The organism is Corynebacterium sp. HMSC075D04, from assembly GCF_001815635.1.
Taxonomy (GTDB): domain Bacteria; phylum Actinomycetota; class Actinomycetes; order Mycobacteriales; family Mycobacteriaceae; genus Corynebacterium; species Corynebacterium coyleae.
This window is the reverse complement of record NZ_KV821373.1, coordinates 1-43,303: the sequence shown is the minus strand read 5'-3', so window position 1 is coordinate 43,303 and position 43,303 is coordinate 1. Positions and strand designations below refer to the sequence as shown.

Annotated in this window: 48 protein-coding genes and 2 pseudogenes; 17 read left to right on the top strand and 33 right to left on the bottom strand. The window is 62.3% G+C overall.

Annotated features, from left to right (window positions below; all coding sequences use genetic code 11):
* Positions 1-227 (top strand): annotated as a pseudogene (locus tag HMPREF3048_RS11930) (hypothetical protein); the annotation flags it as partial.
* Here the strand turns inward: HMPREF3048_RS11930 and HMPREF3048_RS11635 are convergent.
* Positions 228-1,457, bottom strand: a complete 1,230-nt coding sequence (locus HMPREF3048_RS11635) for an MFS transporter (RefSeq protein ID WP_070614956.1) — start codon at positions 1,455-1,457, stop codon at positions 228-230. It abuts the pseudogene before it with no gap.
* A gap of 91 nt (positions 1,458-1,548) precedes the next feature.
* Between HMPREF3048_RS11635 and HMPREF3048_RS12450 the strand changes: the two genes are divergently transcribed.
* Entirely contained in the window at positions 1,549-2,226 is a 678-nt protein-coding gene (locus tag HMPREF3048_RS12450; protein ID WP_070614954.1) for a TetR/AcrR family transcriptional regulator, read from the top strand.
* Between the two features lie 248 nt (positions 2,227-2,474).
* Here the strand turns inward: HMPREF3048_RS12450 and HMPREF3048_RS11625 are convergent, their stop codons facing one another.
* The 4 genes and pseudogenes from HMPREF3048_RS11625 to HMPREF3048_RS12600 all read right to left on the bottom strand — a co-directional run.
* Entirely contained in the window at positions 2,475-2,666 is a 192-nt protein-coding gene (locus HMPREF3048_RS11625) for a hypothetical protein (protein ID WP_070495014.1), read from the bottom strand.
* Between the two features lie 428 nt (positions 2,667-3,094).
* Complete coding sequence (locus HMPREF3048_RS12200) at positions 3,095-3,232, bottom strand: type II toxin-antitoxin system VapC family toxin (protein ID WP_141758925.1); 138 nt, start codon at positions 3,230-3,232, stop codon at positions 3,095-3,097.
* Positions 3,233-4,378 carry an ImmA/IrrE family metallo-endopeptidase gene (locus tag HMPREF3048_RS11615; protein WP_070614952.1) on the bottom strand — a complete coding sequence of 382 codons (1,146 nt, stop codon included), beginning with the start codon at positions 4,376-4,378 and terminating at the stop codon, positions 3,233-3,235.
* A gap of 385 nt (positions 4,379-4,763) precedes the next feature.
* Positions 4,764-4,991: pseudogene (locus HMPREF3048_RS12600) on the bottom strand (glutaredoxin family protein); the annotation flags it as partial.
* An 85-nt stretch (positions 4,992-5,076) separates the two neighbouring features.
* Between HMPREF3048_RS12600 and HMPREF3048_RS12595 the strand changes: the two are divergent.
* Together HMPREF3048_RS12595 and HMPREF3048_RS11600 are read left to right on the top strand one after the other, a co-directional pair.
* A complete protein-coding gene (locus HMPREF3048_RS12595; protein WP_070772463.1) occupies positions 5,077-5,418 on the top strand; it encodes an HAD family hydrolase in 342 nt (113 codons plus the stop codon).
* On the top strand, positions 5,411-5,917 hold the full coding sequence (locus HMPREF3048_RS11600; RefSeq protein WP_070772461.1) for a GNAT family N-acetyltransferase: 507 nt from the start codon (positions 5,411-5,413) through the stop codon (positions 5,915-5,917). Before HMPREF3048_RS12595 ends, HMPREF3048_RS11600 begins: the two co-directional genes overlap by 8 nt.
* A gap of 350 nt (positions 5,918-6,267) precedes the next feature.
* On the opposite strand, the gene HMPREF3048_RS11595 is transcribed toward HMPREF3048_RS11600, so the two are convergent.
* Positions 6,268-7,125 (bottom strand): class I SAM-dependent methyltransferase, encoded by an 858-nt coding sequence (locus HMPREF3048_RS11595; RefSeq protein ID WP_070772459.1) that lies wholly within the window; start codon positions 7,123-7,125, stop codon positions 6,268-6,270.
* Between the two features lie 255 nt (positions 7,126-7,380).
* Between HMPREF3048_RS11595 and HMPREF3048_RS12365 the strand changes: the two genes are divergently transcribed.
* A complete protein-coding gene (locus HMPREF3048_RS12365) occupies positions 7,381-7,536 on the top strand; it encodes a hypothetical protein (RefSeq protein WP_167594490.1) in 156 nt (51 codons plus the stop codon).
* A gap of 4 nt (positions 7,537-7,540) precedes the next feature.
* Here HMPREF3048_RS12365 and HMPREF3048_RS11590 read toward each other — a convergent pair whose 3' ends face one another.
* Together HMPREF3048_RS11590 and arsB are read right to left on the bottom strand one after the other, a co-directional pair.
* Positions 7,541-7,948, bottom strand: a complete 408-nt coding sequence (locus HMPREF3048_RS11590) for an arsenate-mycothiol transferase ArsC (protein WP_070421734.1) — start codon at positions 7,946-7,948, stop codon at positions 7,541-7,543.
* Between the two features lie 9 nt (positions 7,949-7,957).
* A complete protein-coding gene (arsB, locus tag HMPREF3048_RS11585) occupies positions 7,958-9,037 on the bottom strand; it encodes an ACR3 family arsenite efflux transporter (RefSeq protein ID WP_070772457.1) in 1,080 nt (359 codons plus the stop codon).
* An 82-nt stretch (positions 9,038-9,119) separates the two neighbouring features.
* On the opposite strand from arsB, the gene HMPREF3048_RS11580 reads away from it, so the two are divergent.
* The gene (locus tag HMPREF3048_RS11580) at positions 9,120-9,467 is read left to right on the top strand and encodes an ArsR/SmtB family transcription factor (protein ID WP_070421732.1); all 348 of its coding nucleotides are present in this window, start codon (positions 9,120-9,122) and stop codon (positions 9,465-9,467) included.
* A 29-nt stretch (positions 9,468-9,496) separates the two neighbouring features.
* Here HMPREF3048_RS11580 and HMPREF3048_RS11575 read toward each other — a convergent pair whose 3' ends face one another.
* The 4 genes from HMPREF3048_RS11575 to HMPREF3048_RS11560 all read right to left on the bottom strand — a co-directional run bounded on the left by HMPREF3048_RS11575 (position 9,497) and on the right by HMPREF3048_RS11560 (position 13,867).
* Positions 9,497-9,973: a carboxymuconolactone decarboxylase family protein gene (locus HMPREF3048_RS11575; RefSeq protein ID WP_070772469.1), complete on the bottom strand. Its 477-nt coding sequence runs from the start codon at positions 9,971-9,973 to the stop codon at positions 9,497-9,499.
* Positions 9,974-10,928: 955 nt separating this feature from the next.
* Complete coding sequence (locus tag HMPREF3048_RS11570; RefSeq protein WP_070421731.1) at positions 10,929-11,621, bottom strand: potassium channel family protein; 693 nt, start codon at positions 11,619-11,621, stop codon at positions 10,929-10,931.
* Positions 11,614-12,990 (bottom strand): TrkH family potassium uptake protein, encoded by a 1,377-nt coding sequence (locus tag HMPREF3048_RS11565; RefSeq protein WP_070421730.1) that lies wholly within the window; start codon positions 12,988-12,990, stop codon positions 11,614-11,616. Before HMPREF3048_RS11565 ends, HMPREF3048_RS11570 begins: the two co-directional genes overlap by 8 nt.
* A 37-nt stretch (positions 12,991-13,027) precedes the next feature.
* On the bottom strand, positions 13,028-13,867 hold the full coding sequence (locus tag HMPREF3048_RS11560) for a glycosyltransferase (protein ID WP_070772456.1): 840 nt from the start codon (positions 13,865-13,867) through the stop codon (positions 13,028-13,030).
* Between the two features lie 48 nt (positions 13,868-13,915).
* Between HMPREF3048_RS11560 and HMPREF3048_RS11555 the strand changes: the two genes are divergently transcribed.
* The 5 genes from HMPREF3048_RS11555 (at position 13,916) to HMPREF3048_RS11535 (ending at position 18,694) form a co-directional block, all read left to right on the top strand.
* Entirely contained in the window at positions 13,916-14,902 is a 987-nt protein-coding gene (locus HMPREF3048_RS11555; protein ID WP_141758924.1) for a 1,4-dihydroxy-2-naphthoate polyprenyltransferase, read from the top strand.
* A 9-nt stretch (positions 14,903-14,911) separates the two neighbouring features.
* On the top strand, positions 14,912-15,814 hold the full coding sequence (locus tag HMPREF3048_RS11550) for an AEC family transporter (protein WP_070772452.1): 903 nt from the start codon (positions 14,912-14,914) through the stop codon (positions 15,812-15,814).
* Positions 15,815-15,887: 73 nt separating this feature from the next.
* The gene (locus tag HMPREF3048_RS11545) at positions 15,888-16,877 is read left to right on the top strand and encodes a substrate-binding domain-containing protein (RefSeq protein ID WP_070772450.1); all 990 of its coding nucleotides are present in this window, start codon (positions 15,888-15,890) and stop codon (positions 16,875-16,877) included.
* Complete coding sequence (locus tag HMPREF3048_RS11540) at positions 16,874-17,935, top strand: ABC transporter permease (RefSeq protein WP_070569721.1); 1,062 nt, start codon at positions 16,874-16,876, stop codon at positions 17,933-17,935. Before HMPREF3048_RS11545 ends, HMPREF3048_RS11540 begins: the two co-directional genes overlap by 4 nt.
* Entirely contained in the window at positions 17,936-18,694 is a 759-nt protein-coding gene (locus HMPREF3048_RS11535; protein ID WP_070421724.1) for an ATP-binding cassette domain-containing protein, read from the top strand.
* A gap of 60 nt (positions 18,695-18,754) precedes the next feature.
* On the opposite strand, the gene HMPREF3048_RS11530 is transcribed toward HMPREF3048_RS11535, so the two are convergent.
* Positions 18,755-19,066: a DUF4229 domain-containing protein gene (locus HMPREF3048_RS11530; RefSeq protein WP_070421723.1), complete on the bottom strand. Its 312-nt coding sequence runs from the start codon at positions 19,064-19,066 to the stop codon at positions 18,755-18,757.
* Positions 19,067-19,105: 39 nt separating this feature from the next.
* Between HMPREF3048_RS11530 and HMPREF3048_RS11525 the strand changes: the two genes are divergently transcribed.
* Positions 19,106-19,372: a hypothetical protein gene (locus tag HMPREF3048_RS11525; protein ID WP_070772448.1), complete on the top strand. Its 267-nt coding sequence runs from the start codon at positions 19,106-19,108 to the stop codon at positions 19,370-19,372.
* A gap of 222 nt (positions 19,373-19,594) precedes the next feature.
* On the opposite strand, the gene HMPREF3048_RS11520 is transcribed toward HMPREF3048_RS11525, so the two are convergent.
* The 8 genes from HMPREF3048_RS11520 to hemL are packed head-to-tail and all read right to left on the bottom strand — an operon-like array spanning position 19,595 to position 26,847.
* A complete protein-coding gene (locus HMPREF3048_RS11520; RefSeq protein ID WP_070421722.1) occupies positions 19,595-19,843 on the bottom strand; it encodes a helix-turn-helix domain-containing protein in 249 nt (82 codons plus the stop codon).
* Positions 19,840-20,838 (bottom strand): UDP-glucose 4-epimerase GalE, encoded by a 999-nt coding sequence (gene galE / locus HMPREF3048_RS11515; RefSeq protein ID WP_070772446.1) that lies wholly within the window; start codon positions 20,836-20,838, stop codon positions 19,840-19,842. Before galE ends, HMPREF3048_RS11520 begins: the two co-directional genes overlap by 4 nt.
* Complete coding sequence (ccsB, locus tag HMPREF3048_RS11510) at positions 20,838-21,839, bottom strand: c-type cytochrome biogenesis protein CcsB (protein WP_070772445.1); 1,002 nt, start codon at positions 21,837-21,839, stop codon at positions 20,838-20,840. The genes galE and ccsB overlap by 1 nt, the downstream gene beginning before the upstream one ends.
* Positions 21,840-21,865: 26 nt before the next feature.
* Positions 21,866-23,527 (bottom strand): cytochrome c biogenesis protein ResB, encoded by a 1,662-nt coding sequence (locus tag HMPREF3048_RS11505; RefSeq protein WP_070772444.1) that lies wholly within the window; start codon positions 23,525-23,527, stop codon positions 21,866-21,868.
* On the bottom strand, positions 23,528-24,301 hold the full coding sequence (locus HMPREF3048_RS11500) for a cytochrome c biogenesis CcdA family protein (protein WP_070772443.1): 774 nt from the start codon (positions 24,299-24,301) through the stop codon (positions 23,528-23,530).
* Positions 24,302-24,889 (bottom strand): TlpA family protein disulfide reductase, encoded by a 588-nt coding sequence (locus HMPREF3048_RS11495; RefSeq protein ID WP_070772441.1) that lies wholly within the window; start codon positions 24,887-24,889, stop codon positions 24,302-24,304.
* A 9-nt stretch (positions 24,890-24,898) separates the two neighbouring features.
* Positions 24,899-25,528: a histidine phosphatase family protein gene (locus tag HMPREF3048_RS11490; RefSeq protein ID WP_246818906.1), complete on the bottom strand. Its 630-nt coding sequence runs from the start codon at positions 25,526-25,528 to the stop codon at positions 24,899-24,901.
* Positions 25,525-26,847 carry a glutamate-1-semialdehyde 2,1-aminomutase gene (gene hemL / locus HMPREF3048_RS11485; RefSeq protein ID WP_070772439.1) on the bottom strand — a complete coding sequence of 441 codons (1,323 nt, stop codon included), beginning with the start codon at positions 26,845-26,847 and terminating at the stop codon, positions 25,525-25,527. Before hemL ends, HMPREF3048_RS11490 begins: the two co-directional genes overlap by 4 nt.
* Positions 26,848-26,867: 20 nt before the next feature.
* Here hemL and HMPREF3048_RS11480 point away from each other — a divergent pair, with 20 nt between their 5' ends.
* Positions 26,868-27,704, top strand: a complete 837-nt coding sequence (locus HMPREF3048_RS11480; protein ID WP_070772437.1) for an NAD(P)-dependent oxidoreductase — start codon at positions 26,868-26,870, stop codon at positions 27,702-27,704.
* A 228-nt stretch (positions 27,705-27,932) separates the two neighbouring features.
* Here the strand turns inward: HMPREF3048_RS11480 and HMPREF3048_RS11475 are convergent, their stop codons facing one another.
* On the bottom strand, positions 27,933-28,751 hold the full coding sequence (locus HMPREF3048_RS11475; RefSeq protein WP_083316885.1) for a DedA family protein: 819 nt from the start codon (positions 28,749-28,751) through the stop codon (positions 27,933-27,935).
* Positions 28,752-28,851: 100 nt separating this feature from the next.
* Between HMPREF3048_RS11475 and HMPREF3048_RS11470 the strand changes: the two genes are divergently transcribed.
* On the top strand, positions 28,852-29,166 hold the full coding sequence (locus tag HMPREF3048_RS11470) for a FitA-like ribbon-helix-helix domain-containing protein (RefSeq protein ID WP_101741241.1): 315 nt from the start codon (positions 28,852-28,854) through the stop codon (positions 29,164-29,166).
* Positions 29,163-29,585 carry a type II toxin-antitoxin system VapC family toxin gene (locus HMPREF3048_RS11465; protein ID WP_070772436.1) on the top strand — a complete coding sequence of 141 codons (423 nt, stop codon included), beginning with the start codon at positions 29,163-29,165 and terminating at the stop codon, positions 29,583-29,585. The genes HMPREF3048_RS11470 and HMPREF3048_RS11465 overlap by 4 nt, the downstream gene beginning before the upstream one ends.
* Here the strand turns inward: HMPREF3048_RS11465 and HMPREF3048_RS11460 are convergent.
* The 10 genes from HMPREF3048_RS11460 to HMPREF3048_RS11415 all read right to left on the bottom strand — a co-directional run bounded on the left by HMPREF3048_RS11460 (position 29,582) and on the right by HMPREF3048_RS11415 (position 41,065).
* Positions 29,582-30,961 (bottom strand): protoporphyrinogen oxidase, encoded by a 1,380-nt coding sequence (locus HMPREF3048_RS11460; RefSeq protein ID WP_070772434.1) that lies wholly within the window; start codon positions 30,959-30,961, stop codon positions 29,582-29,584. The two genes, HMPREF3048_RS11465 and HMPREF3048_RS11460, sit on opposite strands and share 4 nt — an antisense overlap.
* A complete protein-coding gene (gene hemE, locus HMPREF3048_RS11455; RefSeq protein WP_070772432.1) occupies positions 30,961-32,010 on the bottom strand; it encodes a uroporphyrinogen decarboxylase in 1,050 nt (349 codons plus the stop codon). Before hemE ends, HMPREF3048_RS11460 begins: the two co-directional genes overlap by 1 nt.
* 26 nt (positions 32,011-32,036) lie before the next feature.
* On the bottom strand, positions 32,037-34,562 hold the full coding sequence (locus HMPREF3048_RS11450) for a heavy metal translocating P-type ATPase (RefSeq protein WP_070772430.1): 2,526 nt from the start codon (positions 34,560-34,562) through the stop codon (positions 32,037-32,039).
* Positions 34,563-35,084 (bottom strand): hypothetical protein, encoded by a 522-nt coding sequence (locus HMPREF3048_RS11445; RefSeq protein ID WP_070614466.1) that lies wholly within the window; start codon positions 35,082-35,084, stop codon positions 34,563-34,565.
* A gap of 7 nt (positions 35,085-35,091) precedes the next feature.
* Positions 35,092-35,706: a hypothetical protein gene (locus tag HMPREF3048_RS11440; RefSeq protein ID WP_070772423.1), complete on the bottom strand. Its 615-nt coding sequence runs from the start codon at positions 35,704-35,706 to the stop codon at positions 35,092-35,094.
* The gene (hemB, locus tag HMPREF3048_RS11435) at positions 35,699-36,700 is read right to left on the bottom strand and encodes a porphobilinogen synthase (RefSeq protein ID WP_371325692.1); all 1,002 of its coding nucleotides are present in this window, start codon (positions 36,698-36,700) and stop codon (positions 35,699-35,701) included. Before hemB ends, HMPREF3048_RS11440 begins: the two co-directional genes overlap by 8 nt.
* A gap of 42 nt (positions 36,701-36,742) precedes the next feature.
* Complete coding sequence (locus HMPREF3048_RS11430) at positions 36,743-38,443, bottom strand: bifunctional uroporphyrinogen-III C-methyltransferase/uroporphyrinogen-III synthase (RefSeq protein ID WP_070614464.1); 1,701 nt, start codon at positions 38,441-38,443, stop codon at positions 36,743-36,745.
* A gap of 132 nt (positions 38,444-38,575) precedes the next feature.
* Positions 38,576-39,457: a hydroxymethylbilane synthase gene (gene hemC / locus HMPREF3048_RS11425; protein WP_070449667.1), complete on the bottom strand. Its 882-nt coding sequence runs from the start codon at positions 39,455-39,457 to the stop codon at positions 38,576-38,578.
* Positions 39,458-40,783, bottom strand: a complete 1,326-nt coding sequence (locus HMPREF3048_RS11420) for a glutamyl-tRNA reductase (RefSeq protein ID WP_083316884.1) — start codon at positions 40,781-40,783, stop codon at positions 39,458-39,460.
* A gap of 45 nt (positions 40,784-40,828) precedes the next feature.
* Positions 40,829-41,065 (bottom strand): glutaredoxin family protein, encoded by a 237-nt coding sequence (locus tag HMPREF3048_RS11415; protein ID WP_070772414.1) that lies wholly within the window; start codon positions 41,063-41,065, stop codon positions 40,829-40,831.
* An 85-nt stretch (positions 41,066-41,150) separates the two neighbouring features.
* Between HMPREF3048_RS11415 and HMPREF3048_RS11410 the strand changes: the two genes are divergently transcribed.
* Positions 41,151-42,185: an HAD family hydrolase gene (locus tag HMPREF3048_RS11410; RefSeq protein ID WP_070421702.1), complete on the top strand. Its 1,035-nt coding sequence runs from the start codon at positions 41,151-41,153 to the stop codon at positions 42,183-42,185.
* Complete coding sequence (locus HMPREF3048_RS11405) at positions 42,178-42,579, top strand: GNAT family N-acetyltransferase (protein ID WP_246818905.1); 402 nt, start codon at positions 42,178-42,180, stop codon at positions 42,577-42,579. Before HMPREF3048_RS11410 ends, HMPREF3048_RS11405 begins: the two co-directional genes overlap by 8 nt.
* A gap of 130 nt (positions 42,580-42,709) precedes the next feature.
* On the opposite strand, the gene HMPREF3048_RS11400 is transcribed toward HMPREF3048_RS11405, so the two are convergent.
* A complete protein-coding gene (locus HMPREF3048_RS11400; protein ID WP_070772412.1) occupies positions 42,710-43,171 on the bottom strand; it encodes an ASCH domain-containing protein in 462 nt (153 codons plus the stop codon).
* Positions 43,172-43,303 lie beyond the last annotated feature (132 nt).

The window sequence follows — 43,303 nt, the reverse complement described above, 5'->3', positions numbered from 1 at the left end:
GCAAATGCCTAGGAACAAAACTCGGGGCACTTCACGGTGTTACTAAATCCGTAGTCCTAACAGCTATCGCGTCCCCATTCGTGGCCATGTCTCAGTCGTTTAGCAAGCAGGCGAATACGCTCTGGTACGAGATTTTCGATGTCGTCAAAGACAACTCGCTGGTGGACTACTCGGGGCCGACTCCTGCGGATAACGTGATGGAACGGCTACTTCAGGCACGCTCATAGTTATTGGCGTAGTGCGGGTACGGTGTGGGCGTAGATGACGACCACTGCAATCAAGGCGATACAGACGGCGAAGGGTGCCAGCGGGTTCCACCCGTAAAGGGCGGTCGAAGCCAGCGGGGCAATCGCGTACGCCAACCCATTATTAGCGTTGATGATGCCAGCCACTGCGCCTTGCTCATCTACACTCATCTTCAAGGTTGGGCCAGTGTTGTACCCGGGCATCGCCAGTCCCATACCTACCCCCAGCACGATACACCCGACAACCAGTAAAGCGTGCGAGGAGGTAGGCCAAATGAGCACAGTTGCAACTAGTGTAATGGCCAGACCAGTACGTAAAAGCTTCGCTGCTCCCCACCCTGTCTTTGGAGCAATCACCGCTTGGGCAATGATCATGGTCACGCCCATGATGGTCAGGTAAATCGCGGAAATACCTGCGGTCGCAGTTGCCGACAGGGCGAAGCGGTCTTGGACAGTGAATCCAAAAATCGTAGCAACAGAAGAAAACACAAGAAACATCACCAGACCAGTTGCTAGCCAGGGAGCTACACGCGGATCAGTGAAGCGAATCCGTTGAGGCTTTGCAAAAAGTTGCCCTCGGCTTTGAGGTGCGAAACTCACCAAGAGAACAACCAGACCAATCACCATCACAACGGGCATGACCACCAAGGGCAAGAGCAGGCCACCAGCAGCGGCTAACACACCTCCAGTAACACCTCCAACAATGGAGGCCATCCCTTGAGCCGCTCCAATCATGCCCAGTGCTTTTACCCGCCCGTTCTCGCTGGCAGCATGCGTGACCAGGTGGGCTTGCGCGGTCGGGGCGATCGCTGAAATCCCTCCACCATAGAGCAAACCACGAGTGATCACAACACCAAAAACTAGTCCGACACCGCCAACTACCTGGTTCATCCCCAGGTAGGAGACAATACCGAAGGCGCTCAAAGCGATGATCGCGATCACAAGCCCGGCCGCGAGTACACGTTTAGCGCCGACACGTTGGGAAGCTCGCCCCCAATAAGCACTCAAGCTCGCTAGTACAATCGCTGCCAAAGAGATAGTGGCGCCAATATGCCATTCCCGCAATCCCATCTGTCGTGACAGTGGCGCGATGATCGGATTGAGAATCATTTGCCCCATAAAGGCGAGAAAAACGATTCCCACTACCAGGTTCGCTTGCGCTCCTGGATCAATAGAGCTCTGTGTCGGCTTATTACTACGAGGGTCGGGCATCACTACACTCCATTACTAGAACACTGTTTCACTTAGGGATATTGTAGAATGGTGTTCTAGTAAGGGTCAAGTAATAAGTTAGGGTCACCTTATGAACACTGTGCCAACGGGGCGAAGGGCTGGGCTATCACGCGAGCTGATTGTCAAACAAGCTGTACAGTTAAGCGCGATCAGTGGCGTTGAGGGATGGTCAGTACGGGACATTGCCCGTGAACTGGGCGTGGTTCCCTCAGTGATTTATCATTATTTTCCAAACAAGGAAGCCATTTGTGATGCTGTTGTAGACCGGGTATGTGTCGGGATTGAAGTTCCCGACCCGGACCTTGAATGGAAAGCCTGGTTTCGAGCTATGGCTCACAATCTACGCCCCGCATTGTTAGCATATCCGGGGATTACCGACAGGTTCGCGCGGGGCAAGTTCACCGAACAGTTTTTGCCGATGATCGATGGAGCCTGGGCCAAACTACAAGAAGCTGGGTTTGGTGACAATTCGCCTGTGGCCTACACAATTATCGCGAACTCGATCATCCACACGATCGGAGCGAGAAACCTGCGCGCATCCAATCAAATCCAGCCTCGCCACAACCTGCACGAAATGCTTGTCAGGCTTGAGCCTATGATGGCTCAATCTGTTGGACTGACCAGTATTGTCAACTCTTACCTGGAGCCTCTCTCACACCCTGATGAAGAAGAAGCGATGTCCGAGGAATACTACGACCTCGTCATCGATGTGATCCTAGACGGCATCGAACACACCCTGCTGCCTTAACTCTGACCCACTTCTCAATCATCGTCTTAGTGAGCGTCCGCACAGCTGTGTACTTCAACACAGCGGATGTAGCCCAGTTGATAAGCCGGGTCAGTTCACGTTCACCCCTCGCGTTCTCATGGTCACGGAGACGGTTAAGTAGTTCTTCCTGATACGGATTATTCATGGTGTGCCCTTCATCCAGGTATGGGTAAAGGGAGCCAAGGCACACACCCTGACCCCCTTCGCTGCCTGCTACGGGCTAGCGTCTACTCGGTAGCACCCGCCGTGGTCGGCTCCACCACATCCTGTTCAGCCGTCGCCAGCACCTCCGGGCGGAACACGGAACCGCCGTACACCTGGAGGCCCGTAATCGCACGGGTGAAACGGAACGGCAGCATGGACGATTCCGCCACCTCCGTGATCTGGTAGCCGAACGCGGTAGCCATCGGGTGGCCCACAATGACACCTCACGGCCCGCCACCGTCGGCACCGTCGGCGCGGAAATGATGCGGAACCCGAGCAGGCGACCAATCTCACCGTTCAAGAGATTGCTGTTGTTCACTGCCTTGTCCAGGCGCTCGTCGTACAGCAACGCCGATTCCATCTCGGGGCCAACCATCACGAAACGGTCAGTCTTCGGAACCGAAGTGGCGTTGAGTTTCTTACGCAGCGCCACCAGCGTCTTGTACGCGTCCTTCTTCTCAATGTCGAGCGGGAGGGTGCCCACCTTGTTGGAGTTCTTCACTCCGTCCTTCATGAGCTTGCCGATGTAGGTATCGACCTGCTCGGACATGCCTTCCACTGCCTCGCTGACTGCCCCCGGCTTCACGTCCAGAGCAGACTGGACGGAAGATACCAGCGGAATCTTGAAGTTAAAGTAATCGCCCTAGTCGATCTTGAACTTGCGGTCGCCGAACTCAAGGTCTTCAACAACCATGTCTTCGGACTCGTCGTACGATTCAAAAATGTCTCGCGGACGGTGATTGAACGCACCGATCACGATATTCGTATCGATGAGGTACACCTATGCGACCTCCTGCATACGAGTAACCGCATTCTTCAGCGTCGCAGTCTTTGCAATGCCCAGTTGGCGCGAAGCTTCCTCTTGAGAAATTGCGCCATCTGCATATTCGCCGGTTACTGTGTCCAAGAACCGGCCACCCAGCCGAGACTTCAACGTGACGAAGAAGTCACCGCCTCCACTAACAATCGGAGGCGTAGGGTTCGAGGGACGTTGCCGAAGGAATTCCTGCACTTGTGGTTTGCCAAGGCGGCGCTGCCCCACAAGGGACCACAGTGTCGTATCCGCGCTTACCCGGTACGCATCGTATGCCCATTCAGTGATGTGTTTCAGATCGGGATTTCTGTCCCATTCCTGCAACAACGCATGCTGCGGCAGAAGCAGGGCAGCTGCAAACCTGTTACACCATCGCTCTACATCGTGATGATCGTTCATGGCTCCAGTGAGCCCTTCTGCAGCGAGTAGCACGTGGCCTAGCTCGTGAGCAAGGCTAAAGTACTGCCCAACTTTGTAATCACTGCCGTTGATGAAGATCAAGGGGTAAGCACCATCGAGCAGTGTGAAAGCACGAAACTCGTCGATGTCGAGTTTGCGGTGGTTGTTATTTCCAAGTACGGAGTTTCGCATCACCAAGACACCGCAGTGCTCAATTGCCTCCGCTAATTCCAGCACATTCTCTCGACCAGTAGCCGCCCTGCCTGGCTTCCATCCAGCATCGGCGAGCTGAGGAAGTAATGCACGCACGGCATCGTCCGGGTTATCACGTAATGTCCATTCGCCACCGAAGCATGGGGGCTCAATGCCTTCTGCACGAGCAAATTCGGCGTACCAACCCAAACGCCGCTCACAGGCGTAAATCGTTTCCTTCAATTCCGGGCTGAACTCGGTTACTTTCTTACTGTCTACGGTGCGGAAATCTGGAAAATCCGGTTGGTCATCCGTGGGGTCGTCGAGAAGCAAGTATCCAAACGGGATACAAGCAAGCGATGCCAAGTGCTGGGCCTGACGCAACGTCGGGGATACCTCCCCTTCCAGCCATTGCCGGACCAACCGAAAATCGCTTTTTTGGGCAAGTTCTTCAACCGTGACGCCGGTCCGCTGTAGGGCCCAACGCAACGTCGGTGCTGCAATGTCGATTCGAACAGTCATCACTCACCTCCCGCTAGTTACGTAGTTTTTACCTTAGCGGAGGAGCCCAGCAAACATCTCCGGGGAGCTACAGCTATCAAATTGATACAAACGAGTTTTCATGCCTGCGGAACTAGCCTCGCTCATGCTAGGGTTCATGTCAATCGTTCAGCCCGCCTCCGAGCCAAGCTCAGAGTGTGGGCTGGATTTCTTATTGCAATCTGGCGGATCCCTTCGTACTCCGGCGTCGCCCGCACCGTCACCGCGCTGACCTGAGTTGGTCGACGGGAAGGGGTCGATGCGAAGCTCGGCCCCACCCCCGGAGTGCACTGCTACGCCCGTCATCGACGGACCGGGAACGAACATAACAACATAAAAACGAAAGAACCCCCAGCGTTGGAAAGAGGAGCTCGGCTTCAAGGTCTGCGTTGTCTACTTCCCAGCATGCAAACTCCTCCTCATCAATGACGACAACCGGCACGCGATCGCCGTATTGGGCGGCGTTGTCGGGGTCCAGGTCGACGTCGACAAGCACTAGCTCCGTGTCACACTTCTCCACCACCGGAGCGATCTGCGCCTCCACCCGCTCGCACGAACCGCACGTGGAGCGCACCATCAGCTCGACCGTCTTCATCGCAACTCGTCTTCATCGTGCCTACGTCGCTCGCCCTTGTATGATTGCTCACGCTAACACCGCCACCGAAAGAGTCACGATTGCCATGTCAGAACAGCGGGAATTCCTTGCACAATGGTCAGTCTCTCAAGGAAACCTCCGCCGCTTCCTTGAGGACCTACTGCAGCAACACGATCTCAAGCAGTGCACCGCCTACTCCGACAGCATCAACGACCTCCCCATGCTTGAGATGGTCGGCTCCCCCGTTGCCGTCAATCCGGACCGTGCGCTGCGCCGCCACGCGAAAGCCCAAGGCTGGGCCGTCCGCGACTACCGTCCGGTGCGCCGCGCCGTACGCCTGTCCACCCTGCCGGTACTGAGTGCCGCGGGTGAGTTCTCTTTGTGGCGGTTGTGGAGCAAGCGGCAGGACAGGACTCACCATGTCTGATGCGTTTGCCCTGCACACCCCGCGGCTTGAGTTGTCGGTGCCTACACATGCGGATATCGATGCCATTTTTGCGATTCACTCAGATCCCCGCACCTACGAGCACCGCCCCGAGCTGACAATGAAGACCCGCGATGAGGCTGTCGAGCTTGCGCGCTCGTGGCAGAACAATTGGGCTGAGCAGCAGTTGGGCTACTACACGGTACGCACCCTCGACCGCGCGACCATCGGCTTTACCGGGGTACGACACAGCGAGGAAGCCGACGAAGAAGTCCTGAACCTCTACTACCGGTTCGCACCCGAATCGCAAGGCCAGGGCTACGCCAAGGAAGCCGCAGCCGCCGCGATTGCGAGCGCCCGCGAGCGCTTCCCGACGTTCCCCATCGTTGCCATCATCGACCCTGTGAATGAGGCGTCGATTGGCCTAGCTGTGAGGCTCGGACTTGCGCATGTTCCCGGAGCGGGCGTTCCCGGCGACTACGAGGTGTACCGGCTTTCCTAGGTGGGAAAGTCCGCGTTGGTTGGGACTGTTCGGTGGGTATTGGGGCACGCACGGTTATTGATACTCAAAACCACCGGCGAGGGCCCCTCCTCAACAGAACACTAGCTAGATACCGAGGAAGCCTCTTCACGTTGGTGTCCACTCTTGAGTGGTTTGCTATGAGCTGAGTATAACGAAAAACTGCAGTCCTCGGCTCTCTCCTGATTTATGGAGGGTCAACGGCTGCAGTGTGGACACGAGAATATCGCAGATGGTTTTTAGATACAACCCTTCGGTGAACCTCGACTATCGCCTCCCGTGTCCTTTTGGGTTTGCCTGCCCACCGAAGGTTCGTCGATAGGCAAAGGCTCTTAGGGCTTTGTTGCGGTAATGGCGAATTGGAGTGGTAGGCGCTCGGGATTATCGCGGAGGATGAAACCGCGGGAGTCTTCGACCATCAGCTCCGGCCACGGGCACCACGCGGAGTACGGAGTTTCCTCAAGAGCGGTGACGGTCAGCCCCGCGTCGATGAGCGCAGTAACAATTTCGCCGAGAGAGTGGTTCCACTGATGGTTGCGTGGGCTAGCAAGTTTTGGCGCTCCTGGAGTGGTGACGTAGCTTTCCACGTCCTCCCAGGTGAGCGGATCAGGCATTTCAAAATACGGCTGCTCAATGCGCAGACCTTGGGAAACGTCCTCTCCGATTGTCATGAACATGGGGTGGTCGTCGCGGATGAAAAACATGCCGCCGGGAGCGAGCAGCTTTGCGACGACCTCCGCCCATCGACGCACCTGCGGAAGCCAGCACAGCACACCTGCGGAGGTGTAGACGAGATCGAATTCGCCGTCGACCGCTTCTCGAGCGTCATAGACGTTGCTCTGGATAAACTCCACGTCCGCGTCGGCTTGGGCGGCGAATTCGCGGGCGTATTTGAGTGACTCCGCAGAGAGATCCACGCCGATGACTCGGGAGGCTCCGCGGCGGGCAAATCCGATGGTGTCGGTGCCCACGTGGCATTGCAGGTGACACACGGACTTCCCGGTGAGGTCGCCGAAGCGGTCAATGTCCACCGCGAGGACATCGCTAATAGCTGCCTTGTCCGCGATCAACTCATCTTTACCGCCGTAGCTGCCGAACATGTGGGCGTGGGCCCGTGAATCCCAGTTGGCTTGGTTATCCGCGAACCAGGAAGCGGTCTCGGACCGCGGTGAGTTAGTCTCCGCGTGCATCGTTACTCCCTCCTACGTCTCATTCCGTTGCCTGAGTTACGCAACTTTAGTTATATTGAAATCAATCGAGACCCCCTCCGAGCTTCCCGTAAGATCAGCGTCATATGAGAGGGGGGCTTTTACCTCGCGGTTACGGCGGCTTCACCCTCATACCGGAACGGCATCGCACGTCCTAAACATTCTTGAGCTTGCGGCTTCGCCCCCGCTTTCCACTCACAAAGCACAACCATGTAATTCGTGCCACAATGCGGCGGTGTGAGGATCGAGAAGCAACGCTCCCGAAAACCGTCTAGTAATCCGAAGTACGCAACCTCCCCCTCCACCACCCACTACCGCGGCACGTCGCCGGCGCGCATGCAGGCGACGAGGTTGCGCAACAAGCAGCGAATCCCGATGATCCCGGCGTACTAGGGCGCTACAGGAGTTCGTCGATAAGCGAGCGCACGCGATTGTCAATGTCGTCGCGCACAAGACGCATGCGCTGCATGCCCTCGATGCCGCGGTGCGAGGGTTCGTCGATACGCCAGCGCTCCAGCGTGCCGCGGGCGTCGTCGGGCATGTCTACCTGCGCGTCTTCGCCGAGCACCACGACGCGATCAACGCTGCGCAGCAGTTCGGGATCGATGGGTTTGGGCGTGCCGTGCGACATGTCGGCGCCGGCCTCCGCGATCGCCTCGACGGATTCCTGATTCAGCGACGTACCAGGTTTGGTGCCAGCGGAGTGGATGCCGAGCTGGCTACCCGCGTGCTTCTCTGCGAGCGCCGCCGCCATCTGGGACTTGCCGCCGTTGCCGACGCACACAAACAGGACTGAGGGCTTCATAACGCCTCCTTAGGACAACTTGGGCAAGGTGGGATCGCCCGGGAACAGTTTCGGGCCGATCCCACGCATGAGGTAGACGAGGCCGACGAGGATAGGGATCTCGATAAGCGGCCCGATCGTGCCCGCCAACGCCTGGGCGGACGTGGCGCCGAACGTGCCGATCGCAACGGCGATGGCCAACTCGAAGTTGTTGCCCGCCGCGGTAAAGGACACGGACGCGGACTGGGCGTAGCCCATCCCGGATGCCTTGGACACCACGAGTGCGATAGCGAACATGCCGACGAAGTAGCACAGCAGCGGGATCGCCACACGTGCCACCGTCCACGGTTGAGAGAGGATCTGGTCGCCTTGCAACGAGAAGAGCAGGACGATTGTGTACAGCAGGCCGATCAGCGCGAGCGGGGAGATCCGAGGCAGGAAGGTGTTTTCGTACCAGTCGCGGCCCTTGGTGCGCTCACCGATGATGCGAGACAGCAGCCCGGCGAGCAGCGGTATGCCCAAAAAGACCAGGACAGAGGACACGATCGCCCAGAAGGAGAACTCCACCGAGGTGGTCTCCAAACCCAGCCAGCTCGGCAGGATTTGTAGGTAGAACCAGCCGAGTACCCCGAACATGAGAACCTGGAACACCGAGTTGATGGCCACAAGCACTGCGGTGGCTTCACGGTCGGCGCAAGACAGGTCCGACCACACCAGCACCATGGCGATGCAGCGGGCGAGGCCGACGATGATTAATCCGGTGCGCAGCTCCGGCTCATCCGGCAGGAAAATCCAGGCGAGCGCAAACATGAACGCGGGGCCGACGATCCAGTTCAAGATGATGGACACGGTCATTAACCGTTTGTCGGTGGCAATCTCGCGGGTTTTGTCGTAGCGCACCTTGGCCAAGGGCGGGTACATCATGACCAGCAGGCCGAGCGCGATCGGAAGCGAGATGCTTCCGACTTCGAGACTCTCAAGTGCGCCCGAAAGTCCCGGCACTGCCCGTCCAAGAGCGAGGCCCGCCACCATGGCGAGCATGATCCACACTGGTAGGAAACGGTCAAGAAACGACATACGCTCTACTGGCTGAGAGGTTGTGTCTTCCATCTGGAATCCTTATCTATTGACAGCATTCAAAACGAACACTAAGCCTCATATTTATCACCGTCAATATGACGAGGTAGGAAGCATGAAGGATTACGTCGCCACTACAGAAAACACTGACCTCGACTGCTGCTCACTGGGCTCCGGCTTGCTCTCCGAAGACGACGCGACGCGCTACTCAGCCCTATTCAAAGTTTTAGCGGACCCCGGACGGCTACAACTTCTCTCCAGAATCGCCGAAGAGGGCTGCGAGCCGATGAGCGTGGGCGAACTCACGCAACGCTCCGGGCTAAGCCAACCGACAGTTTCCCACCACCTCAAAATGCTTACCGAGGCCGGCCTCCTAGAAAAGAGCCGCCAGGGCAGGACGGTCATACACCGGCTGCGCCCGGAGCTGTTCCAGGAACTTCGCACCGTGCTGCAGATGGACTGAGACTAACGGGCGCAGGGCTTCAATGTTTGTCATTCATTACCGAGGTCAAACGCGTCGACTCGTGAAAGGCTTCGTGGATCCATCCGGGTGGTGATGGCGATGCGGTTCCACGCGTTGATTGCGACAATCGCCATCAATACGTTTCGTGCTTCCTTCTCGCCGAGGTGCTCTTCGACACGATCCCAGAGCTCATCAGGAACGGAGCTCTCGCCGTTGATTCTCGTCACTGCATCGGTCAGTTCGAGAACGGCTCGTTCCTTTTCGGTGAACTGCTCGCGATTGTCGGTCCAGTTCTCCGCCTGCGAGACGCGTTCCTTGGACCAGCCATCTTTCCTGGCGTCACGCCGGTGCATTGCCAGGCAGTAAACACATTGGTTTAGCGCGGATGCACGAAGTTGGACGAGGTGTGACGCGTCCTTTTCAACCCGTGCACGCACATAGGTTTCCAGGCCTAGCATCGGAGCGTAAGCAACTTTGGGGATCGGCTTGCGGGGTGTGTGCGACATGCCACGACGGTACACATCAACTCCCCTTACTGTTGCGACCGGTTATTTGGTAGCAGTGTCGTGACTATCCGGTAGCGCTTCAGTGAGTATCCGGTAGCGGCTCAAATTGCATTCGGTGATGGTTCCCGTATCCGCTTCATTCGGGTGCGGCTCGTTCCGGATGAAGTCCGCTTTTGAAATTGGAGCTATGCCGCGGAAGCCTCTACTGTCGGCGCGACTCTTCGGCACTAAATTGAACCCAGCCCGGTTGCAGTTCACCTCGCTTCAGGAGCGGCCCAAGCCCATCCTTGATGCACGACGCTTCGGGGGAGTTGGTACCGCGGTTCCGCGTAGTTGGTACCGGTGCTCCGCGTACTTGGTACTGCAGGGCGCTTTCATAGTTCATGCTTCAAGTACCGTGTTTCGGTGAAGCTGTGACAGCGCGACCTGTCATAAGAAGGAGACGCCTGGAGCCTGCTCGCGAACTGCACCGCTGTCTCGATTCCAGGCCGACAACAGTGGTCGTGGGACTTTCTGGGGAGCCCGGGCCCCGAGCGTTCTCAGCACCGAAGACTCGCTGGACCGTTGTGGGCAGTTGCGAATAACGCTGACGGAGAGCCGGCTGCAACATAGCGGACACCGAAGCCGCATAGAAGTCTTCACCATGCGCAAGGACACCCCCAGTGGCCTGCTCGAACGAGTAATGCCTGCAGCCGGGGTCATACAGTCGGCCCGGCTCGGCTGTCCAGGTACCAACTACTCGGAACGCAGCAGTACCGAGCCCTCGGAGCGCCGGCATCAAACCCGCCCCTGTCAACGCGGCCATCCCTGGATCCTTGACAGACCCGCCGCCCGTGCCGAGCCTAGGCGAGCCTCCGCTACCGGATACTCACTCAGGCGCTACCAGATACTCACCACACCGCTACCATTTCAGTCTTCTAAACACCCCCCTTACACCGCAGCAGAAACAGACCACCTACAGCTGTGAGAACCGCTCCAGGTCGTCGGGCGCACCGGCAAGCACGACCAGGTCGGAAGCGGTCAGTTCCATGCCTGGTGCGAATGGGTGCCACTGGCCTGAGCCGTTGCGCACTGACACCACTTGCACGCGGTGTTTGTCCCAGAGACGCGAGGCGTCGCAGGGGCCGTCGAGTAGCGGGCGTGGCGGGACCATCTTGATCACGCCGTAATTCTCGGCAAGTTCGGCGAAGTCCTGGAAGCGTCCGCCGAGCAGGTGGGCGACGCGGCGGCCGGTGTCGTGCTCTGGGCGGACGACGTGGGCGACGCCGAGGCGTTGCAGGATGCGGGCGTGGGATTCGGAGTCGGCTTTGGCCCAGATGTCAGGTACGCCGAGATCGACAAGGTTCGAGGCGGTGAGGATAGATGCCTCGAGCGCGGAGCCGATGCCGATGACGGCACGTTCCACTTCTTGGACACCGAGTTGGCGCAGGGCTTCGAGGTCGGTGGTGTCGGCCACGATGGCGTCGGTAAGCAATGGCGCATGATCGCGCACGAGTCGCTCATCAACGTCGATGCCGAGGACCTCTACGCCGTGGCGGGTCAGTTCGTGGGCAAGCGCGCCACCGAAGCGGCCGAGGCCGATGACCACAACCGGTGGGATGTCGATGCGTTGTTTGCTCCGCAACAGGGAGCCGGGGAAGCTAGCCAATGAAAGGCCTTTCTACTGGGTAGTCGTACCTGCGCACGACGTTACGGGCGGCAAGCGCCGCCACGAGAGTGAACGGGCCAATGCGCCCGAGGTACATCAAAAGACACAGCACGAGTTGGGAGGGCACGCTTAGCGACGAGGTAATGCCCGTGGATAGGCCTGTCGTGGCAAAGGCTGACATGACCTCGAAGCTGATTTGGTCCGCGGTGAACTGGGGGTCGAACACCCGGAGCGCGGCCACGCCGAGGGTGACCGCAGTAACGCCTGCGGCGGCGACCGTCATGGCCTGGCGGACCACCGACTTTGGGACGGTGCGTTTGCCCACGGTGGTCTGGTCACGCCCGCCAAACTCAGCTGCCATGGCGGCAATCAGCACGATCGCGGTGGTGATCTTGATGCCACCCGCGGTACCTGCGGAGCCGCCGCCGATAAACATGTAGATGTCGGTGACCATGAGCGTGATCGGGTGGGCGTCGGCGTAGTCGATGGAATTGAACCCGGCGGTACGCGGGGTGACGCCGCTGAAGAACGCGTTGAGGAGCTTCGTGCCCGTGGACATGTCTGCAAGGAATCCTCGCCACTCCAGCACGGCGATGAGCGCCATGGCGGAGAGCACCAGAAACGTTGTGCCAGCAAGGGTAATGCGGGTGGTTACTGAAAGTCTCCGGGCGCTGACTGGTGTGCCGCGCAGCAGGCCGCGGAAGCGCTCCCGGCTGCGGCCAACCAACTCGGAAAGCACCGGGTAGCCGAGCCCGCCGATCATCAGCGCGCCTGCCAGCGGCAGGAGGATCCAGCCGTCCGAGTTGTACGAGATCAGGCTGTCCGAGCGCAGCCCAAACCCGGCGTTGTTAAACGCGGAAATTGCGTGGAAGATCCCCTCGCCCGCCGCGCTGAGGACCGGCATGTCGTATTCGACCATGAAGCGGAAGAACAGGATCACTGCAACAAACAGTTCGAAGGCGAAGGTGAGCAATAGCGTAGCGACGAGCGTGGCACGCACCCCGCCTTCCAAAATCGGACGCCCTTCAGCAGCCGTAGAGTAGCGCGACCGCAACTTCACTCGGCCAGTCAGCAGCATGCCGGTCAGCGAGGCAATACTCATGATGCCCAGGCCGCCGACCTGGATCAGCGTGATAACGATGACGCGGCCCGCGATACTCCAGTGGCTGCCGGTATCCACCGTGACCAGGCCCGTCAGCGATGTGGCGGACGTGGCGGTAAACAAGGCATCCATGAACGGCGTTGCTGTGCCGTCGGCTGAGGCGAACGGCATGCACAACAACGCAGTGCCGAACGCGATCAGTACGAGAAAACCCAGCGCAGTCAGCTGCGCCGGACGGAACCACCGTGGGGTGGATGGTGTGCTCACGCGTAAAAGCGTAGTCCTCCACCGCCGTGTACACCCACTACACAGCAGCGAGGAGCAGGTTCACGTCCTTCTCGGTGTAGGTTGCGGCGATTTGGGTGTCGTTGCCGCCGGCGAGGTTGTCGCGGGACAGGCGCACGCGTTGGGAGCCGGGCACGAGCGGGAACGAGGCGGGGCGGTCCGCCACCTGGCGGACGGGGAATCCGGCGCGAAGCGCACAGTGGTTGAGCCAGACGTCGTCGGCGCGCGGCGTGACGTCGAGAAACGCTGTGCCGCGGGAGGCGACGAACTCCACCATGTTCGGTGGGTACAGCACGCCGTCCACGCCGGTGGCGAAGTTCAGGTGAGATGGCTCGGTGGTGCGGACGGGGCGCCACTTTTTGTAGGGGGCGATGGTGTCGCAATCAAGCGTGATGCGGTGGGCGCGAAACGCGGTGACGTTCGACGGGTCGGCTGCGTTGGTGAGGGTGGTGGCGAAGTTGCGGGGGTAGAGGACGTCGTCGTCAACCGTGATCACGCTGTGGCCGGGCAGTTCCTGGAAGGTACCGAAATACTTCGTGTGGGGGCCGAGGCCGCCGGGGGACTTATGGACGTGCAGGCCGCGGTCCACAAGCCCGCGCAAGGTAGCGGGCCACGGTGCATGAAAGTCCGCCGGGTCGAGCCACAAATGCACCGGCAGGCGCTTCGTGCCCACAAGAAGCGAGGCGATCGCGGACGCTGCCGACTTCACCCTCGAACCATGTGTGGTCAGGGAGATGACGGTATCTCCGCTGGTGGGGAAGGCAATATCGGCGTGTTGCGCGGCGTGGTTCAGGATTGGCAGCCGCCAGAACGCGCTCGTCGCCACGAGCCCTTGGCGCACGGCATAGTCAATCCACATGGCGAACTACCCTAGCCCACCGCAACGCAAGGGTGCATGATGGAGTGCATGACTGATTCCGCCGCATTGCACCACTGGTGGGAGGCCGCACGCCCCCACACCTGGCCAAACGCCTTCGCCCCCGTCATCGCCGGCACCGGCGCCGCCGCCCTCTACGGGCTCGCGGACCTGGAGTACGCAATCTTGGCGTTCATCGTGGCGTGGGCGCTGATCATCGGCGTGAACTTTGCCAACGACTACTCCGACGGCATCCGCGGCACCGACGAGGACCGCACCGGCCCGACGCGCCTCACCGCAGCCGGGCTTGCGGAGCCGGAGCATGTGAAGCTCGCCGCGTTTGCATCATTCGCGGTGGCTGCCGTGTTTGGCATCATCCTCTCCATCGCCTCGGGCGCGTGGTGGCTCATCCTGGTTGGCGCGCTGTGCATCGCCGCGGCCTGGTTCTACACCGGCGGCAAAAGCCCCTACGGCTACTCCGGCTTAGGTGAAGTGTCCGTGTTTATCTTCTTCGGACTGGTCGCCGTGATTGGTACGGCGTTTACGCAGACCGGGTTCGTGTCATGGGAGGCCCTCCTGTGCGCCATCGCGGTGGGTGCGATCTCCGCGTCGGTGAACCTGGCCAACAACATCCGCGACATCCCCACCGATGCCGAGGCCGGGAAGCGCACGCTTGCAGTGCGGCTTGGCGACGACAACTCGCGCCGCCTCTTCACCTTCCTGACCCTGGTCCCGTTCGTGATGTCGATCGTGCTGGCGACTGCCGCAACACCGGCGTTGGCGGCGTTCATTGCCCTGCCGTTTGCGGTGGCGTCGATAATGAAGGTGCGCAGCGGCGCTGAAGGCAAGGACCTCATCCCGGTGCTGGGCATGAACGGCAAGGCGATGCTGATCTGGTCGGTGGTGACAGCCCTGGCCATGGCGTCGGTGGGCTCAGCGATTTTCGGCGGCGCGGGCGAGCCCGTGCCGTACACCTCCGACATGCCGAACGAGAGCGATTTCGGGTGGAGTGAGTACGTCCCGAAGGAGACGTTCTAAGGTAACGGCATGCTTGACGTCCTTACCGGTTTTGCCATCATCTTCACTGTCATCGCAGCGGGGTGGTGGCTTGCTCACAAAGGCGTCATTGGACCGGGCGAGCAACGTCTACAGCTCAACCGCATCGCGTTCTACGTGGCCACCCCGGCGCTGATCTTCTCCTCAGTGGCGGTCTCGGACACGGACGCGTTTTTCTCCCCGGTCATTTTGGTCATCGCGATTGCCACGGTGGCCACGATGATCATCTACTGGATCATCAGCGCCGTGTGGTTCAAGCAGGACACGGCGGAGACGATGGCGGGTGCGGCGTCGTCGAGTTACTACAACTCGGTCAACATCGGCCTGCCCATTGCCACGTATGTGCTGGGCGATCCGACGTACGTCATCCCGGCGCTGGTGCTGCAGATGGCGGTGCTCTCCCCCATCGTTATCGCAGGTCTGGACCGCGGCGCGTCGGGCGTGCTCAAGTCGGTCCTTGCTGGTCTGACCGCCCCGGTTGTTGTTGCGGCTTTCGCCGGTTTTGCCGTGTCCGCGTCCTCGTGGACCGTGCCCGAACCAGTGCTGACCCCCTTGGAAATCCTCGGCGGCGCCTCCATCCCGCTGATCCTCATGAGTTTCGGCGCGTCGCTCACGGGCGAGAAGGTCCTCCAGAGCCACCGCTTACCGACGATCACCGCTACCGCCCTCAAACTCATCGGCATGCCGGCGGTGGCGTGGGTCGTCGCTACGCAAATGGGCTTGACCGGCAGCGACATGTACGCCACCCTGATCCTGTGTGCGCTGCCGACCGCCCAGAACGTGTACAACTACGCGGCCACGTACCGCTCCGGCGAAGTAATTTGCCGCGACACCGTCTTCCTCACCACTTTCCTGGCGCTACCTGCAATGTTGCTTATTGCGGGAGTCTTCTGAGTCGGCCCGCGGCGCTGCCTGTGACGCTGCCCATGACCTTGACAAATAGGGTGCTTTGGATCACACTCTTGTAATGCTCAAGGCACGGAAAACACTCGTTGCCGCAGCGCTGATGGCTGCGACGATGCTCGCCGGGTGCTCGTCGACAGGCGGCGCCCCGCGAGCAGAAAACACCGAAGACACCGCCGGCGGCGTAGACACCCCGCGCTACGTCGTCGCCATGGTCACCCACGGCGCACCGGGCGACACCTACTGGGACCTCGTGCGCAAGGGCGCCGAGGACGCAGCCAAAAAAGACAACATCGAGCTGCGCTACTCCTCCGACCCGCAGGCCCCCAACCAGGCGAACCTGGTGCGCTCTGCCGTGGACGCCGGTGTGGACGGCATCGCCGTGACCATGCCGAACGCCGAGGCCATCGGCCCAGCAGCCCGCAACGCCGTTGATCACGGCATCCCCGTGGTGGGCCTCAACGCCGGCATGAGCAAGTACCAGGACTACGGCATGACCGGCTTCTTCGGCCAAGACGAAACCGTGGCGGGCAACGCCGCCGGCGAGCGCCTCAAGGAAGAAGGCAAGAAGAAGGTCCTGTGCATCATCCATGAGCAGGGCAACTCCTCGCAGGAAGCGCGTTGCGACGGCGTGCGTAACGGCCTCGGCGGCGACGTCGAACTGCTCTACGTCAACGGCCAGGACCTCACCTCCGTGCAGTCCACGATCACCTCGAAGCTGTCGCAGGACAAGAGCTTCGACACTGTGTTTGCCCTCCAAGCGCCGGTGGCCATGCGTGCGACGGAGTCCGTGAAACAGTCCGGCTCCGAGGCGCAGGTTGCCACCTTTGACACCAACGCCGAGCTTGTCGACGCCATCGCCGACGGCCGCGTCGCCTTCGCCGTCGACCAGCAGCCGTACCTGCAGGGTTACCTTGCCGTGGATTCACTGTGGATCGCGAAACGCAACGGCGGCACCCTCGGTGGAGGTCGTCCGGTGTACACCGGGCCGTCGTTCGTCGATAAGTCGAACGTGGACAAGGTCGCTGAGGCTGCGAAGGCAGGTATGCGATGAGCACTGCCGTCACAGCCGACGAGTCGCGCGAGGAATCGACCTCCGGCGACGACCGACTACGCACCCACACCGGCCTAGCCAAACTCATCCGGCGCCCCGAGTTCGCGTCCCTACTCGGCTTCATCGCCATCTTCGCGTTCTTCCTGTCAGTCGCGCCCGCATTCCGTTCCTTTGAAGCGTTTGCGACCACGTTGTACGCGTCGTCGACACTGGGCATCGTGGCACTCGCCGTCGGACTGCTCATGATCGGCGGGGAATTCGACCTGTCCTCAGGCGTCGCCGTCACCACCGCCGCGCTCGCCGCTACGATGCTGAACTACAACCTGCACCTCAACTCGTGGGTCGGCGCCTTCATGGCTTTGGGCATCTCCCTGGCCATCGGCGCACTCAACGGCTACCTGGTCACACGCACCGGCATCGAGAGCTTCCTGATCACCCTGGCGGCCTTCCTCATGCTGCAGGGCCTCAACCTCGCCTTAACTAAGTTCATCACCGGCCAGGTGGCCACGCCGACCATCGCCGACATGGAGGGCTTCCCGTCCGCCCGCAAGGTCTTCGCCGGCACCTTCAACATCGGCGACGTCACCCTCAACGTGACCGTCCTGTGGTGGATCCTGTTCGTCGCCATCGCATCGTTCGTGCTATTTCGCACCAAGTTCGGCAACTGGATCACCGCAGTCGGCGGCGACCAGGACGCAGCCCGCGCCGTCGGCGTGCCGGTTCGCCGCGTGAAGATCCTGCTGTTCATGGGCGTCGGCTTCGCCGCCTGGTTCGTCGGCATGCACACTCTGTTCGCCTTCGACTCCATCCAAGCCGGCCAAGGCGTGGGCAACGAATTCCTCTACATCATCGCCGCCGTCATCGGTGGCTGCGCCATGACCGGCGGCCGCGGCACCGCAGTGGGCACCGCCATCGGCGCGCTGATCTTCGGCCTGACCAACCAGGGCATCGTCTACGCCGGCTGGAACCCCGACTGGTTCAAGTTCTTCCTCGGCGCAACGCTGCTCTTCGCCGTGTTCACCAACACGTCCTTCGCCAAATACACCAAGGGGCGCTAAGTGGCTGTCATTGAACTGAAAAACATCACCAAGTCCTACGGCAGCTTCGACGCCCTGCGCGGCGTGAACCTGACCGTCCGTGAAGGCGAAGTCACCTGCGTCCTCGGCGACAACGGCGCCGGCAAGTCCACGCTGATCAAGATCCTTGCCGGGCTCCACCAGCCCACATCGGGCGAATTGCTTATCGACGACACTCCCACCACCTTCACCTCCCCCCGCGACTCCATCGACACCGGCATCGCCACCGTGCACCAAACGCTCGCGATCGTCGACGAGTTAAGCGTGTGGCGCAACTTCTTCCTCGGCCAGGAACTCACCGGCCGCTTCGGTGCACTCCGCGACACCGAAATGAAACAGATCTGCGCCGAACAACTCCGCGAAATGGGCATCGACATCCCCGACGTCGACGTCGACGCCGGCAACCTCTCCGGCGGCCAACGCCAGGTCGTCGCCATCGCACGTGCCGTCTACTTCGGCGCCCGCGTGCTTATTCTCGACGAGCCCACCGCCGCCCTCGGCGTCAAACAATCCGGCGTGGTCCTACGCTTCGTGGCGGCCGCCCGCGACCGCGGCATCGCCGTCGTCTTAGTCACCCACAACCCCCACCACGCCTACCTGGTCGGCGACCACTTCACCATCCTGAAACTCGGCCGCCAGGAGCTCGATGAGCCCCGCGAGAACGTCACCCTCGACGAACTCACCCACCAAATGGCCGGCGGCGGCGAACTCGAGGCGCTCAGCCACGAACTCGGCCGCTAGCGACGGCTATCGGCGCCCTGGCTGCTCGCGCCGACTGTCCGCGCTGCGCTGCCGGCGCCTCTAGCGGTCCGCGAGCTCGCTCTGGATCCACTCCTTGCGAGCATCGCGCTGACGCTTCAGCTCCGCCACCGCCGCGTTCGCCTCCAACCGCTGACGCTTAAACACCAGCATGGACAGCGGGAACGCCACGATAAGGGCAAGGAGGGCGGACATGATGACGGGCACGGGGGCGTCGATAAGCACTGCAAAGAGCTGAATCACAACTGTCAGCGCAATGAACAACACCAACCGCAACACGCCATACACCGCGACCGCCCTATTCGCGCGCGACTTAGCCTGCGGATCTACCTGCGGAGAAGTTTCCTCATTCACATGGCTAACCCTAACCGGCGGGCAAGTATGTTTAAAACCATGGGAAGATTGCTACTCCTTGCACTGATCATCCTGGCCGTCATCCTCATGTGGAAAGCGTTCGGCCCCGGCTCCGCGCAGCGCTACGGCAGCCAGCGCGGCCTCCAGGAACCCCAAAAGCCGGTCATTAAAGGTCCTGACGATGACGAAGAGTTCCTCTGGAGCATCGAGAAGAACCGGTTCAAGGAGCGCCGCGCCCGCGAAGAAGCCGAACGCAAGCGCCGCGAGGATGAAGAACGCCGCCGGCGCCGCGGTGAACTGGACTAGGGGCGGGTTTGCAAATAGTTCCCCGCCCGGGAACTTTCTTGGGTTTGGGAGGAGAAATATTTCACTTCCCCCAGGTCGGTTTTTGAGATCGCGCAAATAGTTCCCGGGTTCCGGCGCGGGCGTGGAACTATTTGTCCCTCCCTGACAGATTTTGCGAAATCTGTCAGGGCCGATTTCTGACCAGGCGCAATGCGGCGCGCTGACAGATTCCGGCGGAAAGTGTCAGTCCGACTCCGCCAGGACAACCTTCAGGCCCAGGGTGTGGGCCACCGAGATGACCTTCTCCCACCGAACGCCGGCGCCGCCGTGCTCGATGGTGTGCAGGGTGGAGCGGGACACGCCGGCGGCGTCGGCGACGTCCTGCTGCAAACGCCCCGAAGCGCGGCGCCTGGAGGCAATCTGCTCGCCGAGGGCGATGAGCACCGGATCGTCGCTGGCGGGTTTACCCTGCTTGTTGCGGGGTTTGGTCATCGGTTGGCCTCGTGTTCCAGAACGGCGGGGAGTTTCTCAGACCAGGCCAGGGAGTCGCGCACCCCGTCGGCGATGGAGCGTTCGGGGGTCCAGCCCAACACGTCGTGGGCTTTGTCGGTGCGGGTAGCGCAGCCGACTACGTCGCCGGGGCGGGCCGGGCCGGTGGCCACGGACAGTGGGGTGCCGGTGGCCTCACCGAAGGCCTCGGCGAGTTCGAAGACGGTGGTGCCCTGGCCGGTGCCGAGGTTGATGACGTCGTAGCCGGTGGAGATGTCGTCGAAACGCTGCAGGCAGGCGACGTGGGCGCGGGCGAGGTCCCAAACGTGGATGTAGTCGCGCAGGCCGGAGCCGTCACGGGTCGGCCAATCAACGCCGGTGACGGTGAAGGTCTCGCCGGCGCGGTAGGCGGAGATCATCTTGCCCAACGCATGGGACGGGACCGGGTTCTGCAGGCCTGTGCGCAGGGCCGGGTCGGCGCCGATGGGGTTGAAGTAGCGCAGGGCGATGGCGTTGAGGTGGCCGGTGGCGGTGTCGTCGCGAAGCACTCGCTCCAACAACCACTTCGACGCGGAGTAGGGGCTTTGCGGGTCGACGGGGCTGGTTTCGTCGACCATGTAGTCGGGGCCCGGCTCGTACATGGACGCGGTGGACGACAGGATGAAGCGGCGCACGCCGAAGCGCTCCATGACGGACAGCAGCGTGATGGATTTGGCCACGTTGTTGTCGTAGTACACCAAAGGCTGCTCGACGGACTCGGGGACGACGATCTTGGCGGCGCAGTGGATCACCGCGAAGATATCGGGATGGTCCGTGAACACGCGCTCCAGCAAGGCAACATCAGCGACGTCGCCCTCGTAGCAGGCGAAGCGCTCGCCGAAGGTGCGCAGGCCGGTAGAGAAATCGTCCAGAATTACCGGCGTGATGCCGGCATCATCGCAGCAGGACGCAATTGTAGACCCGATGTAACCGGCACCGCCGGTGATCAGCACCTTCACTAGTTCAGCCCTGCGTAGGAGTGCAGACCCGCGATCACGGTGTTGACGTAGGTCATGTTGAAGATTGTCATCGCCATGGCGAACACGTTAATCCACGCCGCTGCGGTGGACTTCCAGCCGGCGGTAGCGCGGGCGTGGAGGTAGGCGGCGTAGAGGATCCAGGTGATCATGGAGACGGTTTCCTTCGCGTCCCAACCCCAGAAGCGGCCCCAGGCTACCTCGGCCCAGATGGCGCCGAAGACGATGCCGATGCCGAAAAGCGGCAGGGTGACCACGGCGGTCTTGTAGGCCATCTGGTCAAGCGTCTTCGCGGACGGCAGCGGGCGTGCAATAGCGCCGAAGAAGCCGTGCTCTTCGCCGCGGGGCTGCCACATGCGCAGCAGGTACAGCAGGGCGAACACTCCGGAAACCAAGCCGATGGATGCGCCGATCGCCGCGGAGGACACGTGGACCGGCAGCCAGTAGGACTGCAGGGCCGGCACCACCGGGGCGGCCTGCATGTGGAACACCGTGGAGTTGAGGAACATCGCGATGACCATTGGGAACAGCAGCCACGGCCAGATGGTGTGCCAGCCCTTGCGCTGCACCACCACGGCGGCAACGACCATGATCACAGCGGTCATGAACAGGATGTACTCGTACAGGTTGCCCAACGGGAAACGCTTCGCGCCGAGGCCACGGGTGATAAACGCCACCACGTGCAGCGCCACACCTACCCAGACCAGTGCCTGGGTCATGCCGGCCCACTTGCGGGCGCTGGCCACCTTGGCGGTGTACTCCGAGTCGTCGAGCGCCGATTGCGTATCGACGACATCCGGCCCGCCAGCTCCCACCAGCACCTTCTTCTCGGCCTTCTCCGCCAGGGCTTCGCGGCGGACGTCGATGACTGCCGTGACGCGTCCGTAGTAGATGAAGGACATGATCAGCGCCACGATGTAGATGATGAATGCGGTGCGGAATGTCAGGTCGGACAGCTCCGCCATGGTGGTGTTGACAAGCATAGGTCTTAACCTACTCCACCAGGCACCTATTTTCCAAGGTCATAGGGGTCAAATTCTTCCTCGTCTTCGCGACGTTCGAGGTGTGAATCGTCGCTAAGAAGCTCTGCTGCGAGCTCGTCGAACTCGCGTCCCCACCCCGCGCGGTCCGTGCGGGCGAGGCCGGCGATCTCCACGACGGTGTGGCCCGGCGTGTCGGACGGGTGCAGGCGGACCCAGATGCGGCGGCGTTTAATCGCCAGCGAGCCGGCGAGTGCGAGCAGCATGACGGTGGAGGCGATCAGCGCCCAGATCTGGGTGGTGTCGCGCGAGATTTGGTAGTTGGCGTATTCGGCGGCGCCGTCGAAACGCACCTTCACCTCGCCGCCGTCGGTGTCCACGGTGGCTTCGGAGCCCGGGGTCAGCTGGACGCGGGTGACTTTCTGCAGCAGGCCTTCGGCGACGAGCGCCTGGTCGAGCGTGAAGATGTTCTGCGGGCGGCCGGTATCCAGGCCGGCGTCACCGACGTAGACGTCGACGGAAATCGCCGGGTCATCCATCGTGGGGAAGGCGGACTGCAACTGGTCGCCGTTCGGGCCGGTCCAGTTGGCGGTGGGCGCGAAGTTGCCCTCGATGGCGATCTGGTTCTTGCGGCGCTCCCCCAAATCCGGGTACATGCCGGCCGGTGGATCGAAACGCATCACGCCAGACGACAGGAACGTGGTCACGTCCGTGGGGCGGAACTGCACCATCTGGGTACGGGTCTCCCCGTTCGGCCAGGTGATGGTGATCTGCGGGGCGAAGCCGTGGCCTTGCAGGTAGATGCGGTCGCCGTTGATGCGCAGCGGGCCGTTGACGGTCAGGGTGGCGCGATCCCATTCGTCCTGCGGCGCGTTGAGGTCGTCGGTGTAGGTCACGTCCGAGGAGAACTCGTTGGCTTGGCCGTTGTTGAGGTATTTCGCCTTGAAGTCTTGTGATTCGAAGCAGAAGGGGGTCAGGCCGGTGCCGTCGAAAAATGGCCCGGCGCGGAACACGTCGAAGTTGGCGGGCGAGGTGTTGCAGAACACGCGGGGCTGTTCGACGGGGATGGCGTTTTCGTGCTCGGAGTTGGTGATCACGATGGCCTGGCCCTCGTAAAACACCATGCGGCCTGCGGCGAAGGCGACGATCATGCCGACGATGCCGATGTGGAAGATCAGGTTCATCAACTCACGCGTGTAGCCGCGTTCCGCCGAGATGGAGAACACGCCCGCGCGGTCCTCGTCGGGTTGGTATTCGGCGACGTGCCAGCGCTTGAGCTTGTCGCGCACTTGCTTTGCGACGACCCCCTCGTCCCCCTCAACCACACCCTCCGTATGCATTGGCATGCGGGACAGGTAGCGCGGAGCGCGGGTCGGCTTGGCGTTGTAGGCCCGCCAGTGGTCCATGGAGCGCGGGATGATGCAGCCGATCAGGGAGATGACCAGCAACAGCACGATGGCAACAAACCAGGTGGAGTTGAAGACGTCGAAGAGCTGCAGGCGGTCGTAGATGGGCCCCATGGTGGGGTTGGCGCGCAGGTAGTCGTCGACAAGCGTTGCACTGACTTGGCGCTGCGGCAGCAGAGCGCCCGGCACGGACGCGAGCGCGAGGATGAACAGCAGCATCAGCGCGGTGCGCATGCTGGTGAGCCAGTGCCACGACTTGCGCAGCCAGGTTTGTGCCGTCTTCATTTAGATGATCGTCCCTCCGAAACCGTCGACGAGTTGGCGCGACCAACCGACGAACGCATCCCATGCGCCGGTGAGCAGCATGATGCCGACTGCGATCATGGCGATGCCGCCGGCGATCTGGATGGCGCGCGAGTGCTTGCTTAAGAAGTCGATGGAGCGCACAGCTTTCGACGAGCCGAGCGCGACCAACAAAAATGGCAACCCAAGGCCGAGGCAGTACGCGATGACGAGCAACACGCCGCGAGCCGCGGTGAGGCCCTGGGTGCCAACCGACACCGAGATGATCGACGCCAACGTCGGCCCCAAACACGGCGTCCACCCCAGCGCGAACACACCGCCGAGCAGCGGCGCACCAAGGATCGTGGTCCACTTTTTGGGCTGCATGCGGGTGTCGTTTTGCAGCGCCGGCACCGCACCCATGAACACCAGGCCCATGAGGATGGTGACCACCCCGCCGATGCGGGTGAGCGTCTGGGCGTTGAGCGCGATCGCGCTGGCCGCGCCGAACACCGTGACCGTGGCCAGCAGGAACACAACCGTGAACCCGGCGACGAACAACGTAGCCGCACCGGCGACCGCCCAGTGTTTGCGGGCCACGCGCGGGCCTTTGTCGTCCATGGTCATCTCGCCGCCGACCACGCCGGTCAGATACGAGATGTAGCCCGGCACCAGCGGGATCACGCACGGGGATGCGAACGACACCAACCCGGCCAGCGCGGCAGCAAGCAGGCCGAACAGCAGTGGGCCGTCGGTGACGATGTCGGCAAGGCCCACCTAAGCCTCCCCGGCGAGACGGTCGACGACCTCGATCAAGTCATCCGCGGTCACCCCGCGCAGGAACACCGCGGCCGGACGGTGTTGCTTGTCCAGCACGATCGTGGTCGGGATCACCGAGGACGGCACGCCACCGAGCGATGCGGCGGTCTTAAACGGCGGGTCGTAGATGGACGGGTAGGTCACGCCGTTGTCTTTGACGAAGTCCCGGGCAATTTCCGCGTTGCTGTCGCGCACGTTGATGCCCAGCACGGTGCCCTGCCCGTTGGCCTGCAGGTGCTGCTGGATCTCCTCGAGGTCATCCACCTCCGCACGGCACGGCGCGCACCACTGGCCCCAGGCGTTGAGCACCACGATCTGGTTCTCAAAATCCGACAGTGCGATCGTCTGGTCTGGCTCCATGAGGGACTCGCCCTCAAAACCGACAAGGGGCTTGCGCTCCGCCTCGTCGTAGGTGATCTCCGTCTGGCCACCTGGGGAGTGGAACGAGAAGGTTCCGCCCTGGTCCGCCGACGAGCTCGAGCAGGCCGAAAGCGCCAGCGCCGCCGCGCAGCACGCAGTGGCGATAAGCTTCCGCTTCTTCGTCATGGTGTCTACCTAGATCTCCTGGGCTGGGGTGTTGTAGGCCCAGTCAACAACACGGCCACCTTCAAACACAAGTGACGTCACGCTGGCCAGGTCGCACTGGCGGCTCATGTGCGCCAGCGTCTTACCCTGCACCTGGCGCTGCACCATGACAATGGGCAGCTGGTGGCTGACCATGACGGCCTCGTGGCCTTCGGCGATGTCGCGGGCGTCGATCACGGCGTCCCACATGCGCTCCAAGATGGCGTCGTAGGACTCGCCCCAGCTCGGTTTGAACGGGTTGGTCATGTGGCGCCAGCGGATCGGATTGGCCAACTGGGTGCGCCAGCCCTTGGTGCGCAGGCCCTCAAAGGTGTTGCCAGCCTCAAGGATGTCCTCGCGCGTCTGGATCTCGCAGCCAGTCACCTCCGCGATCGGCTGTGCGGTTTCCTGCGCGCGCTCGAGCGGGCTCGCCGCCAGGTACGTCACGTCGCGGCCCTCAAAGAACTTCGAGGTGACCAGCGCCATGGACTTGCCTCGCGACGACAAGTGGTAGCCCGGCATCCGCCCGTAGAGGATCTTCTTCGGGTTGTAGACCTCCCCGTGGCGTACCAGGTGCACAATCGTCCGGGACTGCCCGCCCGGGTTCAACGCGTCGCTCACTCCGGCGCCACCGCCTGGGCGGCTGCCTTCGCCGCGGCACCGAGGGCGTCCTCGATGCGGCCGAAGTCCTCGTCGGTCAGCGCGGTGGAGACGAACCAGGTCTCGAACGCGCTCGGCGGTGCGTACACGCCAGCGTCCAGCAGGGCGTGGAAGAACGGTGCGTAACGGAACGTGTCCGCTGCCTGCATGTCGGCGAAGTTGCGGCCCTCGCCCTCAGCAAAACGCACGGACAGCATGGTCGCGGCGCGCTGGATGTGGTGGGCGACGCCTTCACGGATGAGGGCGTCGTGAAGCAGCTGCGCGAGCGTATCCGCGTTGCGGTTCAGCGTCGGGTAAATGTTCTCGTTGGCCAGACGCAGCGATGCCAGGCCGGACGCCATGGCAACCGGGTTACCGGACAGGGTGCCTGCCTGGTAGACGGGGCCGTTCGGCGCGAGCTTCTCCATAATGTCGCGGCGACCACCGAACGCGGCTGCCGGCAGGCCGCCGGAGATGACCTTGCCAAAGGTGGTCAGGTCGCCGGCGACGTTATCCACGCCGTACCAACCGGAGTAGGACGTGCGGAAGCCGGTCATCACTTCGTCGAGAATGAGCAGCGCGCCGTTAAGGTGTGCGACCTCCTTGAGCTTCGCGTTGAAGTCGTTCTGCGGCGCGACGGTGCCCATGTTGCCGGCGGCGGCCTCGGTGATGATCGCCGCGATCTGACCCTCGTTCTCACGGAAGGCGCGCTCGACGGCCTCGATGTCGTTGTACGGCACGACGATGGTGTCCGCAGCCTGCGCACCGGTTACACCCGGCGAATCCGGCAGGGAGAACGTTGCAATGCCGGAGCCCGCAGACGCCAACAGCGCGTCGACGTGGCCGTGGTAGCAGCCCTCGAACTTCAGAATCTTCGGACGGCCGGTGAAGCCGCGGGCGAGGCGCACAGCAGACATGGTGGCCTCGGTGCCGGAGTTGACCATGCGCACCTCATCCACGGACGTGCGGGAGACGATGTGCTCGGCGATCTCCACCTCAGCCTCCGTCGGCGCACCGAAGCTCAGGCCGTTAACCAGGGCCTTCTCTACCGCCTCGATGATCTCCGGGTGGGCATTGCCGTGCACCATCGGGCCCCAGGAACAGACGAGGTCGACGTACTTGTTGCCGTCGACGTCGATAAGTTGCGAGCCATGCGCACTCTGGATGAAGCGAGTCTGGCCGCCAACCGAGCCAAACCCGCGCACAGGCGAGTTCACCCCGCCCGGTGTGAAACGTTGCGCGCGCTCGAACAATTCGGCCGAACGCTGCGTATTGCCTGAAGTCGGGTTCTGGGAAGTCATGGTTGTCTATCGTAGGCCATATGAAAATTGCGTTTTTAGGCCTTGGCCGTATGGGAACTGAGCTCGCGCTCAAGCTTGTCGACGACCACTCGCTGACCGTGTGGAACCGCACCGCCGAAAAGACCACTCCCCTGGTCGAACGTGGCGCGCGTGCCGCCGACACTCCGGAGGAGGCCGTCAAGGGCGCGGATCTTGTCATTACGTCGTTGTTCGGCCCGGACACCGTCCGTGAGGTTGTCATCGAACCTGCCCTCATCCCCGAGGGTGCGACCTGGGCCGACTCCACCACCATCTCCCCGGAGGATGCCGCCGAGTTCGCCGCTGCTGTCCCCGGCTACGTCCACACCCCGGTGGTCGGCTCGCTGCCGCCCGCCCGCGCAGGCAAGTTGGGCGTCTACGTCGGCGGAGCCGATGCTTCTCGACGATCCACCGTCGCCGACGTCGTCACCCCCTGGGCCGCCGCCAACCCGGAGCGTTTGAAGGTTGTCGACACCGCCCCAGCCGCCGCCACCGGCAAACTGCTGGCCAACCTGGCCCTGGCCGTCACCATCCAGGGCTTCAAGGAGGCGTTGGCTTTGGGCGAGTCACAGGGTCTCGCGCCGGAGCAGGTCGTGGACATGCTCGGCTCCACCGGCCTGGAGTTCATCGTGAACATGAAGAGCCCATTCCTGTTGGGCGAGCGCTCCACCTCGCCTGGCGACTTCACCGCCGACGCCATCGCCAAGGACGCCCGCCTCATGCTGGCCACCGCCGACAAGGACCTGCCGGCCGTCGCCGCAGCGCTTGCCTCCCTGGAGGAGCAGCAGGAGGCCGGCCGCGGCGACGAGGACTTCTCCACCGTCGTGGTCAACCGGTAGGGGTTCACCTGCTCTCCGTCGCCCTCGCCCCTGCCCTTGCCCTGCCTCTGTCCTTGCTCCGCCCCTCGCCCCTGCCCTTTAAGTGAAGAAAGTTCCCGCTCAGGGAACTTTCTTCACCCCGACAGGCAAGAAGATTCACTTTCCCCAGGGAAGACGGCAACCAGAACGAAAATAGTTCCACGCCCCAACCGGGAGCGTGGAACTATTTTGCGTTGGCGACCATTTTCGCTACTTGCCTGCCTCGAGCTCGTTGCCCACGGCCTCGACGGCGCGCCCTTTCTTCTTCGACTGGTTGCGGAAGATACCGAAAAACACCACGACCAACAGCGCAATTGCAACCCAGTTGGCTACCTTGGCGTACTGATCCAGGACCTCCACGACCGGCTCACCGATCCACCAGCCCAGTCCAAGGTAGAGGAACGACCAGAGGGTTTTGGAGATGAAGTTCAGCACCATGAACTTCCACAACGGCATGCCCGAAATACCCATGAACACGAACACCACAAATGCGATCGGCAACGGAATGGGCACGTACGCCAGGAAGATGCCGATCCAGCCGAGTTTGATCGCCCACCCTTCCACGCGTGCGATGTTCTTCGCCGCACGTTTGGAGTTCGCCGCCTGCACCTCCAGGATGCCGCGACCCCAGAGTTTGCCGGCCCACCAGTAGATCCAGTCGAACTTGATATTCACCAAGGACCCGATGAGCAGGTAGATCAGCCAGTGGGGCGCCTCCCCCACCGCGGCGAGCGCACCGGTGGAGGCTGCGCCGACGCGTGAGCCGGTCAGTGCCAGCAGGACCGGCGGGTGCAGGCCGAGCAGCCATGCACGCAGCGGGATCATTGCCAGGCCGAAGATGCCGACGAAGCCAAACCAGGCCAGGCACCAGTAGTCGGCTTTGGTGGGCTTGCCGTTCCAGGGCAGGCCTTCTTCTTCCCACCATTCCTTCTCGGCGGGTTCGGTGGGTGCCGCGGCACCAGCAGCGCCGGCAGCTTCGGCGGCTTCGGTGGGTTCGGCGGCATCGCGCTCGTTGGCGTGTTCTTCCATAGGTGATCAACCTAGCGGAGAACCCGCATTTGACCCTAGCCACGCATCGCCCATCGGTGCTAGCATTTTGACAGCACAATTTGGATCGTAAGGAGGCAGCATGGGCGCTATCCAAAAAAGCAAAGCGACGCGCATCACGCGTCGGGCTGAGACCACGGTCGCTGAAAAGCCAGAGAAGACCGTAACGTTGACTATCCGTGGCGTCGACGAGAGAGTGCGCCACAAGATCAAACTTCAGGCCAGTATGAATGGACGGTCTATGGAGGCAGAGGTACGTCATATTCTGGAAGAAGCAGTCCGACCTGTAAAGGCTGGCTTGGAGCTTTTCGAGCTCTCCCAAGAGGTGGGAGGTATGGATGACCTCGCCGGTGTTATGGATGAAATGGTCACTGCCCGTCGCGGCGGTCAGTCATGATCATCCTTGATACGAACGTTGTTTCAGAGCTTTGCCGGAAGGCTCCGCACGAAAACGTCAGACGATGGGCAGCCACCACAGACCCGAAGCAGTGCATTACTTCCATTACAGTCGGCGAGATTGTCCGAGGTGTACGGAGTTTGCCGTCGGGTGCCCGACGGAACGAAATTCAGCACGTTGTCTTCTGGCAATTGTCTAATTTCGAGCAGCGCAACGGTGTCCTCGCTTTTGATACAGACGCTGCCTGGGCGTTCGGCGAAATCGTCGTGGAGCGAAAAAGGATGGGACGCCCGATCCATGACGCCGATGCGATGATCGCCGCGATTTGTCGCGTCCACGATGCCCCGCTTGCCACCCGCAACCTCAAGGACTTTGAGGGCACGGATGTTACGCTCGTCGACCCCTGGGAAGGCGCCTAAAGCAGTTGCTTGGCGACGACACGCGCGTCCGCCACAACCGCCGGCACACCCACGCCACTCGCCCAGGCGCCAGTGACTGAGATGCCGTCCACCTTGTCGATGATGTTTCGGACGTTGGCCACGGTGGCGAGGTGGTGTTCGTCGAAACGCGGCAAGCCCCCGAACCAGCGGTGGACGAAGATCTCTTCCAAGCCGGCTTCGCGGCCGTCGAAACCGGTGATGGTTTTCAGGTCGTCGAGCGCCCAGTCCACCAGGTCGTCTTCGGTGGCGGTCAGGGCGATGTTGTCGCCGAAGCGGCCGAAGCTTGCGCGCACGATGGCGCCGCCACGTTCGGCGAGGTGCGGCCACTTGCGGGAGGAGAAGGTGAACGCCTTTGCCTTCACGTCGTCGGCACCGGTGGCGACGAGCACGCCCGAGTTCTGTGGCAGGCCCTCGTCGGTGGCAAACCGCATGCCGACGACTGCCGAGTTGGCCAACTTCACCGACTGGAGCTCCTGTGCCGCCTCTGGGACGACTTCCTTGAGCAGCAGCGCTGCGGTTGGTGCGGGTACGGCGAGGATGATGTGGTCGTAGATGGTGTCCTCGCCGCCCTTGAGGCGGAAGCCCTCGCCCTCACGGTGAATCTCCGAGACGAACGCGTCGATGTAGATGTCGGCTCCGGACTGTTCGGCGAGGGCTTCGTAGAGTTCGTGGTAGCCGTCGCGGAACGTGTTAAAGACCGCGCCCTGGCCGGTGGGCAGCTCCGCGCGAGAGCGCTCCAGGTTGGCCACGGCGGTGGACAGGTGCACCTTGCCGTCGCCGGCTTCAGCGAGGCGGTCGAGCTCTTCTGCCAGTTGCGGGATGGTGGCGCGAACGCCCAGGTCATCGGCGGTACAGGAGTAGACCCCACCAAGCAGAGACGACAGGATGACGTCGACGACTTCGTCGCCGTAGCGCTCGCGCACGAGTTTGCCGACGTTCATGTCGCCGTCGGTGTCCCAGGTGAAACCTTCGCGGTTAGCTTCGTCGTCGATACGCGCTGCGGTTTCGGCGCTGACCAAGTGCGCAACCGTTTCGGAGGTAGACGGGATGCCCATCACGCCGCCGGTAGGCAGACCGCGGGCCTCGCCATTGGACCAGATCAGGGAGCGCAACCCGGACGGCTCGACGAGCGAATCACCAAGACCCAACTCGGTGAAGAACTCGACCGCGTCCTTGCGGCGCGCCAGGAACGCCTCGGCGCCCATATCGGTCGGGCCGGCTTCGAACGCGACGGTGTAGAGCTTGCCGCCGATGCGGTCAGTGGCTTCGTAAACGTCGACTTTCGCATCAGCATTACGAAGCTCGAACGCTGCAGTCAGACCGGCAAGGCCTGCGCCGATAATGGCGATGTTCATTAAATCTCCTCGTGGATGATGCGCACTGCCTCAGTGATGGCGTCCGCATCGGTGGTCGGCAGTACGCCGTGGCCCAGGTTGAAGATGTGTCCGGTGGCGTCGCCAGCTTCGACTGCCCGGGCGGCCTCACCCTTGATGCGGGTAATCTCCTCGCGCACCACGTCGGTGCCGGCGAACAGCAACGCCGGATCCAGGTTGCCCTGCAGCACGCGCGGGGAGGCGAAACGCTTCGCGGCGGTGTCCAGCGGCACGCGCCAGTCCACACCCATCACCTCGCTGCCAGCCTCAGACATGGCGCCGAGCAGCTCGCCGGTGGCCACACCGAAGTGGATGCGCGGGATCTCTCCCGCCACTGAATCCAGGATTTCAACCGAGTACGGCAGGACAAACTCGCGGTAGTCGGCTTCGGTGAGGAAGCCTGCCCAGGAGTCGAAGAGTTGCATCGCGTCGATGCCGGCCTCGACCTGCATGCGGAGGAACTCGGTGATCGTTGGCACGAGGCGGCGCATGAGCGCGTGCCAGGTTTCCGGATCGCCGTGCATCATCGCCTTGGTCTTCTCGTGGTTCTTGCTCGGCCCGCCTTCGATGAGGTAGCTGGCCAGAGTGAACGGCGCGCCTACGAAGCCGATGAGGGCCTGGGTGTCGCTCAGTTCGTCGAGAATAATGCGGATGCCCTCGGCGACTTCCTCGACGGTGTGATCCAGGATCGGAAGGTTGTCCACGTCCGCGCGAGAGCGAATCGGAGCGTCCAGCACCGGGCCCGTACCCGGCACGATCTCCACCCCAACACCCGCTGCCTTCAGCGGCACCACAATGTCAGAGAACAAGATCGCCGCGTCCATGTCGTGGCGGCGCACCGGCTGCAGCGTGATCTCTGCGAGTAGTTCCGGCATGAAGCACGAATCCAGCATTGCAATGCCTTCTCGCACCTTGCGGTACTCCGGCAAGGAACGGCCGGCTTGGCGCATGAACCACACCGGGGTGCGGGACGGAGTGCGGCCATAGGCGGCCTCAAGGAACGGAGCGTTAACAAGGTCGCGTCTAGTCATAGTGCCTTAGCCTACCTGCGAAAAGCCTAGATCTTGAACCGGCGTGCCCGGCGCGACTTCGCCTCGATGAACAGGGAGCTGCCCAGCATGAGCAGTGTCGCACCGACGGGTGGCAGCGCTCCAGCTGCGGCGAGGACGACTGCGGTGGCGTTATACGCAACGGCGAAGGCGAGGTTGCTGTTGGCGATGCGTTTAACGCGTTGGGCGTGCTCGATGAGTTGGGGCACGGACATGACGTCTTCGCGGATGAGAACGACTTCGGCGTCGTCGCTCCAGCGTGGCTCTTTGGTGCCGGCGAGGTCGTCTTCGGCGAAGAGGATGCCGGAGTCGGCGACGCGCAGGGTGGGCAGGACGGAGGCGTCGCCAACCATGGCAACGTTGGAACCTTGTGTGTGCAGTGCACGCACAGCATGGGGTTTGTCCAGTCCGTGAATGCCGGCAAGCACTTGGGAGATGCCGAGGAAGTCAGCGAACCGGCGCGCCACCGGGTAGGTGTCGCGGGTGAGCATGACGGTTTCCACGCCCATGGATTCCAGGCGGTCGATGGCCTGGATGGCGTCGTCTTTAGCGGGGTCGTACAGCGTGATCACGCCGCGGTCACGTCCACCCCACCGCACGACGACGGGTGTGCCGCCAGTCGTGGCGGCGACGGAGAGTTTGCCGTGGAGTTGCGACAGGTTCGTCGGGCGCCACAGCGATGCCGCAAACGTTTCGGAGCGTGCGTTTTCACCAGTGCCCCACGTTGCGGTAATTGGTCCACCGAACTCGCCGTCGGGTGAGAAGGTGTCACCGTTGGCTTCGATCCAGTCTGGGATGCGTGGGTCGCCGGAGCGGGCGTCGCGTGCTCCTCGTGCTGCTTTCACGATTGCTTTGGAGGCCGGGTGGTCCGAGTCGGCAGACAGGACGCCGGCGATGCGCAGCACCAGTTCAGTGCTTTCGCCACGTACTGCGGTGACGGTTTCCACATGCATTTCCGGTTTGACCAGGGTGCCCACACGGTTGAAGACGACCATGTCGGTGTCGGCCAGGGTGCGAAGCGCGTTGCCGTCGCGCACAAGCATGCCGTGGCGCACGGCGGAGTCGAGGCCTTGGCGCATGGCGAGTGCAGGTGAAATGGCCAAACTCACGGGTGCGACGACGACCAGGATGGCCAGCGACGTCGCAGCGGCCGTGTTGATGTTGCCGTTAAACAGCAGCCAGAGTCCGAAGTTGAGCACCGCGATGACATAGGCGGTTGGGATCAGCAGGCCCGCGGAGCGAGTCGAGACCATGGTGGCTGCGTTTTGGTGACGTGAGGCGTCGTCAAGCCAGCGCTGCACCGCCGCAAGCAGTGTGGTGTGGCCGACGCGCGCGGCGCGGACTTTGATCTCGCCCGAGGTGAGCACCGAGCCGGCGGTGACAATCGAGCCGACTTTGAGGACTTCGTCGCGGTGCGTATCGACGAGCTCCCCACCAATCCGGCCGGAACCACCAACCACTTCCCCATCGACTGGGATGATGTGGCCTGCGGTGAGCGTGACGTCGTCGCCACGCCTGATCTCTGTTGCAGGCAACTCTTCGGGGCTGGGTGTGCCGCGTTTGTCGCGGTGATCCACGTTGTAGACGTCCTCGGTGCCGGGCCTGCGGGATTCGAGTTCCTCGCGCAGATCGGTGCGCACCTGCATGGAGAAGTACCTGCCGAATAGCAGCAGCGTGGTCACGGTGCAGGACACTTCGAAATACAGCTCGGGGCTGTCTGACATGCGCAGTGGCATCCAGCTGCCGGTGGTGGTGTAGCCGATGTCGCCGACGCTGGTAAACAGCAGCATGGCAAACGACCACACATAGGAGGCCAGGATGGCGATCGAACTGGCACCGTCTAGCGCCGAAATACCGCGACGCACGCCGCCTGCCATGGCGCGGTGGAACGGGGATGCGCACCACAGCGCCACCGGGGTGGCCAGCGCGAAGCACACCCACTGCCAGCCCGGGAAGTCCAGCGACGGGATGTAGGTGAGTAGCAGCACCGGGATGGTCAGCAGCACCGCCACCACAAGGCGCGTCGGTGTGACTAGGTCGCGGGCGGTAAACAGCACGTCGCCTTCACGCCGGGAGCGCCGCGACACCGGACGCACAAACCCTTGCGCACGGGCGATCAGGTTCGCCTCTTCGTTACGACGATGCTTCGCCCGGCGCGGCATCGGGTGTTCCTGCCAGTAGCGGCCGTGTGCGCGACGCTGCAGGGTCGAGTCGGTCACGGTTGCGGTGACGCCGAAGCGTTCGATGGTGTCGGTGAGCTCCACAAGCGGCGTACTTGCCGGTGCGGTGACCCACGCCATCTTCGTCGGGTACACCAAGCGCGCCGACACACCTGGCAGCGCCTCAAGTGCTTCGGCGATGTCGGTCAGTTGGGGCCCGTCCTCAATGCCCTCCAGCTCGAAGGCGTAGGAGGCGTTGGGGCGGACAAGTTCCCCGTCCAGATCCCACGTCGCAGTGCCCGGGTCAATGCCTGCTTGGCGTGCGGCGTGGCGGGCTTCCTCGATGCAATTGTCCAGGTGTTCGTGGTTGCTCACTTACGCAACTCCCCTCCACAGGTCGCCACTTCGCGTATCGACGAACACATTCGCCGCCGGCCGGAACATCCCAAACAGGGCTGCGACAAGCAGGACAACCACCACGATGGAGGCCCAGCCAGCCACGCCGATGAAGAAGCCGGCAACGTTGAGGAACACAGTTGCCCCAATGCCTGCGGCTGCAATCCTTCGCGCAGTCTTCGACCCTTTATGGAAGTAGGCCGCACTCATCGACAGCAGGATGGCCAAGGCGATGTTGCCCCACGCCAAGATGCGTAGATTGAACCGGAAACGTTCGATCAATGCTTCGTCGGCACCTTCGATCATCCAGGTATCCGGCAGCCGGTCAGGCACGCCCTTGACCAGGGTCATCAGCCCGATGACGATCATCAACACCGCACTGGCAACCACCAGGTAGTAGGCGGTACGTAGCGGTCGGGGCCACTGCTCGGTGGCCTCGCCGCTGTACCTACGGTTCTTGTCATTCGGGTCTGAGACCATCGTGGGGAACATGCCTGCCATTGGGGACCTACTGTTCCTTCTCTGTCTTGGACGCGTCTTTCTTCGACGCATCCTTCTTGGGCGCTACCCAGTTCACGGCGTCTTTGTCCGTGGAGTAGATGATGCCCAGAATGCCGGCCACACCCAGAATGATTTGGACGACACCGTCGATGCCGTAGAACACCACCGGTATGGCGGTGGAGGCGGGCTGCATCATGAACAGCGTGATCATGCGGAGGGCGAAGAACACCCCGAAGATCTGCAGCAGCCGGTACGCGTTGCCAGCCTGGGAGCTTTTGTTCCGCACGGCGCGCAGCGCGAACACGAACAACAGCAGCACACCCAACTGGATGAGTGTCATGAGGATCAGGGATCCGTAGACGCCCATGTTGATTAGGCCGTCCGAGATTTCCTCGCCACGCTGCTTAGCTTGTTGCTTGGCGGCGTCCCGCAGCGCGGACGGGTCGACGAACGCGAATACGACGGAGAGAATCTGGTGGATTAACTCGCCTGCGATCATCACTGCCCAGCACCGCAGCATCAACTGCACGGCCTCCGGCGGGCCGCCCGGCGTCTTCTTGTCCACGGCGCTGGCGTCGACGTGGCTGGGGCTCTTCGGGTTGAGTGGCGGGAGGCTAACCATTGAGCTGCTTTGCTGCTTCGATGGCGTAGTAGGTCAGAATCTGGTCCGCACCAGCGCGTTTAATGGATACCAGCGACTCCATCATGGTCTCTTCGAAGTCGATCCAACCGTTCACGCCTGCTGCCTTGAGCATCGCGTACTCGCCGGAGACCTGGTAGGCCGCCACCGGCACTGGTGACATTTCTGCCACCTTGGCCAGCACGTCAAGGTACGGCAAGGCCGGCTTGACCATGACAATGTCTGCGCCTTCGGCGATGTCCAGTTCGGTCTCCAGAAGGGATTCACGCACGTTTGCGGGATCCTGTTGGTAGGTGCGGCGATCGCCCTTCAGCGACGAGCCGACAGCATCGCGGAACGGACCAAAGAACTTGGAGGCATACTTCGCGGAGTACGCCATGATGATGACGTCCTCAAAGCCCTCGCGGTCGAGTGCCTTACGGATCTCGCCGATCTGGCCGTCCATCATGCCGGACGGGCTGACCATGTGTGCGCCAGCGCGCGCCTGGGACAGGGCGAGGTCGCAGTAGATTTCAACCGTCTTGTCGTTGTCCACGATCTCGTTGCCGTGTGCATCGGTACGCAGCACACCACAGTGGCCGTGATCGGTGAACTCATCAAGGCACGTATCGGAGATGATGACCAGGTCGTCGCCGAATTCGTCGCGAAGCGCCTTGATCCCGCGGTTCAAAATGCCATCTTCCGCGACACCGATGGAGCCTGTGGCGTCCTTATCCGCTTCAAGCGGCACACCAAACAGGTCGATCGCCCGCACACCAGCTTCAAGCGCCTCGTGGCAAATTGCCTTCAGGGAATCCTCGGTGTGCTGGTACACCCCCGGCATGGAGGCAATCTCGCGCGGCGCATCAAGGCCGTCTGCGATAAACAGCGGGAGGATGAAGTCGGCCGGGTGCAGCCTCGTCTCCGCCGTCAGGGTGCGCAATGCGGGGTTCTGCCGCAAGCGCCGTGGTCGTCGGGTGAGCTCAAAATCTGCCATGCGCCACATCTTAGAACGTCACCCGACACGACCCCAGCCGTGCTAGTTGCTCGCTGCCGACTTCCGGCGCTTCTTGCGCGGAGGCGGCAACTGCCCAGCCGCACGCAGACCAGCAACGTGCTCTGCCAAGGCGTCAATGAGCGACGGGATATCGGCGACCTCCGGGACGACGTCCACACGCAAGCCCTGCTCGCGGGCTTCCGCCTCCGTCACCGGGCCAATGCAGGCGATGATGGTGCGCGCGTGCGGCTTGCCGGCAATACCCACAAGGTTCTTCACCGTCGACGGGGAGGTGAAGCACACGGCGTCGAACCCGCCGGTCTTGATCATGTCGCGCGTCTCCGGTGGTGGCGGAGCAGCACGCACGGTGCGGTAGGCGACAACGTCGTCGACCTCCCACCCCTTGGCCTCCAGGCCATCGACCAGGACGTCGGAGCCCAGGTCCGCGCGCGGCAGCAGCACACGGCCAACCGGGTCGATATCCTCGACATACTCCGGGAAGATCTCCGCCAGACCAGCAGCGTTCTGCTTTGTACGGTGCGGGATCAGCTCCGGGTACATGCCACGGGCACGCAGCGCATCAGCGGTCTTCTGCCCCACCGCACCCAGGTGCACGCCGGCAAACGAGCGGGCGTCCAGGCCAAGCTCCTCGAACTTGTCCCACACCGCATCAACGGCATTAACAGAGGTAAACAGCACCCAGCGGTAGCGTCCCTCCACAATGCCCTTGATCGCGCGGTCCATCTGTGCCGGGTTGCGCGGCGGCTCAAGCGAAATCGTCGGCACCGACTGCGGGATCGCCCCGTACTGCGTCAGGCGGGCGTTCATCGGGCCAGCCTGTTCCTTGGCGCGCGGCACAAGCACGCGCCAGCCATACAACGGCCGGTTTTCCCACCAGGAGTACTTCGAGCGGTCGTCCGCAACAGTGCCAAGCGTAACGACGAGCGCACCCGACAGATCCGCATCCAACTTGCCCACCGTCTGCAACGTGGCATCAAACGTGCGCTGCAGACGCGTCGTTCCGTTCGTCGTAATCGTCACCGGAGTGGCGCCTTGGAAACCGCGCTCCATAAGCGCTTCTGCCATCTCCGCGAGGTGCTCCTGGGTGGCCTGGAACACCAACGGTTGCGGCGCAGACGCCAACTGATCCCAGTCCACCGGACCGTTGGTCAGGTCAGCCTCGGTGTAGGTCGAACCCAACGCAATGCCAGCGAAGGACGGCACCGTCGACGGCAAGGACATGCCCGGCACCACGTGGAACTCCAGGCCAGCGTCTGCAACGGCGGAGATCTCCTCCATCACAGCATCACGGGTCAGCGGGTTGCCGGCGACCAGACGGATCACGTCACCGTCGCCTGCCTCGCCGTCCTCGATGGACTTCGCTGCCGCGTCGAGCGCCTCGCGCAGCTTCGGCACAATGCCCTCACCTGCCAGCTCATGCTCAGAAATTTCCGCCGCGGTTGGGTCTTCCGGCTTCGGCGGTTTACGGCGCGCACCCGCTGCTTTCGCGTCGGCGCACATCTGCTCGTAGACAGCTTTCGCCTCATCGAGCTTGGCCTGCGGCACTGGCAATGCTGAACCAACGAAGTTTCGGACCCCCGCCGACACTTCCGGATCGACGAGTGCGATAGCGTTAGCTTCCATCACCTCGCGGGCACGGACCGTGAGCAGTTCAGGGTTGCCCGGTCCGGCACCCACGAAGATCACCTTCCCCGGCTGGGGGGTGTGAGAGGGCAATGTCATAGAGGAATCTCTTCTAGGCACAAATAACATCCCCCACGCAGACGGATCCACTTAAGCGACCCGTTGCGCGGAGGGGTGTGAACGTATGGTATTTACACCATAAAAGGGATATGCCCCAGAACAAAACCACCGCTACTTCATAACGTCGGCGGCACCGCGTTCAAGCAACGCCTCAGCAGCGCGTCGACCGATCTCCTCCGGGTCCGTACCCTGGACATCTTCCACGAGGGAACGGGACCCATCCAGCGCAAACACACCGGCACGCAGCTCGATGCCGTTCTCCGTCGCACGCGCGGTTGCCGCCACCGGCGCGGTGCAGCCGGCCTCGAGTACGGCAAGTACGGTGCGCTCGGCGCGGGCCTCGGCGGTTGCGGTGTCGTCGATAAGTTTCGCGATTGCTTCGCGGCCAGCCGCATCGTCGACACGGCACTCGACCGCAAGTGCACCCTGGGCGGGCGCTGGGATGAACTCGTGCGGGTCGAAGATCTGGGTCGCCCGGTCGCCGTAGCCACCGCGCACCAAGCCTGCGTACGCGAGCATGATCGCGTCCAACTCGCCAGATTCGACGTAGCCCATGCGGCGCTCAATGTTGCCACGCAACGGACGAATGTCCAGGTCCGGACGCATCGCGCGCAGCTGGGAAATACGACGAGGTGCCGATGTGCCCACGCGGGCACCTTCCGGCAGCTCCGCCAGCGTCAGCCCATCGCGGGCGATGAGCGCCTCGCGGTTGTCCTCACGCTTGGGCACGATGAGATAGGAACGCGGCTCGTACGCCGTGGGCAAGTCCTTAAACGAGTGGACCGCAACATCCACCTCGCCATTAAACAGCGCGTCGCGCAGCGCGGAAGTGAACACACCGACGCCAATTCGCTCCACCGGCGCCTGCGACAGGTCGCCCGGGGTGACCACGATCTTCAACTCAGCCGGGTGGCCAACCGCGCCAAGGTCGTCGCGGACATGGCCCGCCTGTGTCGTCGCCAAGTGCGAACCACGAGTACCAATCTTCAACATTTACTTCTCCTTACCGCGCAGTTCCTCAGGCAGCGGGAGACGCTGCGCCTCCACCGACACCGCCGGCTGATCCAGCCCGAACAGTTCGGTCACTACCTCTTCCACACTCACTGTCTCCTGCGCCGCCGCAAGTTCCTTAATCTTCACCGTCGGCGCGTGCAGCAGCTTGTCCACGACCCTACGGACCGTGCGCTCAACCTGCTCAAAATCTTCCTCGCCCATCTCCGGAAGCCGGGTGCGAAGCTTCTGCAGCTCCTGGCCAGAGATCTCCGCAGCATTTCTGCGAAGCCTCGTCACCGCCGGGGCCACCCCACGCACCCGCTGCTCGGAGGAAAACAGTTTCACTTCCTCGTCGATAATCGCCTCTGCCTCGCGCAACGCACGGGAATCCTCGTTGGCCGTGTTACGCATCTGCTCGTGCAGATACTCGATGTTGACCAGGTGCACCCCGTCGATGTCAGTGACCGCGTCGTCGATATCGCGCGGCAACGACAGGTCCGCCAGCATCACCGGACCCGCAATGTCCTCCGGCGTAATGGTGAAGCCGTCAGCCGCCGTCGCGGACACCACAATGTCCACCCCACCCATCGCGTGCGAGCGGTCTTCAAAATCCACAACCTCCGCCGGCACGCCCGCCTCGCGGGAATGTCCAGCAAGGCGCTCGGCGCGGTCGCGCGTGCGGTTGGCAATCACCAACCCGTCAATGCCGCGCTTGCCCAGGTGCGTCGCCGCCAGCGAACTCATCGCGCCAGCCCCCAACACCAGAGCTTTCTTCCCCTTAAAGTCTTCAATCCTCATCAGCCCCATCGCCTCATCCAAGGCGGCGGTAACCATGGACGCGCCCGAGTCGTCGATAGTGGTCTCAGTGTGCACACGCTTGCCGGTATGCAGCGCCATCTGCGCCAACGAATGCAGATTCGGCCCCACCGTGCCACGCTCCGCCGCATCCACATACGCCGTACGCACCTGGCCGATGATCTGCTGCTCCCCCACAACCATCGAATCCAACCCCGACGCCACAGTAAACATGTGCTCCGCAGCAGCATCCGCGTACCGCACGTACAGGTAGCGACGCAGCTCCTCGATGCCCACCCCAGACACCTTCGTCAGCACCGTCAACACGTCCTCCACACCAGCGTGGAACGCGTTGGCCACCGCGTACACCTCGAGACGGTTGCAGGTGGAGATAATCATCGCCTCGGACAGCGAAGGCCGCTCAACAAGAGCCGCGGACGTCCCCTCCTGCAGCTCCGTATCCATGCTGAGACGTTCTAGTAGGGACACAGGTGCAGACCTATGCGACATCCCCACGACAAGAACACTCACAAAACCCTCCAGTCCGCGTTGGAAATCAAACTAAAGGATAGCCCCTTACGCGAGGAGCGCCGCCTCAAGGTCTGCGTTGTCCACTTCCCAGCAGGCAAACTCCTCGCCGTCAATCACGACAACCGGCACGCGATCGCCGTATTCGGCAGCGTTGTCGGGGTCCAGGTCGACGTCGACAAGCACTAGCTCCGCGCCACACTTCTCCACCACCGGAGCAATCTGCGCCGCCACCCGCTCGCACGAACCGCACGTGGACCGCACCATCAACTCCACCGTCTTCATCCGAACTCCTCTACATCGTGTCTGCGGCGCTCGCCGTTGTACGATTGCTCACGCTAACACCGCCACCGAAAGAGTCACGATTGCCATGTCAGAACAGCGGGAATTCCTTGCACAATGGTCAGTCTCTCAAGGAAACCTCCGCCGCTTCCTTGAGGACCTTGCACTGCCCCCGCTTGACGACGACGCCCAGCGCACCGCCGGCCAAGCCGCCGCAGCAGCCGCCGTCGAAGAAACCTTTGGCATCAACATTCAAGACTTCGCCCTCGGCGTCGACTCTGTCGGCGGCGCCTTCAAAACCGCGGGCCGCCAAAAAATCACCCAGCCGGACCCCGAAATTCCCCAGGACCTCGAGGCGGCGGCATTCTTCGACATCGACAACACCCTCATCCAGGGCTCGTCGCTAATCCTGCTCGCCCAAGGCCTGTTCAAGAAACGCTTCATCACCTTGCGCGAACTCGCCCCGGCCCTGTGGAAGCAGATCCGCTTCCGTGTCTCCGGATCCGAAAACGCCGACGACATCGCCGAAGGTCGCGAGCAGGCCCTTGCCGTGGTCAAAGGCAAACGTGTCGACGAGCTCAAGGAGGCCTGCCAGGAGATCGTCGACAAGCAGATGCTGAACAAGTCCTACTCGGACGTCATCGAACTGGCCTCCATGCACATCGCCGCCGGCCAGCAAGTCTGGCTCGTCTCCGCCACCCCGGTCCAGATCGGCCAGGCCCTGGCGGAGACCCTCGGGTTCACCGGCGCTTTGGGCACCGTCGCGGAAGAAGAGGACGGCAAGTTCACCGGCCGACTCGTCGGCGACATCCTCCACGGCCCCGGCAAGAAGCACGCCGTGGCCGCGCTGGCCGCGCTGCAGCAACTCGACCTGAAGCAGTGCACCGCCTACTCCGACAGCATCAACGACCTCCCCATGCTTGAGATGGTCGGCTCCCCCGTTGCCGTCAATCCGGACCGCGCGCTGCGTCGCCACGCAAAAGCCCAAGGCTGGGCCGTCCGCGACTACCGCTCCGTTCGCCGCGCCGTGCGCCTGTCCGCCCTGCCAGTATTGGGCGCTGCGGGAGCGTTCTCGCTGTGGCGCCTGTGGAACAAGCGGCAGGAAAGGACTCACCATGCCTGATGCGTTTGCCCTGCGCACCCCGCGGCTTGAGTTGTCGGTGCCGACAGATGCGGATATCGACGCCATCTTTGCCATCCACTCAGATCCCCGCACGTACGAGCACCGCCCCGAGCTGACAATGAAGACCCGCGATGAGGCTGTCGAGCTTGCGCGCTCGTGGCAGAACAATTGGGCTGAGCAGCAGTTGGGCTACTACACGGTACGCACCCTCGACGGCGCGACCATCGGCTTTACCGGGGTACGGCACAGCGAGGAAGCCGGCGAAGAAGTCCTGAACCTCTACTACCGTTTCGCACCAGAATCGCAAGGCCAGGGCTACGCCAAAGAAGCCGCGGCTGCCGCGATTGCCAGCGTCCGCGAGCGCTTCCCGTCATCGCCATCATCGACCCTGTGAATGAGGCATCGATTGGCCTAGCTTTGAGGCTCGGACTTGCGTATGTTCCCGGAGCGGGCGTCCCCGGCGACTACGAGGTGTACCGGCTTTCCTAGCTGGGAAAGCCGGCGTTGGTTCGGGCTGTGTGGCCTCAGCCGCGCCACGGCTCCAATGCCCTGATCGGGTACCGCTCATCAACGGTAAAGCGTTGGCACACCACCTGGGTGTTGTCGTCGATATCAAGCTCCCCGATGTACTCCACAAACTCTGGCGAGCGCCAATACTGCTCATGCCCAATGCGCCATTCGTTTGCGTCGGCGTAGCCCTCCCCCTCGGCGATGGCATGCTCGTCGCTCACGTCCGCCAACCGGTAAATCTGAACCTCAGTCGTGCGGATGACGCACACCACGTTGTCATGTGAGTCAAGGACGGCCTCGAGGGCACCCACTTCCTCATGCGGCTGATAGTCGTTGGGGTATTCAGCCAGCAAGGATGCTGTCGCAGTTTTCGTGCCGTCCAGGATGGCGTTGACAAGAGCGTCACGGAGCGGGCCTGGAAAGGCGAACTCGCCACGAGGCAACTCCGAAATGGGCTCTAAAGCATCCCGATTCATACGTTCATATTAGGCAGCGAGACTCACCGTCCTTGGTATCGCACTGTTATGCCTCGTAGTTTTGGGTTCCCGCAATCCTGGACAGTCGTTTTCCCTGGTCGTCTAGCTCTGTGTTTGTGGAACCAGACGATG

Coding starts and splice junctions, on each gene's coding strand:
- HMPREF3048_RS11445 (WP_070614466.1), bottom strand. CDS start 35,084: ATGGCAGGCATGTTCCCCACGATGGTCTCAGACCCGAATGACAAGAAC.
- HMPREF3048_RS11495 (WP_070772441.1), bottom strand. CDS start 24,889: ATGACGAAGAAGCGGAAGCTTATCGCCACTGCGTGCTGCGCGGCGGCG.
- HMPREF3048_RS11410 (WP_070421702.1), top strand. CDS start 41,151: ATGTCAGAACAGCGGGAATTCCTTGCACAATGGTCAGTCTCTCAAGGA.
- HMPREF3048_RS11400 (WP_070772412.1), bottom strand. CDS start 43,171: ATGAATCGGGATGCTTTAGAGCCCATTTCGGAGTTGCCTCGTGGCGAG.
- HMPREF3048_RS11430 (WP_070614464.1), bottom strand. CDS start 38,443: ATGACATTGCCCTCTCACACCCCCCAGCCGGGGAAGGTGATCTTCGTG.
- HMPREF3048_RS11580 (WP_070421732.1), top strand. CDS start 9,120: ATGAAGGATTACGTCGCCACTACAGAAAACACTGACCTCGACTGCTGC.
- HMPREF3048_RS11470 (WP_101741241.1), top strand. CDS start 28,852: ATGGGCGCTATCCAAAAAAGCAAAGCGACGCGCATCACGCGTCGGGCT.
- HMPREF3048_RS11575 (WP_070772469.1), bottom strand. CDS start 9,973: ATGTCGCACACACCCCGCAAGCCGATCCCCAAAGTTGCTTACGCTCCG.
- HMPREF3048_RS11590 (WP_070421734.1), bottom strand. CDS start 7,948: ATGAAGCCCTCAGTCCTGTTTGTGTGCGTCGGCAACGGCGGCAAGTCC.
- HMPREF3048_RS11550 (WP_070772452.1), top strand. CDS start 14,912: ATGCTTGACGTCCTTACCGGTTTTGCCATCATCTTCACTGTCATCGCA.
- hemB (WP_371325692.1), bottom strand. CDS start 36,700: ATGGCAGATTTTGAGCTCACCCGACGACCACGGCGCTTGCGGCAGAAC.
- HMPREF3048_RS11545 (WP_070772450.1), top strand. CDS start 15,888: ATGCTCAAGGCACGGAAAACACTCGTTGCCGCAGCGCTGATGGCTGCG.
- arsB (WP_070772457.1), bottom strand. CDS start 9,037: ATGGAAGACACAACCTCTCAGCCAGTAGAGCGTATGTCGTTTCTTGAC.
- ccsB (WP_070772445.1), bottom strand. CDS start 21,839: ATGCTTGTCAACACCACCATGGCGGAGCTGTCCGACCTGACATTCCGC.
- hemC (WP_070449667.1), bottom strand. CDS start 39,457: ATGTTGAAGATTGGTACTCGTGGTTCGCACTTGGCGACGACACAGGCG.
- HMPREF3048_RS11480 (WP_070772437.1), top strand. CDS start 26,868: ATGAAAATTGCGTTTTTAGGCCTTGGCCGTATGGGAACTGAGCTCGCG.
- hemE (WP_070772432.1), bottom strand. CDS start 32,010: ATGACTAGACGCGACCTTGTTAACGCTCCGTTCCTTGAGGCCGCCTAT.
- HMPREF3048_RS11560 (WP_070772456.1), bottom strand. CDS start 13,867: ATGTGGATTGACTATGCCGTGCGCCAAGGGCTCGTGGCGACGAGCGCG.
- HMPREF3048_RS11505 (WP_070772444.1), bottom strand. CDS start 23,527: ATGAAGACGGCACAAACCTGGCTGCGCAAGTCGTGGCACTGGCTCACC.
- HMPREF3048_RS11460 (WP_070772434.1), bottom strand. CDS start 30,961: ATGAACATCGCCATTATCGGCGCAGGCCTTGCCGGTCTGACTGCAGCG.
- HMPREF3048_RS11600 (WP_070772461.1), top strand. CDS start 5,411: ATGTCTGATGCGTTTGCCCTGCACACCCCGCGGCTTGAGTTGTCGGTG.
- HMPREF3048_RS11635 (WP_070614956.1), bottom strand. CDS start 1,457: ATGCCCGACCCTCGTAGTAATAAGCCGACACAGAGCTCTATTGATCCA.
- HMPREF3048_RS11465 (WP_070772436.1), top strand. CDS start 29,163: ATGATCATCCTTGATACGAACGTTGTTTCAGAGCTTTGCCGGAAGGCT.
- HMPREF3048_RS11595 (WP_070772459.1), bottom strand. CDS start 7,125: ATGCACGCGGAGACTAACTCACCGCGGTCCGAGACCGCTTCCTGGTTC.
- HMPREF3048_RS11615 (WP_070614952.1), bottom strand. CDS start 4,378: ATGACTGTTCGAATCGACATTGCAGCACCGACGTTGCGTTGGGCCCTA.
- HMPREF3048_RS11555 (WP_141758924.1), top strand. CDS start 13,916: ATGACTGATTCCGCCGCATTGCACCACTGGTGGGAGGCCGCACGCCCC.
- HMPREF3048_RS12595 (WP_070772463.1), top strand. CDS start 5,077: ATGTCAGAACAGCGGGAATTCCTTGCACAATGGTCAGTCTCTCAAGGA.
- HMPREF3048_RS11415 (WP_070772414.1), bottom strand. CDS start 41,065: ATGAAGACGGTGGAGTTGATGGTGCGGTCCACGTGCGGTTCGTGCGAG.
- HMPREF3048_RS11520 (WP_070421722.1), bottom strand. CDS start 19,843: ATGACCAAACCCCGCAACAAGCAGGGTAAACCCGCCAGCGACGATCCG.
- HMPREF3048_RS11405 (WP_246818905.1), top strand. CDS start 42,178: ATGCCTGATGCGTTTGCCCTGCGCACCCCGCGGCTTGAGTTGTCGGTG.
- HMPREF3048_RS12450 (WP_070614954.1), top strand. CDS start 1,549: ATGAACACTGTGCCAACGGGGCGAAGGGCTGGGCTATCACGCGAGCTG.
- hemL (WP_070772439.1), bottom strand. CDS start 26,847: ATGACTTCCCAGAACCCGACTTCAGGCAATACGCAGCGTTCGGCCGAA.
- HMPREF3048_RS11440 (WP_070772423.1), bottom strand. CDS start 35,706: ATGGTTAGCCTCCCGCCACTCAACCCGAAGAGCCCCAGCCACGTCGAC.
- HMPREF3048_RS11475 (WP_083316885.1), bottom strand. CDS start 28,751: ATGGAAGAACACGCCAACGAGCGCGATGCCGCCGAACCCACCGAAGCC.
- HMPREF3048_RS11540 (WP_070569721.1), top strand. CDS start 16,874: ATGAGCACTGCCGTCACAGCCGACGAGTCGCGCGAGGAATCGACCTCC.
- HMPREF3048_RS11525 (WP_070772448.1), top strand. CDS start 19,106: ATGGGAAGATTGCTACTCCTTGCACTGATCATCCTGGCCGTCATCCTC.